The sequence below is a fragment of the Rahnella victoriana genome, assembly GCF_021276285.1.
In the GTDB taxonomy this organism is placed as follows: domain Bacteria; phylum Pseudomonadota; class Gammaproteobacteria; order Enterobacterales; family Enterobacteriaceae; genus Rahnella; species Rahnella victoriana.
Map to the genome: position 1 here is coordinate 4,486,072 of NZ_CP089919.1, position 57,671 is coordinate 4,543,742.

The 57,671-nt window shown below is 52.1% G+C and carries 53 protein-coding genes, 2 tRNA genes and 1 other RNA gene (2 of these 56 only partly in view); 31 read left to right on the forward strand and 25 right to left on the reverse strand.

The window, feature by feature from the left end; all coding sequences use genetic code 11:
* The 7 genes from sapA to dtpA form a co-directional block, all read left to right on the forward strand.
* On the forward strand, positions 1–519 hold the final stretch of the coding sequence (gene sapA / locus J9880_RS20635; protein ID WP_133823542.1) for an ABC transporter substrate-binding protein SapA. It extends 1,146 nt beyond the left edge of the window; the window shows 519 of its 1,665 coding nt (coding positions 1,147–1,665); its start codon lies off the left edge, out of view; it ends in the stop codon at positions 517–519.
* Positions 516–1,481 carry a putrescine export ABC transporter permease SapB gene (gene sapB, locus J9880_RS20640; protein ID WP_095921555.1) on the forward strand — a complete coding sequence of 322 codons (966 nt, stop codon included), beginning with the start codon at positions 516–518 and terminating at the stop codon, positions 1,479–1,481. The genes sapA and sapB overlap by 4 nt, the downstream gene beginning before the upstream one ends.
* Positions 1,468–2,358 (forward strand): putrescine export ABC transporter permease SapC, encoded by an 891-nt coding sequence (gene sapC / locus J9880_RS20645; protein ID WP_095921496.1) that lies wholly within the window; start codon positions 1,468–1,470, stop codon positions 2,356–2,358. The genes sapB and sapC overlap by 14 nt, the downstream gene beginning before the upstream one ends.
* A complete protein-coding gene (gene sapD, locus J9880_RS20650; RefSeq protein ID WP_095921495.1) occupies positions 2,358–3,350 on the forward strand; it encodes a putrescine export ABC transporter ATP-binding protein SapD in 993 nt (330 codons plus the stop codon). Before sapC ends, sapD begins: the two co-directional genes overlap by 1 nt.
* Positions 3,350–4,159: a putrescine export ABC transporter ATP-binding protein SapF gene (sapF, locus tag J9880_RS20655; protein WP_095921494.1), complete on the forward strand. Its 810-nt coding sequence runs from the start codon at positions 3,350–3,352 to the stop codon at positions 4,157–4,159. The genes sapD and sapF overlap by 1 nt, the downstream gene beginning before the upstream one ends.
* Before the next feature lie 129 nt (positions 4,160–4,288).
* Positions 4,289–5,491, forward strand: coding sequence for a CMD domain-containing protein (locus J9880_RS20660; protein ID WP_095921493.1), 1,203 nt, complete (start codon positions 4,289–4,291; stop codon positions 5,489–5,491).
* A gap of 581 nt (positions 5,492–6,072) precedes the next feature.
* A complete protein-coding gene (gene dtpA / locus J9880_RS20665) occupies positions 6,073–7,584 on the forward strand; it encodes a dipeptide/tripeptide permease DtpA (protein ID WP_095921492.1) in 1,512 nt (503 codons plus the stop codon).
* A 94-nt stretch (positions 7,585–7,678) separates the two neighbouring features.
* On the opposite strand, the gene J9880_RS20670 is transcribed toward dtpA, so the two are convergent.
* Both J9880_RS20670 and J9880_RS20675 read right to left on the reverse strand, forming a co-directional pair.
* The gene (locus J9880_RS20670) at positions 7,679–9,574 is read right to left on the reverse strand and encodes a diguanylate cyclase domain-containing protein (RefSeq protein WP_131693453.1); all 1,896 of its coding nucleotides are present in this window, start codon (positions 9,572–9,574) and stop codon (positions 7,679–7,681) included.
* Between the two features lie 165 nt (positions 9,575–9,739).
* Positions 9,740–10,771 (reverse strand): AraC family transcriptional regulator, encoded by a 1,032-nt coding sequence (locus tag J9880_RS20675; RefSeq protein ID WP_232769873.1) that lies wholly within the window; start codon positions 10,769–10,771, stop codon positions 9,740–9,742.
* 306 nt (positions 10,772–11,077) lie between these two features.
* On the opposite strand from J9880_RS20675, the gene J9880_RS20680 reads away from it, so the two are divergent.
* The 5 genes from J9880_RS20680 (at position 11,078) to gstA (ending at position 16,257) form a co-directional block, all read left to right on the forward strand.
* On the forward strand, positions 11,078–11,347 hold the full coding sequence (locus tag J9880_RS20680; RefSeq protein ID WP_095921490.1) for a hypothetical protein: 270 nt from the start codon (positions 11,078–11,080) through the stop codon (positions 11,345–11,347).
* A gap of 208 nt (positions 11,348–11,555) precedes the next feature.
* The gene (locus J9880_RS20685) at positions 11,556–12,623 is read left to right on the forward strand and encodes a GGDEF domain-containing protein (RefSeq protein ID WP_162928662.1); all 1,068 of its coding nucleotides are present in this window, start codon (positions 11,556–11,558) and stop codon (positions 12,621–12,623) included.
* Positions 12,624–12,814: 191 nt separating this feature from the next.
* Positions 12,815–14,488, forward strand: coding sequence for a putative bifunctional diguanylate cyclase/phosphodiesterase (locus J9880_RS20690; protein WP_095921488.1), 1,674 nt, complete (start codon positions 12,815–12,817; stop codon positions 14,486–14,488).
* 124 nt (positions 14,489–14,612) lie between these two features.
* Positions 14,613–15,479 carry a 4-hydroxy-tetrahydrodipicolinate synthase gene (gene dapA / locus J9880_RS20695; protein ID WP_131693454.1) on the forward strand — a complete coding sequence of 289 codons (867 nt, stop codon included), beginning with the start codon at positions 14,613–14,615 and terminating at the stop codon, positions 15,477–15,479.
* Between the two features lie 172 nt (positions 15,480–15,651).
* Entirely contained in the window at positions 15,652–16,257 is a 606-nt protein-coding gene (gene gstA, locus J9880_RS20700; RefSeq protein ID WP_119826241.1) for a glutathione transferase GstA, read from the forward strand.
* Between the two features lie 75 nt (positions 16,258–16,332).
* Here the strand turns inward: gstA and pdxY are convergent, their stop codons facing one another.
* From pdxY to anmK, 5 genes are all read right to left on the reverse strand, one after another.
* Positions 16,333–17,193 carry a pyridoxal kinase PdxY gene (gene pdxY / locus J9880_RS20705; protein WP_095921485.1) on the reverse strand — a complete coding sequence of 287 codons (861 nt, stop codon included), beginning with the start codon at positions 17,191–17,193 and terminating at the stop codon, positions 16,333–16,335.
* Positions 17,194–17,296: 103 nt separating this feature from the next.
* On the reverse strand, positions 17,297–18,571 hold the full coding sequence (tyrS, locus tag J9880_RS20710; RefSeq protein ID WP_131693455.1) for a tyrosine--tRNA ligase: 1,275 nt from the start codon (positions 18,569–18,571) through the stop codon (positions 17,297–17,299).
* A gap of 162 nt (positions 18,572–18,733) precedes the next feature.
* Positions 18,734–19,399 carry a pyridoxamine 5'-phosphate oxidase gene (pdxH, locus tag J9880_RS20715; protein WP_095921483.1) on the reverse strand — a complete coding sequence of 222 codons (666 nt, stop codon included), beginning with the start codon at positions 19,397–19,399 and terminating at the stop codon, positions 18,734–18,736.
* A gap of 111 nt (positions 19,400–19,510) precedes the next feature.
* Complete coding sequence (locus J9880_RS20720) at positions 19,511–19,822, reverse strand: MliC family protein (RefSeq protein ID WP_095921482.1); 312 nt, start codon at positions 19,820–19,822, stop codon at positions 19,511–19,513.
* An 84-nt stretch (positions 19,823–19,906) separates the two neighbouring features.
* Positions 19,907–21,025, reverse strand: coding sequence for an anhydro-N-acetylmuramic acid kinase (anmK, locus tag J9880_RS20725; RefSeq protein ID WP_195816916.1), 1,119 nt, complete (start codon positions 21,023–21,025; stop codon positions 19,907–19,909).
* A 396-nt stretch (positions 21,026–21,421) separates the two neighbouring features.
* Between anmK and J9880_RS20730 the strand changes: the two genes are divergently transcribed.
* The gene (locus J9880_RS20730) at positions 21,422–21,892 is read left to right on the forward strand and encodes an outer membrane lipoprotein (RefSeq protein WP_095921480.1); all 471 of its coding nucleotides are present in this window, start codon (positions 21,422–21,424) and stop codon (positions 21,890–21,892) included.
* Between the two features lie 114 nt (positions 21,893–22,006).
* On the opposite strand, the gene slyA is transcribed toward J9880_RS20730, so the two are convergent.
* The gene (gene slyA / locus J9880_RS20735; RefSeq protein ID WP_095921479.1) at positions 22,007–22,441 is read right to left on the reverse strand and encodes a transcriptional regulator SlyA; all 435 of its coding nucleotides are present in this window, start codon (positions 22,439–22,441) and stop codon (positions 22,007–22,009) included.
* Between the two features lie 194 nt (positions 22,442–22,635).
* On the opposite strand from slyA, the gene J9880_RS20740 reads away from it, so the two are divergent.
* The 3 genes from J9880_RS20740 to J9880_RS20750 are packed head-to-tail and all read left to right on the forward strand — an operon-like array spanning position 22,636 to position 25,781.
* Positions 22,636–22,860, forward strand: coding sequence for a DUF1656 domain-containing protein (locus J9880_RS20740; protein ID WP_095925101.1), 225 nt, complete (start codon positions 22,636–22,638; stop codon positions 22,858–22,860).
* A 2-nt stretch (positions 22,861–22,862) separates the two neighbouring features.
* Entirely contained in the window at positions 22,863–23,720 is an 858-nt protein-coding gene (locus J9880_RS20745; RefSeq protein WP_232769874.1) for an efflux RND transporter periplasmic adaptor subunit, read from the forward strand.
* A gap of 9 nt (positions 23,721–23,729) precedes the next feature.
* Complete coding sequence (locus J9880_RS20750; RefSeq protein WP_232769875.1) at positions 23,730–25,781, forward strand: FUSC family protein; 2,052 nt, start codon at positions 23,730–23,732, stop codon at positions 25,779–25,781.
* A 4-nt stretch (positions 25,782–25,785) separates the two neighbouring features.
* Here the strand turns inward: J9880_RS20750 and J9880_RS20755 are convergent, their stop codons facing one another.
* Positions 25,786–26,682 carry an aldo/keto reductase gene (locus tag J9880_RS20755; protein WP_095921476.1) on the reverse strand — a complete coding sequence of 299 codons (897 nt, stop codon included), beginning with the start codon at positions 26,680–26,682 and terminating at the stop codon, positions 25,786–25,788.
* Between the two features lie 106 nt (positions 26,683–26,788).
* On the reverse strand, positions 26,789–27,028 hold the full coding sequence (locus J9880_RS20760; RefSeq protein WP_095921475.1) for a DUF1289 domain-containing protein: 240 nt from the start codon (positions 27,026–27,028) through the stop codon (positions 26,789–26,791).
* Between the two features lie 200 nt (positions 27,029–27,228).
* Between J9880_RS20760 and nemA the strand changes: the two genes are divergently transcribed.
* The 3 genes from nemA to rnt all read left to right on the forward strand — a co-directional run bounded on the left by nemA (position 27,229) and on the right by rnt (position 29,694).
* Entirely contained in the window at positions 27,229–28,320 is a 1,092-nt protein-coding gene (nemA, locus tag J9880_RS20765) for an alkene reductase (protein ID WP_232769876.1), read from the forward strand.
* Between the two features lie 163 nt (positions 28,321–28,483).
* Positions 28,484–28,891 carry a lactoylglutathione lyase gene (gene gloA / locus J9880_RS20770; protein WP_013576081.1) on the forward strand — a complete coding sequence of 136 codons (408 nt, stop codon included), beginning with the start codon at positions 28,484–28,486 and terminating at the stop codon, positions 28,889–28,891.
* Between the two features lie 92 nt (positions 28,892–28,983).
* Positions 28,984–29,694, forward strand: a complete 711-nt coding sequence (gene rnt, locus J9880_RS20775; protein WP_095921473.1) for a ribonuclease T — start codon at positions 28,984–28,986, stop codon at positions 29,692–29,694.
* Positions 29,695–29,783: 89 nt separating this feature from the next.
* Here the strand turns inward: rnt and J9880_RS20780 are convergent, their stop codons facing one another.
* The gene (locus J9880_RS20780) at positions 29,784–30,125 is read right to left on the reverse strand and encodes a Grx4 family monothiol glutaredoxin (protein ID WP_015697793.1); all 342 of its coding nucleotides are present in this window, start codon (positions 30,123–30,125) and stop codon (positions 29,784–29,786) included.
* Positions 30,106–30,234: a hypothetical protein gene (locus J9880_RS25095; protein WP_267890961.1), complete on the reverse strand. Its 129-nt coding sequence runs from the start codon at positions 30,232–30,234 to the stop codon at positions 30,106–30,108. Before J9880_RS25095 ends, J9880_RS20780 begins: the two co-directional genes overlap by 20 nt.
* Before the next feature lie 354 nt (positions 30,235–30,588).
* Here J9880_RS25095 and J9880_RS20785 point away from each other — a divergent pair, with 354 nt between their 5' ends.
* Entirely contained in the window at positions 30,589–31,491 is a 903-nt protein-coding gene (locus tag J9880_RS20785) for a C40 family peptidase (RefSeq protein ID WP_232770497.1), read from the forward strand.
* A gap of 165 nt (positions 31,492–31,656) precedes the next feature.
* Here the strand turns inward: J9880_RS20785 and cydH are convergent, their stop codons facing one another.
* On the reverse strand, positions 31,657–31,776 hold the full coding sequence (gene cydH / locus J9880_RS25210; protein ID WP_095921471.1) for a cytochrome bd-I oxidase subunit CydH: 120 nt from the start codon (positions 31,774–31,776) through the stop codon (positions 31,657–31,659).
* 303 nt (positions 31,777–32,079) lie between these two features.
* Between cydH and purR the strand changes: the two genes are divergently transcribed.
* On the forward strand, positions 32,080–33,105 hold the full coding sequence (gene purR, locus J9880_RS20790; RefSeq protein WP_095921470.1) for an HTH-type transcriptional repressor PurR: 1,026 nt from the start codon (positions 32,080–32,082) through the stop codon (positions 33,103–33,105).
* Positions 33,106–33,142: 37 nt separating this feature from the next.
* Here the strand turns inward: purR and punR are convergent, their stop codons facing one another.
* Positions 33,143–34,048 (reverse strand): DNA-binding transcriptional activator PunR, encoded by a 906-nt coding sequence (gene punR, locus J9880_RS20795; RefSeq protein WP_232769877.1) that lies wholly within the window; start codon positions 34,046–34,048, stop codon positions 33,143–33,145.
* A 136-nt stretch (positions 34,049–34,184) separates the two neighbouring features.
* Between punR and punC the strand changes: the two genes are divergently transcribed.
* Complete coding sequence (punC, locus tag J9880_RS20800; protein ID WP_232769878.1) at positions 34,185–35,402, forward strand: purine nucleoside transporter PunC; 1,218 nt, start codon at positions 34,185–34,187, stop codon at positions 35,400–35,402.
* Positions 35,403–35,757: 355 nt separating this feature from the next.
* Positions 35,758–36,909 carry a cyclopropane fatty acyl phospholipid synthase gene (cfa, locus tag J9880_RS20805; RefSeq protein WP_095921467.1) on the forward strand — a complete coding sequence of 384 codons (1,152 nt, stop codon included), beginning with the start codon at positions 35,758–35,760 and terminating at the stop codon, positions 36,907–36,909.
* A gap of 78 nt (positions 36,910–36,987) precedes the next feature.
* Here the strand turns inward: cfa and J9880_RS20810 are convergent, their stop codons facing one another.
* A complete protein-coding gene (locus J9880_RS20810; RefSeq protein ID WP_095921466.1) occupies positions 36,988–37,641 on the reverse strand; it encodes a riboflavin synthase subunit alpha in 654 nt (217 codons plus the stop codon).
* A gap of 254 nt (positions 37,642–37,895) precedes the next feature.
* Between J9880_RS20810 and J9880_RS20815 the strand changes: the two genes are divergently transcribed.
* The 5 genes from J9880_RS20815 to J9880_RS20835 all read left to right on the forward strand — a co-directional run bounded on the left by J9880_RS20815 (position 37,896) and on the right by J9880_RS20835 (position 42,164).
* Complete coding sequence (locus J9880_RS20815; RefSeq protein WP_119826253.1) at positions 37,896–39,269, forward strand: MATE family efflux transporter; 1,374 nt, start codon at positions 37,896–37,898, stop codon at positions 39,267–39,269.
* Positions 39,270–39,489: 220 nt separating this feature from the next.
* A tRNA-Val gene (locus J9880_RS20820) sits at positions 39,490–39,566 on the forward strand.
* A 29-nt stretch (positions 39,567–39,595) separates the two neighbouring features.
* Positions 39,596–39,672 (forward strand) — tRNA-Val (locus tag J9880_RS20825).
* A 549-nt stretch (positions 39,673–40,221) separates the two neighbouring features.
* The gene (gene pykF, locus J9880_RS20830; protein WP_015697801.1) at positions 40,222–41,634 is read left to right on the forward strand and encodes a pyruvate kinase PykF; all 1,413 of its coding nucleotides are present in this window, start codon (positions 40,222–40,224) and stop codon (positions 41,632–41,634) included.
* A 293-nt stretch (positions 41,635–41,927) separates the two neighbouring features.
* Positions 41,928–42,164 (forward strand): major outer membrane lipoprotein, encoded by a 237-nt coding sequence (locus J9880_RS20835; RefSeq protein ID WP_056773575.1) that lies wholly within the window; start codon positions 41,928–41,930, stop codon positions 42,162–42,164.
* A gap of 203 nt (positions 42,165–42,367) precedes the next feature.
* Here the strand turns inward: J9880_RS20835 and J9880_RS20840 are convergent, their stop codons facing one another.
* The 7 genes from J9880_RS20840 to sufA all read right to left on the reverse strand — a co-directional run bounded on the left by J9880_RS20840 (position 42,368) and on the right by sufA (position 49,393).
* On the reverse strand, positions 42,368–43,381 hold the full coding sequence (locus J9880_RS20840; RefSeq protein ID WP_095921464.1) for a L,D-transpeptidase family protein: 1,014 nt from the start codon (positions 43,379–43,381) through the stop codon (positions 42,368–42,370).
* Between the two features lie 262 nt (positions 43,382–43,643).
* Positions 43,644–44,057 carry a cysteine desulfuration protein SufE gene (gene sufE / locus J9880_RS20845; RefSeq protein WP_095921463.1) on the reverse strand — a complete coding sequence of 138 codons (414 nt, stop codon included), beginning with the start codon at positions 44,055–44,057 and terminating at the stop codon, positions 43,644–43,646.
* A 28-nt stretch (positions 44,058–44,085) separates the two neighbouring features.
* Positions 44,086–45,306: a cysteine desulfurase SufS gene (gene sufS / locus J9880_RS20850; RefSeq protein ID WP_232769879.1), complete on the reverse strand. Its 1,221-nt coding sequence runs from the start codon at positions 45,304–45,306 to the stop codon at positions 44,086–44,088.
* On the reverse strand, positions 45,306–46,607 hold the full coding sequence (gene sufD, locus J9880_RS20855) for a Fe-S cluster assembly protein SufD (protein ID WP_095921461.1): 1,302 nt from the start codon (positions 46,605–46,607) through the stop codon (positions 45,306–45,308). The genes sufS and sufD overlap by 1 nt, the downstream gene beginning before the upstream one ends.
* Positions 46,582–47,328, reverse strand: coding sequence for a Fe-S cluster assembly ATPase SufC (sufC, locus tag J9880_RS20860; protein ID WP_095921460.1), 747 nt, complete (start codon positions 47,326–47,328; stop codon positions 46,582–46,584). The genes sufD and sufC overlap by 26 nt, the downstream gene beginning before the upstream one ends.
* A gap of 123 nt (positions 47,329–47,451) precedes the next feature.
* On the reverse strand, positions 47,452–48,975 hold the full coding sequence (gene sufB, locus J9880_RS20865) for a Fe-S cluster assembly protein SufB (RefSeq protein WP_015697806.1): 1,524 nt from the start codon (positions 48,973–48,975) through the stop codon (positions 47,452–47,454).
* Between the two features lie 46 nt (positions 48,976–49,021).
* Positions 49,022–49,393, reverse strand: a complete 372-nt coding sequence (gene sufA, locus J9880_RS20870; RefSeq protein WP_013576101.1) for a Fe-S cluster assembly scaffold SufA — start codon at positions 49,391–49,393, stop codon at positions 49,022–49,024.
* Between the two features lie 457 nt (positions 49,394–49,850).
* On the opposite strand from sufA, the gene J9880_RS20875 reads away from it, so the two are divergent.
* Positions 49,851–50,255 (forward strand): hypothetical protein, encoded by a 405-nt coding sequence (locus J9880_RS20875; RefSeq protein WP_095921459.1) that lies wholly within the window; start codon positions 49,851–49,853, stop codon positions 50,253–50,255.
* A 116-nt stretch (positions 50,256–50,371) separates the two neighbouring features.
* Here the strand turns inward: J9880_RS20875 and J9880_RS20880 are convergent, their stop codons facing one another.
* Together J9880_RS20880 and ydiJ are read right to left on the reverse strand one after the other, a co-directional pair.
* Positions 50,372–50,791 carry a hotdog fold thioesterase gene (locus J9880_RS20880; protein ID WP_133823548.1) on the reverse strand — a complete coding sequence of 140 codons (420 nt, stop codon included), beginning with the start codon at positions 50,789–50,791 and terminating at the stop codon, positions 50,372–50,374.
* 14 nt (positions 50,792–50,805) lie between these two features.
* A complete protein-coding gene (gene ydiJ, locus J9880_RS20885; protein ID WP_119826266.1) occupies positions 50,806–53,862 on the reverse strand; it encodes a D-2-hydroxyglutarate dehydrogenase YdiJ in 3,057 nt (1,018 codons plus the stop codon).
* 326 nt (positions 53,863–54,188) lie between these two features.
* Here ydiJ and ydiK point away from each other — a divergent pair, with 326 nt between their 5' ends.
* Together ydiK and rprA are read left to right on the forward strand one after the other, a co-directional pair.
* On the forward strand, positions 54,189–55,286 hold the full coding sequence (gene ydiK, locus J9880_RS20890) for an AI-2E family transporter YdiK (protein ID WP_095921456.1): 1,098 nt from the start codon (positions 54,189–54,191) through the stop codon (positions 55,284–55,286).
* A 188-nt stretch (positions 55,287–55,474) separates the two neighbouring features.
* An RNA gene (gene rprA / locus J9880_RS20895) (antisense sRNA RprA) lies at positions 55,475–55,585 on the forward strand.
* Positions 55,586–55,719: 134 nt separating this feature from the next.
* Here rprA and ppsA read toward each other — a convergent pair.
* A protein-coding gene (ppsA, locus tag J9880_RS20900; RefSeq protein ID WP_133823550.1) for a phosphoenolpyruvate synthase crosses the window boundary here: on the reverse strand, positions 55,720–57,671 show its 3' portion. 424 nt of this gene lie beyond the right edge of the window; 1,952 of the gene's 2,376 nt are visible here — the last part of the coding sequence; its start codon lies beyond the right edge, outside the window; its stop codon occupies positions 55,720–55,722.

Consider the following 57,671-nt stretch of genomic DNA (forward strand, 5'->3'; position numbering starts at 1 on the left):
AAACTCAGTCTGCATTTGTGGGTGCCGACGGCGTCGCAATCCTTTAACCCCAGCCCGCTGAAAACCGCCGAGCTGATCCAGGCCGATCTGGCACAGGTGGGCATCCGGGTGACGATTGTGCCGGTCGAAGGACGTTTTCAGGAAGCCAAGCTGATGGAGATGAACCACGATCTGACGCTGACCGGCTGGTCGACGGACAGCAACGACCCCGACAGTTTCTTCCGCCCGATGCTCAGTTGCGCGGCGATCCATTCGCAGACCAACTATGCTCACTGGTGTAGCCCTGAATTCGATGAGTTGTTGCGTCAGGGGCTGTTGTCACAACAACTTTCTCAGCGCATTGAATTCTATCAGCAGGCGCAAAAAATCCTTGAGCAGGAGTTACCGGTGCTGCCGCTGGCGTCCTCCCTGCGTCTGCAGGCCTACCGTTATGATATTAAAGGGCTGGTGCTGAGCCCGTTTGGCAACTCGTCGTTTGCGGGTGTGTTCCGGGATGATGAAGGAAGGAAAGCCCCATGATCATCTTCACGTTACGTCGTATTTTACTGTTGCTGGTCACCCTGTTTCTGCTCAGTCTGGTGGCGTTCAGCCTGAGTTATTTCACCCCGAATGCGCCGCTGCGCGGGGCGTCGTTGTGGGATGCCTATCACTTTTATTTCACCGGCCTGTTCCAGTTTGATTTTGGCGTGTCGAGCATTAATGGCGAAAGCATTACCTATCAGCTGAAATCGGTTTTTCCGGCCACCATGGAACTGTGTGTGCTGGCTTTCGCGCTGGCGCTAATCGTCGGTATCCCGCTGGGCATTCTGGCGGGGGTGATGCGCGGTAAATGGCCGGATGTCGCCATCAGCAGCCTCGCCCTGCTCGGTTTTTCGATTCCGGTATTCTGGCTGGCCGTGTTGCTGATGCTGTTCTTCTCGTTGCAACTGGGCTGGCTGCCGGTCTCAGGCCGTCTTGATTTGCTCTACCAGTTGAAAACCGTCACCGGCCTGACGCTGGTGGATGCGTGGTTGTCCGATTCACCTTATCGCCATGAAATGATCATGAGTGCCGTCCGCCATATGATTTTGCCGATCGCCGCGCTGGCCGTCGCACCGACCACCGAAGTGATCCGCCTGATGCGCATTTCCACCGACGATGTGCTGGCGAAAAACTATGTGAAAGCCGCCGCCACCCGTGGTTTATCGCGCTTTACCATTATCCGCCGCCACGTGCTGCACAATGCGCTGCCGCCGATCATTCCTAAACTCGGCCTGCAATTTTCGACCATGCTGACGCTGGCGATGATCACCGAAGTGGTCTTTAACTGGCCGGGCATCGGCCGCTGGCTGATTAACGCTATCCGCCAGCAGGATTACGCGGCAATTTCTGCCGGTGTGATGGTAGTCGGTTCGCTGGTGATTGTGGTTAACGTGCTGTCAGACATTCTGGGCGCGGTGATGAATCCATTGAAACATAAGGAATGGTATGCCCTTCGATAATGTATACCGCGAAAAACAGGTTCCCAGTCCGCTGCGCCATACGTGGGGGATTTTCTACCGCGACACGCTGTCGATGATCGGCTTTTACGGCGTGCTGGGTCTGCTGTTGCTGTGTATTTTCGGTCATCTGCTGGCGCCTTATGCGCTCGATCAGCAGTTCCTCGGTTATCAGTTGCTGCCGCCATCCTGGTCGCGCTACGGCAATGTGTCGTTTTTCCTCGGCACGGACGATCTGGGGCGCGATTTACTTAGCCGGATGTTAACCGGTGCTGCGCCGACGATTGGTGGCGCGCTGGTGATCACGCTGGCGGCCTCGCTGTGTGGCGTGATTATCGGCGTACTGGCGGGGATCAGCCGTGGCCTGAAATCGGCCATCCTGAACCATATTCTCGATACATTGTTGTCGATCCCTTCCCTGCTGCTGGCGATTGTGGTGGTAGCCTTTATCGGCCCGAAACTGGAACACGCGATGCTGGCCGTCTGGCTGGCGTTGTTGCCACGTATTTCGCGCACGATTTACAGCGCCGTACACGATGAGCTGGAAAAAGAGTATGTGGTGGCCGTAAGGCTCGACGGTGCCTCGACCTGGCAAATCCTGCGCTATGCCGTGTTGCCCAATATTGTGGCGGTGCTGGCAACGGAATTTACCCGTGCACTGTCGATGGCGATCCTGGATATCGCCGCGTTAGGTTTTCTCGATCTGGGCGCGCAACTGCCTTCACCGGAATGGGGCGCGATGCTCGGCGACTCACTGGAACTGGTGTATGTCGCGCCGTGGACGGTTATGTTGCCGGGTGCCGCCATTCTGGTTAGCGTGCTGCTGATCAACCTGCTGGGTGACGGTGTGCGTCGGGCGATCAATGCGGGGGTGGAATAATGCCCTTACTCGATATCCGCAATCTGACCATTGAATTTATGACTGCCGACGGTCCGGTGAAAGCCGTAGATCGCGTCAGCATGACCCTGAATGCCGGTGAAATCCGCGGACTGGTAGGCGAATCCGGCTCAGGCAAGAGCCTGATTGCCAAAGCAATTTGTGGGGTGACCAAAGACAACTGGCGCGTCACCGCCGACCGGATGCGTTTTGACAATATCGACCTGTTGCAGCTGTCGCCACGCGAGCGGCGCAAACTGGTCGGGCAAAACGTGTCGATGATTTTTCAGGAACCGCAGTCCTGTCTGGATCCTTCTGAAAACATCGGCCGTCAGCTGATTCAGGCCATTCCCGGCTGGACGTATAAAGGACGCTGGTATCAGCGCTGGAAATGGCGGAAAAAACGCGCCATCGAGTTGCTGCACCGCGTCGGCATCAAAGATCACAAAGACATTATGGCCAGTTATCCGTATGAGCTGACCGAAGGTGAATGCCAGAAAGTGATGATCGCCATTGCACTGGCGAACCAGCCACGTCTGCTGATTGCCGATGAGCCTACCAACGCCATGGAACCGACCACTCAGGCGCAGATTTTCCGCCTGCTGGCGCGTCTCAACCAGAACAATAACACCACGATTTTGCTGATCAGCCACGACCTGCAAATGATGAGTAAATGGGCGAACCGCATTAACGTGCTGTATTGCGGGCAAACAGTGGAAAGCGCCGTGTGTGAAGAACTGCTGTCGGTACCGCATCATCCTTATACTCAGGCGCTGATCCGCGCGATGCCGGACTTCGGGCGTTCACTGCCCCATAAGAGCCGCCTGAATACGCTGCCGGGAGCCATTCCGTCACTGGAACATTTGCCGATTGGCTGCCGTCTCGGGCCGCGTTGCCCGTATGCACAGAAAAAATGCATCGAAACCCCGCGTCTGCGGCTGGCGAAAACCCATGCGTATGCCTGTCACTTTCCGCTGAACATGGAGGAGCAATAATGGGCGAAACCCTGCTCGAAGTCCGAAATCTGAGCAAAACGTTCCGTTATCGCACCGGACTGTTCCGCAAAATGAATCTTGATGCCGTGAAGCCGGTGAGTTTTACGCTGCGTGAAAAACAGACGCTGGCGATTATTGGCGAGAACGGCTCAGGGAAATCGACGCTGGCGAAGATGCTGTCCGGCATGGTGGAGCCGAGCGGCGGCGAGATCCTGATTGATGAGCATCCGCTGGAGTTTCGCGATTACCGCTTCCGCAGCCAGCAAATCAGGATGATTTTTCAGGATCCGAGCACCTCGCTCAATCCGCGTCAGCGTATCGGACAGTTGCTTGAAGCCCCGCTGCGTCTGAACGGGGAAATGGATGCCCAGCAGCGTGAACAGCGCATTAATCAGACCTTGCGTCTGGTCGGTATGCTGCCCGATCACGCCAATTATTATCCGCACATGCTGGCATCCGGTCAGAAACAACGTGTGGCGCTGGCGCGGGCGCTGATCCTGCAACCGAAAGTGATTGTGGCCGATGAGGCGCTGGCCTCGCTCGACATGTCGATGCGCTCGCAAATCATCAATATGATGCTCGAGTTACAGGAGAAGCAGGGGATCTCCTACATTTATGTGACGCAGCATCTGGGCATGATGAAACATATCAGCGATCAGGTGCTGGTGATGCATGAGGGTGAAGTGGTGGAACGCGGCAATACCGCTGAAGTGCTGGCGGCCCCCTTGCATGATCTGACCAAGCGATTGATTTCCAGCCACTTTGGTGAAGCACTGACCGCCGATGCCTGGCGGCGTGACGGGAATTAAGGCTAAAACGTCATCTATTCCTTTTCGATATGATTTATCGCTTAACATTATTTTATATCGACAGCAGTATCGGCAACGATAGGGTCTGATAATTCGCCTGAGTGACAGGCTTGAAGAAAGGACCCGTTCATGGAACAACAACGCAAGGCCGCGCACAGCGGCTGGTATCATGAAACTCAATCCAGCCAGTATGGTCATCTGCCGCTCGATCCGCATGCTGCGTTGGTTCAGGATCGCTTTCTGCTGGGCCTTGATGCGCAACTTGACCCGACACTGCGTCAGTTGCTTAATGAACGTCAGAGACTGCTGCATGCTTCCCGCGCCTGCTATGACGTGCTGTTCCCGGAGACGCTGAACGTATCGCGGACCGAAACGTTATCTTTATATGACCGGCTGAGCAGTGCACTGACCGTCGCGCAGGTCAGCGGCGTGCAGACACTTTGTAGCCATTACGCCGCACGCCTCGCCCCGCTCTCCAGCCCTGATGCCTCCCGTGAAAGCAACATCCGCCAGACCCACATTACCCAGTTCGCCCGCCTGCTTGCCACCCAGCCGACACTGATCACCACACCGATGCTGCACCAGCTGTACGACGTGGGTTTCAGTACCCGCGATATTGTGACCTTTACCCAGCTGATCGGTTTTGTCAGTTATCAGGCGCGCGTGCTGGCTGTGCTCAATGGTTTACGGGGCCGCGCGGCTGCCGTGCTGCCCGGTTTCCCGTCACCGGAAGGCTGCGAACAAACCGGCTTTTCACTGGCGATGTTGCAGTGGACTTCGCGGCTGCCGGAAGTCGCGCCGGAAAGCGCCAGCCAGCATCAGCAGGATGTGCTGGATTTGATCGCACCGGATGCCCGTTCTTCCTCGTTCTATACCCTGCTGGTGCATGATGCCGACGCACTGAGCGAATTCTCGGCGGTGTTCAATCACATTATGCAGGCAGGCGAACTGCCTAAAGCGGCGTGGCGCGAACTGGCTGCCGTGGCGACGTCGCAACTCAACGGTTGTTTGTACTGCGCCGGTATCCACGGACGTTTGTATCTTGAAGCGGGCGGTAATGACCGGCTGATCAACACGTTGTTCGAAGAGCATCATCGTGATGATGCTGTCGATACGTTATCGAAAAACCTGACAGATAAAAAAGAGGCCGCATTATTGCAGGCGGTCGTGGCACTGACCCGCACGCCTGAACGGTTTGATGCCCGGCAGTTACATGGATTATCAGATGCGGGTTATTCGGCGACGCAATCTCTGGATATTCTGCTGACAACGGCGCTGTTCAGCTGGTCGAATCGTCTTATTCAGACGCTGGGCGATACGCTGAGCCAGTAGTTTCCCCCCTTTTCCTTTCATGCTAAATCCCCTCTCTCCGGCAAGATATTCCCCTGCCGGAGTGGTCAATTGTAAATGCCCGCGCCACTTAACCGCCATAAGTCGTATTAATCTTATTTTCAATCGGAAATTTAGTGTTAAAACGCGATGCAGATCACATTACACTGTGACCCGTTCCTGATAGCTCTTCAGCAGCAAATCGGGCGTTCATAAAAACCCAGAAAAACCTCGTTATCGCAGATGTATTCACTGTTTATTCATCTTCATCCAGACAATAAAACCGCTTAAGACTTTTCCGGTAAAACAATAACCACAACGCATTGTGGATTATTATTCATACAACATATTCACATTGTCTATTTAGAAAACATAAACGTTAATTCTGCATAACATTTCGAACACAGTTTAATCAGGTCGGATAAGTTAAATGTAACGGCATATGTCAAACTCCTTGCCTCATTTACGAAGATAGTGAACATTACTTGCCGTCATCCCATCTTATAACAATGCAAAGGGTGCTTATTTCGCGCCACTTATGCGTTTCCGCCACTGAAAGGCGGAAGGAATAAACAGAGGTCCGAGTGTCAACTGCAAACAAAACACCAAACAACGAAAGCGTGAGTCTGAACGCCTTCAAACAGCCAAAAGCGTTTTACCTGATCTTCTCCATCGAATTGTGGGAACGTTTCGGTTATTACGGCCTGCAAGGGATCATGGCGGTTTACCTGGTCAAAATGCTTGGCCTGAGTGAAGCCGATTCCATCACCCTGTTCTCTTCCTTCAGTGCACTGGTCTACGGCTTCGTGGCAATCGGTGGCTGGCTCGGCGATAAAGTGCTGGGGTCAAAACGCGTGATCGTGCTTGGCGCGATTGTTCTGGCGTTAGGTTATTCCTTCGTTGCCTATTCCGGCCACGAAGTCTTCTGGGTTTATCTGGGTATGGCGACTATCGCCGTCGGCAGTGGCTTGTTTAAAGCAAATCCATCCTCATTGCTTTCTACCTGCTACGAAAAAGATGACCCGCGTCTTGATGGCGCATTCACCATGTATTACATGTCTGTGAACATCGGCTCATTCTTCTCCATGCTGGCAACGCCATGGCTTGCCGCGCAGTACGGCTGGAGCGTCGCGTTCTCCCTGAGCGTGGTCGGTATGCTGATCACCATCGTGAACTTCATGTTCTGCCGCAAATGGGTAAAACGTCAGGGTTCAAAACCAGACTTCGCACCGCTGCAGTTCAAAAAACTGCTGATGGTTCTGGTCGGCGTGGTGGCACTGGTGTTCCTGTCCAGCTGGTTGCTGCATAACCAAACCATCGCACGTATGGTTCTGGGTGTGGTGTCCGTGGGTATCATCATTGTGTTTGCGAAAGAAACCTTCTCCATGCAGGGCATTGCACGTCGTAAGATGATTGTTGCTTTCCTGCTGATGATGGAAGCGGTGGTATTCTTTGTGCTGTACAGCCAGATGCCAACGTCGCTGAACTTCTTCGCGATCCACAACGTGGGTCATGATCTGCTGGGTATCAGCTTCCAGCCTGAGCAGTTCCAGGCGCTGAACCCGTTCTGGATCATGGTGGCAAGCCCGATTCTGGCGGCTGTCTATACCAAAGTGGGCGACCGTATGCCAATGCCGCACAAGTTTGCGATTGGTATGGTGCTGTGTTCAGGTGCATTCCTGGTTCTGCCGTGGGGTGCAAGCCTGGCGAATGAGCAGGGTATCGTGTCTGTTAACTGGCTGGTACTGAGCTACGCGCTGCAGAGTATCGGTGAGCTGATGATTTCAGGTCTGGGTCTGGCGATGGTGGCACAACTGGTTCCACAGCGTCTGATGGGCTTCATCATGGGTGCCTGGTTCCTGACTACCGCTGCGGCGGCGATCATCGCAGGCTACGTAGCGAACCTGACTGCTGTGCCTTCAGACATTGAAGATGCTCATGCTTCACTGGCTATTTACAGCCATGTGTTCCTGCAGATTGGTATCGCGACTGCCGTGATTGCGGTTCTGATGCTGGTCACAGCATCTAAACTGCACCGCATGACGCTGGATCGCGACACTGACGAAAAACAACCAGAACTGGCTTCCGCGCAGTAAGCGCAGAAAGAATCTGACGATGGTTGACGAACGCCTCCTCCGGGAGGCGTTTTTTATGGTGCAACGCCCTGCCCCTCCGCCGTTCCCCTGTTTTTCACCCCAAATAATACCGCCCTTTCCCGCTCTGCTTCGCCCGGTACATCGCGGCATCGGCGCGTGCCATCAGCGTATCGGGTAACAGCGGCTGACGGGCGCGGCCGACTGCCACACCGATGCTGGCGGATAAGGCCACCGGAACCCCGGCCACCCGCTCGATGGCGTGTAATGCGCTCATCAGGCTGATGCAAATGCGGCTGACATCACTTTCGGTATTCACCAGATGCCCAAGCAAAACGGTAAATTCATCCCCGGCCAGACGCGCCACCACGTCCTGAGAACGCAGATGACTGCGCAGGGTATGACCGAAGAACTTCAGGATTAAATCACCAAATTCGTGCCCGTAGGTGTCGTTATAAGCTTTAAAATTATCAATATCCAAAAAGAGCAATGCGATGTCTTTATCTGCTTTTTCTTGTTGTCTGGCTGCATACATCAGAGACTGCTGAAACGCGCGCCGGTTAGGTAAGCCGGTCAGTGGATCGTGATTGGCTTCGAATTCCAGCTGCGCCTGTAATTCTTTAATCTCACTGATATCTGTCGACAGGCCGTAGTAGCCCTGGCGGATATCGTCGCAGGGGATCAGCGTGGTATGCAGTACGCCGCCTTTGCCGTGACGGGAATGATGCGGCAACTCAATTTCGTAACTGACAGCAATGCCCTGTAAAGCCTGACGGATGTAGGGCTGAATTTTTTGATAACTGTCATCCCCGACCACTTCCCTGACCGTCTTCCCGCTGACCTGTGTCTCCTCAACTCCGTACCAGTTGGCATGGAAATGGTTCACAAAGGTGTATTGCTCGCTGGCATCTACATGGCAAATCAGCGCGGGAATGTTGTCGGTGATTGCCCTGAGACGGTTTTTACTTTCCGTCAGTTCGCGCTCACGCGTCAGCCGCTGGGCGATTTCCTGATGTAACTGATCCATCGCCACCTGTAACTCGTTGGTGCGCGCCGCCACCCGCCGCTCCAGGTCTTCCTGCAGCGTATACAGCGCCTGTTCGATGTGTTTACGTTCGGTAATATCGTTGATGACCACGATGTAGTGATGGGCTTCACCGGCGGGATTGCGCACCAGCGAGGCGGTCAGTGTCACCCAAAGCGTGCTGCCGTCAGCCCGTTGCAAAAGTTTCTCGACGCTGAAGCTGTTGATCTCACCGGAAAGCAAACGGGGAACCAGAATGTTCTCGGCATAAATGTCTTCGGGATGCGTGACGTCATGCAGCAGGCAGGCGCGCAGCTGATATTCAGCGTACCCGAGCATATTGCACACCTGCGGATTGATCCGCAGCCAGCGCCAGTCGAGGCCGACAAGCGAAAACCCGACGGCGGCATGCGCAAATGTCTGTTCAAACAGGGCTTCACTTTTTGCCAGATTATCTTCCACCCGCGCCGTGTACTGACGGTTTTCCAGATGAAAAATGTAGCTTTGCACCAGCGCGGTCATGTCCGTCAACGTCTGCTGGTCTTCGTCGCTCCATTCCCGTACCCGGTCATCAATCAGACACATGGCGCCCAGTGCGATCCCCTCTTTCGAGTGCAGCGCACAGCCCGCATAAAACACAATGTGCGGGGCACCGGTTACCAGCGGGTTGTCATGAAAACGCAAATCGAGGCGGGCATCCCGCACAATCAGGGGGCCGGATTCCAGAATGGTGTGACCACAAAACGAGGTATCGCGGGGAGACTGGTTGATATCAACCCCGGTATGAGACAAAAACCACTGCCGGTCAGTATCAATCAGCGAAACAACCACCGCCCTGACCTGAAACTGGCGGGCGGCCATCCGGGTGATCCGGTCGATTTCCTCAATTCTGGGGGAATCCAGTATGCCCAGAGAAGCCAGTATGGCAAGACGAGCCTGTTCATCTACTGCCGGTTGAGGGACTAACATAATGCACTCTCAATGATTACTGGTGAATATTCCACCAAGTCTACTGTGTTTGTCCGAAAAGACGGCGCTGAATCCGCCCCTGAGAGGCAAAAATCAGAATAGTGACAGATCACGAAATGCGTATTTTTTTAACAGCTGGTGAACAAATAAGGCTAAATCAAACGATTAAAGCGAACTCACCCAATTCACATGCGTGGCATCCGCCTGCCCGGAAAGCTCGGCATCACGGCGGAATTTCTCCCGCATCTCTGACGGCGTTGTCCCGTAGAACTCATGGAAGTAACGGCGCAGCGAACTCAGCTCCAGCCCGCACTGGCGGGCGATGGCGGCCAGACTCTGATCTGACATGGAAGACGTACGCAGCAGTCGCTTCGCCAGCAACAGACGGCGGCTGCGGATAAACTGCGCGATGCCCCCCAGCGGCTCAAACAGGCGGTATAGCCCGGAGCGGGAAATGCCAAAATCTTTGCACAGAATATCGATACTGATCGGACTGCCCAGATGCTTTTCGATATACAGGCAGATGCGTTCAAGACGCGCGCTCTGCTCAAACGGGTGTTCCACTTTTTTGCCCGCCACCAGATGCAGCGTTTGCAGGAACACGGCAGCCGCCCCTTCGCCGGTGCTCAGGACTTCCTGCTCGGTCATCTGATCAAACACCTGCACCATGGTGGCAAAGTGATTGCGCAGGATGATATTGACCGGAGAAGTGGCCGGGATGCGTTTGCCGTGCAGTGCCGCAATGTCGACATTAAAATGCAGGCTGTGCTTGGGCATAATGATGTACTGGTAAGAACCGAGGCGCGGTTTCTGATCCCCCGGATATACATGGATCTTAATCGGCTGAGACATATCCTGAATCATGATGTCTCCCTGATTAAGCATAAATCGCTCGCCATAACACTGGCACTCCATGCCGCCGATGATGATGATGAAAATCACAATGTGATCCGGCATGGAAAACAGGTTGCCGTACTGGCGGTTAATATCATGCTCACTGACGGTCAGCACGCCACCAATGACGCGGCCAAAGTTGTAGCCCGTCACGCCCCAGTCAAATTCTTCCCTGTGACGGTCAGGCAATTCCAGTTTAAAACCGGCACTGGACATTCCGTCTTCCCATTCGTAAAAACGGGTTTCGAAATCCTGATAAATGTTGGCGCCGTCAACGATCTTACGTGAAGAGGAGTCGCTCATTTTGTCACCGAAAATTAAGATAATTCCGAAACGATAATCCACGTCAGCCTGTGAAATCAATCCTCAGCAGCAATTGGTAATACTTTTTCACCGCAGACCCTTATTTTGGATATGCACAAAGGCTGTCTAAAAGACTGTGAAATCAGGCAGTAAACCGCGTTAACCGGCGGATTGTGCCCGCAGGTAATTCGCGATAATAATTTGCGGATCAGTTAATATTACCGGCGTTAACCGCACTTTTCGGTTTGCTATCCTTAATTAAACCTAAGTCAAATTAATGACTCAGAAAATCACCAGGAGCATGCGATGGAAAAAAGAAAGGTCCTGGATGAAGGACGTCAGCTGAAAAGAATCAATGCGGAAACCCGCAGGCAGTCGCATATGCATAAATGGTTTGCCATCATTGCGGCGCTCGATTGTGTGCTGGTTATTTTTTATGATCAGGATATGCGAAATATCGTTTTCTCGGCAGGCGTCTGTATCGTTTGCACCTTTCTGTGGCTCAAAGGCCGCAAACAATCCCGTGGTTATCGCCGCGAATGGGATGAAAAATTCGGCACCAAAAAGCATCACTGAGTGCTTTATTGCCGTATTATCCCGCGTCAGCCTCCTTCGTTTATAAAGAAATTCCTAAATTTACTGAAAGTGTTTCTGTCCGGTGCCTCTTATCAGTCAGAATAACATCCGGCATACCCGCAAATAACAACTCATACAATTTATGCATCTCGACGTTTACACGTTATTTATTTTTGAGCTTTATATTCTCATCCTGCTTACCGGGGTCATGCTGTTTGCATGGATCGGTGGCCGCAGGGATCCGACGCTCGGGCTTACCGCCCTGATGCTGGCCTTTTCTACCGCCGGAACCTTACTCAGCAGCTTCCGTTCAGGCGCCCATGACATTATTCCGGTGCTGTTGAGCAATATCACCATCCTGTTTTGCTACGGCATATTGTGGGCCGCTTTGCGCACCTTTACCGGACGGCGGATCCTGCTGCCCGTGGTGTTTGCCGGGCCGCTTATCTGGGCGCTGTTTTGCCTGTACCCTGTTTTTTATCACGCGCTTTCCCAGCGGATTTTTCTCGGCTCACTGTTAATTGCCGGATATACGCTGCTGACCACGGTTGAGCTTTGGCATGCACGCAAACAGCTTCATGTGACGTTCTGGCCGGCGCTGCCGCTGAGTTTATTCCATGCCTGTTTCTATCTTGTCCGGCCATACTTCGATGATGGCATTCCTTATGCGGAGACAGCGGGCGGTCATAGCAGCGGATTCTTCGCTATACTGATTTTTGAAGCTATTTTGTACGCTATCTGTCTGTCTTTCATCATTCTCGCCATGGTGTATGAGCGCGGGCAACTCGGTTATAAGCAAGCGTCCCTGCGTGACCCGCTGACCGGCGTGGGCAATCGCCGCGCATTTCTGGAATACGGTAATGAACTGATCAGAAAGCGTAAAAATAACGTATTCCCGCTACAACTTATCTTGTTTGATCTGGATAATTTCAAAAGACTCAATGATCAGTACGGCCATGCCGGTGGCGATTCGGCGCTGGTTTTCTTTTGCAACGTGGTCAATTCCACGCTGGGAAAAAAAGATATTTTTGCCCGTATCGGCGGTGAGGAATTTGCCTGTCTGACCACGCAACCCAAAGATCAGGCGATAAAAATGGCGGAAACTATTCGTTTTCAGCTGGCGCAGAATTCCCTGCATAATATCCCGATGACGGTCAGTGTCGGCATGGCATTCAGTGAACCGGAACAAGATTCGATTTCGCACTTATTAATCCAGGCAGATCATGCTTTGTATCGGGCAAAATCCGCCGGTAAAAACCGTATTGAACTGAGTTGATCGTTATTCACCCGAATAATATATCGAATACCTTACTTAGGGCGTGATAACCGATTGAATTTTAAAATTTAAAAACAACGGTAATATTCTCATCCAATTGTGAGTAATAATTGCAAAAAACAATCTGATGAGTTCACTGGCTTACACGCTCTGCCACATCACACTCATTTTCTGCTCGGGGTAGTTAACTCATGCTTACAGATATTGCGATATGCCAGGCAGTTCTTGATGCTCTTCCCGAAGCGACGGTTCTTAAAGATGACCAGCGGAAACTGGTGTTTCTTAATCAGAAAGCCAGTGAATTTTATGGTCGTCCGCGGGAAGAGTTGATTGGTCAGGATGTGTCTTTTTTTACGGATACTGAACAAGCGGCACGGCAGCGTCAGCGCGATATCGAAGTACTGGAAACCGGTGAAAAAACCGTTAATGAAGAAACACTGGTGGATCCGTCAGGTAAACGCCGCAATGTGCTGGTGCGAAAATCCCGCGTCACTCTGGAGACCCGGCATTTTATTCTGACCTCCATTATGGATATTTCGTTGTTACGCAGTTCAGAAGCGCAAATCCGTTACCTTGCCCGCCACGATGTGTTAACCGGCCTGCCAAACCGCACCGCACTGAACGAAGAGCTGAGCCAGATTGCGGCACAGCGCATGTATCGCCCCGAGCCGTACGCCCTCTTCCTGCTGAATTTGAACGATTTTAACTACATCAATGACACCTACGGTTATCAGGCGGGCGATGCGATCCTGTGTGAATTCGGTCAGCGTCTGCGTAATGAAGTCGGCAACAGCGGCACGGTGTCACGCATCGGCGGCGATGAATTCTCCATTATCTTGCGCAACAGCCCGAGCAGTGAAATGGCCAATAATCTGGCGCTGGAAATTTTGGTGATGATGCGCCAGCCGTTTACCCTGACGCGCGCCAACCCGATGATCACCATTTCCTTCGGTATCGTGATGTTTGGTGCAGAGAACATTACAGCAGGCGAAATCATGCGACGCGGCAATACGGCGTTGCTGGAAGCCAAGCAGCGCGGCAAAAATATGTTTTCGTTTTACTCGGAATTGCTCGATGCCAGCAGCGTCAGCAAACGCATTATGGTGAAGGCGCTGGCCGAATCGCTGGCTAAAGAAGGCGATCTTTCCTGCGTGTATCAGCCGATTTTACGCAGCCGCGACGAAAAAGTGGTATGCGTCGAAGCACTGGCGCGCTGGAATCACGGTGTGCTGGGACAGGTCTCGCCGGTTCAGTTTATTGCGCTGGCTGAAGAAACCGGGCTGGTGATCCAGCTTGGGGAAATTGTTCTGCGTCAGGCATGCCGGGATATCAAAACCTTCGGCCAGTTGAATCTGGCGATCAACGTCTCTGCGGTGCAACTGGGCGAACCTGATTTCGGCCCCCGCATTCTGGCAGTTCTGGCGGAAGAGGATTTCCCGCCATCGCGGCTGGAACTTGAACTCACCGAAACATCGGTTATGAATGCCAACCCGGTCAGCCTCAGCCATCTGGCGACGTTACGTAAAGCCGGGGTGAAAATTTCCCTCGATGATTTCGGCACCGGTTACTCCAGCCTCAGTTTGCTGAAAGATATCTCGGTGGACAGTGTAAAAATCGACCGTTCGTTTGTGCAGTACGTCACAGAAGTGAACGATACTGCCGCCATCGTTTCTGCCGTCTCGCAGTTGGGCAATAAAATGCATCTCAATGTGATTGCCGAAGGCGTTGAAAATCAGCTGCAAAAATCCTTTTTAGTATCAGCAGGTTGTTCCCATCTTCAGGGTTATCTTTTTTCACGCCCGGTGCCGGTTGAAGTGTTAAGTACCTTACTCAGCAATGAAATGAATATGCTGGCCGGTACCTGACCCCTGCATTCATTAGCACCATAGATAACTCAAAACACCTTATTAATTCATTCAATTGGCGCTCGTCCCTGTTTTACTGACATGATCCGAGGCTGATAAATCACGCCGTTTAAGGAATTACATCATGTCATCGTTTTCAGGTATCTGGGTCCCGCTGGTCACGCCTTTCCGTCAGGGTGAGATCGACTTTAGCGCATTGAAATCATTGTGCACCCGGCTGCTCAAACGGGGCGTTGATGGCGTTGTCGTTTGCGGGACCACCGGTGAAGCGCCGATGCTCACCAAAGAAGAACAGTTGCAGGTGCTGGATGCGGTACTGGAAATCGTGCCGGGTCATCAGGTGATCATGGGACTGTCCGGCACGCACATGCCGGTTATCCGCGACATGCAGGAGGCGATCCAACGCCGCCCGGTTGCCGGTCTGCTGATCCCCGCGCCTTATTACCTCCGCCCTTCTCAGCCTGCGCTGGTGGCCTGGTTTAATGAAATTGCCGACCGCGCCACGGTGCCGGTGGTGTTGTACAACATCCCATACCGTACCGGCGTGCATATGGAAATTGAGACCTTCCGCCAGCTGGCTAAACATCCGCGCATTACCGCCGTGAAAGATTGTGGCGGCAGTATCGACCTGACGCTTTCGCTGATTGGTGACGGGGAACTGGATGTGTTGTGTGGTGAGGACGTGCAGATATTTTCCACCCTGAGTCTCGGCGGTGCGGGCGCGATTGCCGCGTCGTCGCATATTTTCCCGGAAGAATTTGTTCAGCTGATCCGCCAGTTCAGGGAGCAGGATATCGTTGCCGCGCGTAAAACCTTCTTCGGGCTGCTGCCGATGATCCGCCTGATGTTTTCGGCCCCGAACCCGGCGGCCATTAAATACGCCTTATCGCTGGATGGCCTGATGAATAATGAGTTGCGCTCACCCATGCTGCCAGCGCCGGAAAATGTGGAAGTGGCGGTGCGGGATTTTCTGAATCAGCATACCCGCTGAGGGAGCCCGTACTGGTGAATCTGCGCACCCGGACGCACTGTCACAATTAAAACGCTGACATTTGTGCCCGCCAGTTCTAGGATAGAAGCAGATTTTATATAAGCCTGTCGCTGCCCCGCGGAACCGGAATGTTTCGCGGGTTCTGCCGGGTTGCTCATCCAATGGAGTGTTTATGAAACTGTATTATAAATCCGGTGCCTGTTCCCTTTCTCCCCATATCGTCCTGCGTGAAGCGGGTCTGGACTTCAGCATCGAGAAAGTCGATCTGGCGACCAAGAAAACCGAAACCGGTGATGACTTCCTCGCCGTTAACCCGAAAGGTCAGATCCCAACGCTGCTGCTCAATGATGGCAGTATTCTCACCGAAGGCGTGGCTATCGTGCAGTATCTGGCTGACCAGAAACCTGACCGCCAGCTGATGCCGGAACAGGGAACGCCAGCCCGTTATCACGCGCTGGAATGGCTGAACTATATCGCGACTGAACTGCACAAGGGTTTCTCGCCGTTGTTCAATCCAAAAGCACCGGAAGAGTTTAAAACGCTGACCCGTGAAGCACTGAGCAAGAAATTTGCTTACGTGAATGAGTCCCTGAAAGGCAATCACTTCCTGCTGGGTGCCCGTTTCAGCGTTGCGGATGCCTATCTGTTCACGGTGATGGGCTGGGCGAAGGCGCTGAAGTTTGACCTGACTGCGCTGACCGAACTGAATGCTTATCTGGAGCGTGTTGCAGCGCGTCCGGCCGTTGATGCGGCGCTGACGGCTGAAGGCCTGAAGTAATTTCCTGAGCCTGTAAAGCATCCACAAAAACGCCCCGTCTTTCATAGCCCGGGGCGTTTTTTATGGAGGCAAATCTTACAGTTTTACCGCCGGGAAATGGTGCTCAGGTTTGACCATTTTGTCCTGCGCCGCCACAATTTGCAGCTCGTATTCACCCATCGCGTGCGTGGTCAGCATCACTTCATAAACCGCCGCCGTGACATGTTCCAGCGCTTTATCCAGCGCCTCGCCTTTCAGCAGATTTACCAGCAATAATCCGCTGGTCAGATCGCCAACACCCACCGGCTGACGTACGCCAAAATCCACCAGCGGACGGTCGATATGCCAGGCTTCATCAGCGGTGACCAGCAGCATCTCGAAACGGTCGCTGTGATAACCGGCACGGCTTAAATGTTTCACCAGCACAACTTTCGGGCCTTTGCTGATCAGTTCGCGGGCGGTACTGACCGCCTCTTCTACGCTGGCAACGGCATGGCCGCTGAGCAGCTCCAGCTCCAGCAGGTTTGGCGCGATGATGTCGCAATTCACCAGCGCCTGATTGCAATGGAATTCGGCCACGCCCGGTGCCACGATACAGCCTTTTTCAGGATGCCCCATGACCGGATCACAAAAATACCAGGCATCGGGATTGGCGGCTTTCACCAGACGGACAATCTCCAGAATGCTCTGCCCTTGCTCCGGCGAACCGATATAACCGCTCAGTACCGCGTCGCAATCCTTCAGACGGTCAATTTCCGCAATTCCCTGCGCGATTTCTGTCAGATGTGCGGCGGGCATCACGCAGCCGGTCCAGTGTCCGTACTGGGTATGATTGGAAAACTGAACGGTATTCAGCGGCCAAACGTTTGCGCCCATACGACGCATAGGGAATTCTGCCGCGCTGTTACCCGCGTGCCCAAAAACGGTATGTGACTGGATAGAAAGAATGCTTTTCATGAGGATTTCCGATTGCAACGTCATCGGGGGAGATGGCGGAATAGCTGTGATCAGGGAACAAGAACGGGAGACTTTTCAGCCTCCCGCCCGGCCGGACGAAAATTTATGCCCAGAGCAATAAGGTGTAGTTCTTTTTACCGCGACGCAGCAAGGTGTAACGACCAAACAGACGATCGCTGTCGGTGAAGCTGTATTCGGTATCGGTCTGTTTCTCGCCGTTCACTGACACCGCGTTGGACGAGATCATCGTGCGCGCCTGACCTTTAGACGGTGCCATACCGGCAATCACCAGCGCCTGTTGCAGGTCGGTGTCATTCGGTACTTCAAACAGTTCCAGGCCGTCCTGCGCCAGCTGACCAAAATCGACTTCGGTCATTTCGCTCAGGGAACCGGAGAACAGGCTCTGCGTAATACGTTTTGCCGCTGCCAGACCTTCCGCGCCGTGGACCATACCGGTCACTTCTTCCGCCAGAACGTACTGCGCGCGAGGCGCTTTGCCGCTGGTTTTGTCTTCTTCTTCCAGCGCATTGATGTCTTCAATGCTCATGAAGGTGAAGAACTTCAGGAAGCGGTAAACATCGGCATCCGCGGTGTTGATCCAGAACTGGTAGAATTTGTACGGGCTGGTTTTCTTCGGATCCAGCCACACTGCGCCACCTTCGGTTTTACCGAATTTCGTGCCGTCAGATTTAGTGATCAGCGGAACGGTCAGGCCGAACACTTGTTTCTGGTGCAGACGACGGGTCAGGTCGATACCGGAGGTGATGTTACCCCACTGATCGGAACCGCCGATTTGCAGCTCAACTTTGTGCAGATCGTACAGGGAAGCAAAATCGTAACCCTGCAACAGATTGTAAGAGAACTCCGTGAAGGAGATGCCGCTGTCGTCGCGGTTCAGACGCTGTTTCACCGCTTCTTTGTTGATCATCTGGTTAACAGAGAAGTGTTTACCGATATCACGCAGGAAGGTCAGCACGTTCATGCCGCCAAACCAGTCATAGTTATTGGCGGTGATGGCGCTGTTTTCACCACAGCTGAAATCCAGGAACGGCGAAACCTGCTGGCGGATTTTTTCTACCCATTCGTTCACGGTTTCATTGGTGTTCAGCTTACGCTCGGTGGCTTTAAAGCTCGGATCGCCGATAAGACCGGTCGCGCCGCCCACCAGCGCCACAGGCTTGTGCCCGTTGAGCTGGAAGCGTTTCAGGCAAAGCAAAGGCACCAGATGTCCCAAATGCAAGCTGTCTGCGGTAGGATCGAAACCGCAATAGAGTGCAATTGGCCCTTGCGCCAGTCGCTCTGCTAACGCTTCTTCATCCGTCACCTGGGCAATGAGGCCCCGCTCTTGCAATTGTTTAATCAGGTTGCTGCTCGCCATCAAAGACTCCGTTTGTTTGTACTCAGAAATATGTACTGAATGTGTGCAGATTCATGTCTGACATCATGCCGCGCATGTGCCTTTTCTCTCACCTTTACGGGGAACGACATAGAATAAAGCGCCCGTCGTCAGAGCGCTAGGAAATCGCGTCTTTTTTCGTGGTTAAGGTGCGAGGCGGTCTATTTTCCAGCCAGTTTCGGTTTCTGCTTCGTCACGCTGATAGATGAAACGATCGTGCAGGCGATGTTCGCCCCCCTGCCAGAATTCCATCGAATCCACTTTGACGCGGAATCCACCCCAGAAACTTGGCAACGGCACTTCGCCATTGCTGAATTTTTGTTTCAGTTCGAGGAATTTGCTTTCCAGTACGCCACGCGCCGAAATCCGGCTGGATTGCTGTGAAACCCACGCGCCGATCTGGCTGTCTTTCGGGCGGCTGGTGAAGTATTTCATCACTTCCAGCGTCGACAGGCGTTCTGCCTGGCCGAGCACGATCACCTGCCGGTCCAGCATATGCCACGGGAACAACAGGCTGATGCGGGAATTGTTTGCCAGTTGCTGCGCCTTACGGCTGCCCAGATTGGTGTAGAACACCAGTCCCTTTTCATCATAGTGCTTGAGCAACACGATACGCTGGAAAGGTTGTCCGCGCTCATCCACCGTCGCCACCACCATCGCCGTCGGGTCTGCCAGACGGGCATCACAGGCCTGTTTGAGCCAGTGTTCAAACAAAGGCAGCGGCTCCGGGGTTAAATCTGCACGACGTAGCCCGCCACGGGTGTATTCACGGCGCGAGTCCGCGATATCAAACTCTTTGTTATCAGACATATGGATTCAGTTGCGTATCAAAGAAAGGTAAACGCATTGTGCACCCGCCGCGTCAGGATCTCAATGTTCCTGACGCGGGGCGTAAGAAAGGTAAAGCGGAGGGGATAAATTCTATTGTTGCACGCAGTCATCAATGATGACGTTCTCACCGCGCTGCACAAACGCCTGATTGCCTTTCGACCAGAAGGTATAACGGCCATCGCTGTAACGGGTGCCGGACGCCGCTTCAACTTGTTTCAGTTTCAGCTGCTCGCCATCGAGGACCATATCCACCTGTTGCGCCGGTTTGTTCAGCGTAACGGTGAGCGGCAATGTGCCGCACTGGTAATGCAATTCGGTTGTCGGGCTTTCCGTCTGATGTCCAAACTGGCTACACCCGGCCAGCGTTAACCCTGCTAAAGAAGCGATAATCGCCTTTTTCATTCCGTACTCCCTGATGGTCTTCGTTTATCTCTTGTATGTACCACGCCCGCAGGCGCAGCACATTGAGATAAAACCGAGAACGCATCAGGCGCGGGTGGAAACTACCGGATATATCGCCCCCAGCAGCGTTTCACGGCTTGCGCCGGTCACCGACGGAAGATTACCCGACTGGCCGGATAACGTCCTGAACGCCAGCCAGGCGAAGGCCAGCGCTTCCATGTCATCACCACTGATGCCACAGGCATCGGTAGTACAGACTTCCGTGCCGGGCAGCATGGCGGACATCCGCGCCATCAGCAGCGGATTGCGCGCACCACCGCCGCAGACCATCAGGCGATCACAACCACCCGCCAGCTGAACCTGCTCGGCGATGCTGACCGCTGTCAGTTCGGCGAGGGTGGCCTGTACATCCGCCGCAGGAATTTCCGGGACGCGTGACAGTTGTTTTTCCAGCCAGGCGGCGTTGAAATATTCCCGTCCGGTGCTTTTTGGTGCGGGCTCAGCAAAGTAAGGATCTGACAGCATCTGTTGCAACAGACGCAAATTCACCCGTCCCTGCATGGCCCATTCAGCGTTTTTGTCATAAGGTTTGGCCTGATGACGCCAGATCCACGCATCCATCAGCATATTGCCCGGCCCGGTGTCATAGCCGCGCACCGGCTGGCCCGGCAGCAGCATCGACAGATTCGCGATACCACCGATATTGAGGATCATCCGCCGCTCTGCCGGATCCGACAACAGCGCCTGATGGAAAGCCGGAACCAGCGGTGCGCCCTGCCCGCCCCAGGCCATGTCGCGACGGCGGAAATCGCCGACGGTAGTGATACCGGTCATGGCGGCGATACGGTTGTTATCCCCCAGTTGCATCGAGAACGTCACTTCGCCTTTTGGCTGATGCCAGACGGTCTGTCCGTGACAGCCAATCGCCGTCACCTCTTCAGGGGCAATATTGGCGCTTTTCAGCAACCCGAGGATCGCTTCACCGAATAATATTCCCAGCTGGGTATCCAGCGTGCCGACCTGTTCGAGAGTCACCTGTTGCCCCTGACACATACTGAGGATGGCATTTTTCAGCGCAGGGGGAATGGGATGCGAATAGCTGGCCTGTTGCGCGACCATACGTTCATCAATCGCGGCCAGCACGACGTCAACACCGTCGAGGCTGGTGCCGGACATGACCCCGATATAGCGACCTGACTTCATAGATAACATCCTAAACTCCCGAGAAAAGTGTCCGACAAAAGTAATAGCTCCAGAGTAATCGGTATTTGAATGACAACGCCATGAGTTACTGAATTTTTATTACACCTTGTGATGACTTCGTGTTTTTCTTGTTACGTTTTTTTATTCTTCAAAATACCTGTGAGGGTTTAATAACCAATAACATCATTTCCTGTCGGTATTTTTGATTTGGCACAAGGCTGTCTAAAACCTAAACCTGCGTTTATTATTAGTTGAGCACGGCTGCTGTATACTTGGAGTAAGTGAAGCAGATATGTTATATGACACCTTCGACACTGATGTTGAACCCTGTACCGTTTTTCTCTGTTGTTGGCGCTCTTCTGAAAGCAGTTCAGCAGCATTAAAAAGGAGCTATTTATGATTAAGCGTTTACTCGTCGTCGCATTGGCCGGCGTTTCCCTTGCTGGCTGCGTCAGCGATAACTCTCTGTCTGGCGATGTGTACTCCGCCTCTCAGGCGAAACAAATTCAGCAGGTTACCTACGGTACTATCGTCTCTACCCGTGCCGTACAAATCCAGGGCGGTGACGATGCCAATATCGTCGGTGCACTGGGTGGTGCCGTCTTAGGTGGCTTCCTGGGTAACACCGTCGGTGGCGGTTCGGGTCGTAGTCTGGCGACGGCTGCCGGTGCTGTGGCGGGGGGCGTTGCAGGTCAGGGCGTACAAAGCACACTTAACCGTTCTAACGGTGTAGAGCTGCAAATCCGTCGTGATGACGGCACAACCATTCAGGTGGTTCAGAAAGCCGGCCCGACCAAATTCAGCGTCGGCCAGCGTGTCAGCATGGCGAGCAGCGGCAGCACCATTACCGTTTCTCCGGGTGCCTGATTTCCCTGGCCCTGAAGCAAAAAACCGAAGCCAATGGCTTCGGTTTTTTTATGGGTCGAACTTAACCGGCAGATCAAAAGCAACGCTGTGTGACGGACTAAAAAGAGGTGATTCTTATGATTTGCTTTGCAGGGAAGCAATATTTTTTTCCAGCCGGGACAACATCCCGCCCAGTTGTTCAATTTCAGCAGAAGACATGCCGGACAAAATCTCTTTGCGCGTGGAATCAATCACTGACTCCATCTCATTGATGATTGGCGCGGCTTCTTCTGTCAGCTTGATGCGCTTAGCACGGCGATCGCTCGCACATGTCTGACGGGTGATCAGCTTCTTTTCTTCCAGCTGATCCAGGGTACGAACCAGAGACGGTTGCTCAATCCCGATGGCTTTCGCCAGCTGAATTTGCGACTGTTCCGGTGGTAACATATTGATATTATGTAAAGTTACCCAATGTGTTTGCGTGAGTTCCAACGGTTTTAACCGATCGTCAATCAACGCACGCCAGGCACGAACTAATCGTGCTAGATCTGACCCCAGATTCGATTCCAATTATCCCCTCCTTATAATTAGCATGCTAAGATAACTCCCCAGAGTTTAGCTTAGTTTTAGGAACTTTAATCGAGAAATTACAATTCTATATATAATGGTAGGTACTATTGCATCCGGAAGCGGCGTCTCTGCTTCCAAAGGTAAACTTGTTTATAACACAATCACCGGCAGAGATTAATATTGTGAATGCGCAAATGTTTCACTCAGGCTTCCCGCTACCGGATCTGGTCCTGGGTGCCTCACTTTATTTCCCCCCGATGTTCAAAGCATTTTTACTGGGGTTAGTATTCTGGCTGCTGATACACCGGGTGCTGCGTGACTGGATTTATTCCGGTGAAGTCTGGCATCCCACCCTGATGGATTTATCTCTTTTTGTGATCTCTATTTGTGCCGCCCTGATGCTTATGGTGAACCTCTGAAAATGAAATTTAAGACACTCAAATATTTCTCCACGGTGCTGGTTTTCGCGGTCGCAATATGCGCAGGTTGGTGGATGTGGAATTATTATATGCAGTCTCCCTGGACCCGCGACGGGAAAGTACGGGCCGAGATTGTCGATATCACGCCGGAAGTGTCCGGGCGAATTATTGATATCCATATCCATGATAATCAGTTTGTTAAACGCGGTGACGCCCTGTTTAGCCTCGATCCGGTGCCGTTTAAAATTGCCGTTGATAATGCCGATGCGGCAGTGGCAAAAGCGGCGGCTGATTTAGCGAAGGCCAATCATGAGGCGCAGCGCCGCAGAGGACTGGGCACCAACGTTATTTCCGCTGAATCTCTGGATGAATCGAATATCAATGCCAAATCGATGCAGGCGGCCTATCAGGCTGCGCAGGCGTCATTAGAACAAGCTAAATGGAATCTGAGTAAAACCAATATTGTGGCCCCTGCTGATGGTTATATCACCAATTTACAAACCCGCCGGGGTAACTATGCCACAACCGGCACACCGCTGGTCGGGCTGGTAGATATTCATTCGTTTTACGTGCTCGGCTATTTCGAAGAAACCAAACTTAAGAATATTCGTGAAGGCAGTCAGGCAGAGGTCACGTTATTTAATGGCAATATTCCTTTGCAGGGTCGGGTAGAAAGTATTGGCCGCGCCATTTATGACCAGAGTCTCGACACGCCGGAAGATTTACTGATGAACGTGAAACCGAATGTCCCGTGGGTCAGGCTGGCGCAACGCGTGCCGGTGCGTATCAAACTGGAAAATGTGCCGGAACATGTGGTTCTGGTGGCCGGTACCACCTGCACCATTTCGATTCGCCATTAAGGCTGCCCGGTGAACCTTTCCTGGCTCGAATGGAAAAATACCCCGTGGGGAAAAGCCACCGGCGGGCAATGGCGTTATGCCCTGCGCAATTCCATCGCGATGATTCTGGCGTTGTATATCGCGTTTGAATTCCAGATGGATGAGCCTTACTGGGCACTGACGTCAGCCGCCGTCGTGAGTTTCCCGACGGTCGGCGGCGTGATCAGCAAGAGCATCGGACGTATCATCGGCAGCCTGCTGGGCGCAATGGGCGCGGTGTTTATCGCCGGACATTGCCTCAATGAGCCGTGGCTGTTCACCTTTGCCATTGCCGCGTGGCTGGGCCTTTGCACCTATATCTCGAACCATTATCAGAATAACGTCTCCTACGCCTTTGCGCTGGCGGGTTACACCGCGGCGATCATCGCGTTCTCGACGGTCGATGTGACCGATCCGACGCAGATATTTGATATTGCGCAGGCCCGCGTCGGTGAAGTCATCACCGGTATTTTATGCGGCGGTTTTATGATGATGGTGCTGCCCAGCACCTCCGACGGCGACGCCCTGCTCACCTCGCTGCGCAAGATGCACACGCAGTTGCTGGAACACGCCCAACTGCTGTGGCGCACTGAAATTTCCGATCAAATCAGAACCTCGCACGAAGGGCTGATCGGCCAGATTTTGACCATGAACCTGCTGCGCATTCAGGCGTTCTGGAGCCACTACCGGCTGCGGCGTCAGAACAACGTGCTGAATTATCTGCTGCATCAGCAATTACGCATGACCAGTTATATTTCCAGCCTGCGTCGTATGCTGCTCAACTGGCCACACCCGCCGGAGAATTTACCGGAGGTGCTGGCGGTACTGCTCGACGAACTGCGCAGGCCCGATACCGATAAATATAAGCTGTCGAAAATTCTGCAACACATCCGGCCGCAAGACACCTCGGATTTCCGCCATCAGGCATTCTGGCTGCGTTTACGCGATTTCTGCTGGCTGTACCTGCGCAGTGAACGCTGGTTACGCCGGGTAGAAAATGCCAATGCGGCGGAAGCTGAGAACATCCAGCCGCCGAAAATCAGCCATCTGGCGCAACATACCGACACGGTGGAAGCCGCCTATAACGGCCTGCGGACTTTCCTATGCATCGTGATCGGCTGCGCGTTCTGGATGACCACGCAATGGGATTCCGGCGCCGGTGCGGTGGCACTCACCGCCGTCAGCTGCGTGCTGTATTCTTCAACCACCTCACCGATCAGCAGTGTCACCCTGCTGATCAAATCGCTGGGCTTATTGTTTGCCGGTTGCTTCCTGCTCAAATTCGGATTGATGATCCAGCTCGACAGCTTCTGGGTTTTCTGTGCCTTCTTCCTGCCGATGTTAGTCACCATGCAGATGATGAAACTGCAATACAAACGTTATGCCGGTTTATGGGGCCAACTAATTGTTTTTATGGGGTCATTTCTGGCCGTTACCAATCCCCCGGACTATGACTATCAGGCTTTTATGAATGACGGCGTGGCAAAAATTGCCGGTGTGATGCTGGCAGGGATTGCCTTTCAGGTATTAAGGCCAAGTTCTGATAAACGTAAAAGCCGCCGCATTATCCGCGCCCTGCGCCGTGATTTTATGGATCAGCTAAGCCGCAAACCGTCGCTGAGCCATTTCCAGTTTGAGTCGCTGATTTATCACCGGATGAATCAGCTCAATCAGAGTAAGGATCAGATCTCGCGTACCTGGTTGTTGCGCTGGGGTGTGGTGCTGCTCAATTGCAGCCACATCGTCTGGCAATTACGTGAATGGGAAACCCGCTCTGATCCGCTTTCTGCGGTGCGTGACGTCTGTATTCATTGCCTGAAAGGCGTGATGACAGAGCGCGGCGTCAGCCATGAAAATCTGGACGCCACGCTGATCGAACTGTTGCGGATGAGCAATTCACTGGCTCATCATCCTGAACCGGCGGCACGTGAACTGGCCGGCGTGATCTGGCGTTTATACTGCTCGCTTTCTCAGTTGCAGCAGGCCATCTCAACAAACGATGGCCCGGCGGGTCCGGTGGTCAGCACCACGAAACCCGCGTAAGACATTACGGAACGTCGTAACCGATCGCCGCTTTACGGATGCGGAACCATTGCTGGCGGGTCATATTCAGGGACAATGACTGCCAGGCGGATTGCACGCGCTCAATTTTGCCGGAACCGATAATCGGCAACGGCTGCGATGGCAGACGCATCACCCAGGCGTAGACCACCTGCTCGATGGTGTCTGCGCCAATTTCCTGCGCAACGGCCTGAAGTTCATCGCGCAGTGGCTGGAACTCCGCCTCGCTGAACAGTCGACCGCCTCCCAGACAAGACCAGGCCATCGGCCTGATACGCAGTTGCTGGCAAAGATCCAGCGTGCCGTCCAGAATGGCGGGCTGATGGATTGGCGATATCTCCACCTGATTGGTCACCAGCGAAAAAGGCAGGCGCGACTGTAACAGGCTGAACTGCGCTGGCGTGAAGTTGGACACGCCGAAATGCTTCACTTTGCCGCTTTTGTGTAACTGCGTGAACGCCTCTGCCACTTCATCGGCATCCATCAGCGGATCAGGACGGTGGATCAGCAGGAGATCCAGATAATCCGTCTGCAGATTACTCAGAGATTTCTCGGCACGCGCCACGATATAGTCTTTATCAGTAATGTAATGCCCGATTTTATTGTCCGGATCCGCTTTGGTTGCGATGCCACATTTGCTGACCAGTTGCATTTTCTCGCGCAACGCCGGTTTAAGACGTAATGCCTCACCAAACGCCGCCTCGCACTGATAATCGCCATAGATATCGGCATGGTCAGCCGTGGTGATACCCAGCTCAATGTGCTGTTCCATAAACGCCAGCACCTGTTGCGGCGTCATATTCCATTCCATCAGGCGCCAGTAACCGCAAATCAGTTTAGAGAAATTCGGGCCTTGCGGAGAAATCGTGGTACGAGCTTCCATTTTGATTCCTTTATATTTTTCGTAAATTCATCCGACAGAATACACAACCGGATGAACGCTGTATTGATGCCGGCGGGGGAAATACAAAGAAGTGAGAGGTACGCACTCAAAACAGTTCCGGTTGCTCCGGCAGAGGCTCATCCGGTTGTTTTCCGGCCCGCTGCTGGCGCAGTAAACGCTGCTGGCATAAGCGCAGCACATGGCGTTTTTCCGCGTCGGTCATTTTCATCCAGCCGAAACGTTCCTCACGGCTGCGCAGGCAACCACGGCAATAACCGCGCTCGTCAGCCTGACAAATGCCACGGCACGGACTGGGGATTTCAAAAAACTCAAGTTGCTGGGCCACACGCCCTCCGCCAATAACGGTGAACTTTCATTCAAGACGTTTTCCGGCTATCCCGCAAGGTGATTTGTGAAAAGGCACTGTGCGCGTAGTCACCGGGGCTGTTGATACGGTAAAAAGGGGGCATAACGACCTGATCGCATCACCGGAAACCTTTTTATTAACCGTATGCGCATCAATCCATTAACTTCGGAGTGACTGAAATGAGTAAGCTTTTCACGCCAATCGTTGTTGGCAAAAACACCCTGCCTAACCGCGTTTTTATGGCGCCGCTGACCCGTCTGCGCAGCATCGAACCAGGTGATATCCCTACGCCGCTGATGGGGGAATACTATGCCCAGCGCCACAGTTCCGGGCTGATCATTACCGAAGCCACACAGGTGTCCTTCCAGGCGAAAGGTTACGCCGGTGCGCCTGGCCTGCATACGCCTGAGCAAGTCGCAGCATGGAAAAAAATCGTCGCCGGTGTGCACCAGAAAGACGGTCGCATTGCCGTTCAGCTGTGGCACACCGGTCGTATTTCGCACAACAGCGTACAGCCGGACAACCAGACGCCGGTTGCACCCTCAGCTGTGAATCCGAATACCCGTACCAGCCTGCGCGACGAACAGGGCCACGCCATTCGTGTCGATTGTCCGACGCCACGCGCGCTGGAACTGAGCGAAATTCCGGGCATCGTGAATGATTTCCGTCACGCGGCAGCCTGCTCCGCCGAAGCCGGTTTCGATTACATCGAACTGCATGCCGCGCACGGTTACCTGCTGCACCAGTTTATGTCTCCGGCCTCTAACCTGCGCGAAGATCAGTACGGCGGCAGCATTGAAAACCGTACCCGCCTGACGCTGGAAGTGGTGGATGCCGCCATTGACGCCATCGGCGCAAACCGTGTGGGGATCCGTATTTCTCCGATGGGGCCATTCAACGGGCTGGACAACGGCGAAGACCAGGAACAGGCGGCGATTTATCTGCTCGACGAACTGAACAAACGCAAACTGGCCTATCTGCACATTTCAGAACCAGACTGGGCAGGTGGCAAACCTTATACCGCAGAATTCCGTGCGGTGATCCGTGCGCATTATCAGGGCGTGATTGTCGGCGCAGGCGCTTACACCGCCGAAAAAGGCGAAGAGCTGATCGAAAAAGGTTACATCGATGCCGTGGCCTTTGGCCGCAGTTATATCGCCAACCCGGATCTGGTTGAACGTCTGAAATCCCATGCGCCGCTTAACGAACCGAAACCGGAAACCTTCTACGGCGGCGGTGCTCAGGGCTACACAGACTATCCGACACTGTAATCAATAAAAATTAATGCACCCTTGTTTGCAGCAGCTGAGTACCCTCCGGCTGCTGCTTTTTTTGGTCAGTCATTCAACAACCGGTTGGCGTAATACAGACAAAACGGCAGCTATCGGTTAGGCTTGTCCCGATAATTCTCATCCTGCAAATAAAGAGGAACCTATGCGTTTACTCCATACCATGCTTCGTGTTGGCGATCTGCAACGCGCTATCAGTTTCTATACCGATGTGTTAGGCATGCGCCTGCTGCGCACCAGCGAGAACACCGAATATAAATATTCCCTGGCCTTTGTCGGCTATACCGAAGAAAGCGAAGGCGCGGTGATCGAACTGACCTACAACTGGGGCGTCGACAGCTACGATATCGGCACCGCTTACGGTCATATCGCGCTCGGCGTGGATAACGTGGCACAAACGTGTGACGACATCCGCAATGCAGGTGGCAAAGTCACCCGCGAAGCCGGCCCGGTGAAAGGCGGCTCGACCATTATTGCGTTTGTTGAAGATCCGGACGGTTACAAAATCGAACTGATTGAATCCAAACATGCCGGTCAGGGTCTGGGCAATTAATTCACCCTGAATGCTGCAAGGGGCGCTATCGCGCCCTTTTTTATTGCCCGATTTTTGCCACACTCCTGCAAGCGGCGGCAAAATTTGTCATAATGCGCGCTGAATTCGATGAAGATAAGAAACTAATGGCCGAGAATAGTGACATTAACGCCCTGAGAGGCCGTTTCCGTGGTTTTTATCCCGTGGTTATTGATGTAGAAACTGCCGGATTTAATGCCCAAACCGATGCGTTGCTGGAAATAGCGGCGATCACCCTGAAGATGGATGAGGACGGCTGGCTGCAAAGCGATGAGACCGTACATTTCCATGTTGAACCTTTCGAGGGGTCAATTCTGGTGCCGGAAGCACTGGCATTCAATGGTATCGATCCGACGAACCCGCTGCGCGGGGCAGTCAGCGAATATGACGCCCTGCACGAGATTTTCAAAGTCATCCGTAAGGGCATGAAAGAGCAAAACTGCAACCGTGCCATTATCGTGGCGCATAATGCCAATTTCGATCACAGTTTCCTGATGGCTGCAGCGGAACGTGCCGGGCTGAAACGCAATCCGTTCCACCCTTTCGCGACATTCGATACCGCCGCCTTAAGCGGTCTGGTGCTGGGGCAAACGGTTCTGGCGAAAGCCTGTATCAGCGCGGGAATGGTGTTTGACAGCAGTCAGGCGCATTCCGCGTTATATGACACCGAACGCACCGCAGAACTGTTTTGTGAGCTGGTAAACCGCTGGAAACGCCTGGGCGGCTGGCCGCTGGCGATGACCGCAGACGAAGCCGAAACGGCACCGGAAGAAAATCAGCAATAGCGGATTGAGTGCGGATAGCAGACAAAAAAAAGAGCGACATGATGTCGCTCTTTTTATTCGCCAGCTACAAGACCGGCTCTTCTCAGACATTACTCTTCAGAAGATTTGTATTTCTCAGCCGTTTCTTTGATCAGCTGTTGCAGTTCGCCACGCTGGAACATCTCAACCACGATGTCACAACCGCCAACCAGTTCACCATCAACCCACAACTGCGGGAAAGTTGGCCAGTTAGCAAACTTAGGCATCTCAGCGCGGATATCCGGGTTCTGCAGGATATCAACGTAAGCGAAACGTTCGCCACAAGCGGAAAGCGCCTGAACGGCCTGAGCGGAGAAACCGCAGCTTGGCAGTTTTGGAGAACCTTTCATGTACAGCAGAATCGGGTTTTCAGAAACTTGCTTCTGAATCTTTTCAATCGTTGGAGTGGTCATTTCTTGCTTCCTCAAGCCGGTACAGGCTGTCACGGTCATTACTCTTCACGCGCAGCACACAAAGACGGTGCGCAAACACAATGCCTTCTATTGTAACGATGGCTGCCACCAGATAAAAACGCCATTTTTTGTGGGGTCTTTCTCAATACTGGCATTTTATTAAACAATTTTCGGCGCCTGGGTTCAGGTTCACATATTTAAAGATTCATCGAGAATAACATTTTTGGCGTTCAACGATAATGTCAGATTTGCAAAATCCCATTCTTTAACTCAAATATTAACCTGATGAAAAATGGTTATTTTATTGACTAAAAATGGCGGTTATTTCGACATAAAAAAAGCTATTAACTTTTTCTCACAATATGATCTAGAATCGAGTCAATTCGTGCTTTTTTGTCGGGTTCTTTTAGGCAATACTCTGACAACCCTGATGTTTAACCCTACCACTCATGGTAACGAAGCTATGCGCTTACTGTTCACGCTTTTTGTGCTGCTCTTTACCCAGCTTTTCCTCAATATCGCCCATGCATCGCCACAGACGCGCGTCTCTGCCGATCAGCGAAAGAGCCATGTTAATCAGGCCGCCCCTGAAGAACGCCGAAAGCGAAAGACCGCCGCCGCCAAAACCAATAAAAAATCAAAAATCGCGCCGGTAACAGAACAAAAAACACAGGACAAGAATTCGAAGAAGAAAGTAAAAAGTACTGAACTGGTTAAACGAAAGGCTACTTCTGATAAAAGCGTAAAAACGCCCCGGGCTGAGAGTAAAAAAGAAAAGACCCTCAGGACCACGCGGGCCGAGAGCAAGACCGAGAAACAAACCAAAACCCGTGCACTGGCAAAAAACAGCAGCGCAAAGGTCAGTAAGAAAGACGCTTATGGCCGCCACCGCAAGGGCAAGAAGCTCCGAGAAGAAGACAGCAAACCGATTACGCTGAGCGCGACACACAAAAAACGTTATCAGCACGCACAGCAAACGGCGATGACCAAGCTGATGCACCAGGTCGGTAAACCGTATCGCTGGGGCGGCACCTCTCCCAACACCGGTTTTGATTGCAGTGGCTTAGTCTATTATGCCTACAAAGATTTGATTCGCATTAAGATGCCACGCACAGCGAATGAAATGTACCATCTTCGCGATGCGGCACCGGTCAAACGCGGTGAACTGGAAAGCGGCGATCTGGTGTTTTTCAGAATTAATAATCGCGGCGCAGCAGACCATGTGGGTGTTTATGTCGGTAATGGCAAATTCATCCAGTCGCCAAGAACCGGTGAAGACATTAAAATCACCTCACTGGGCGATGATTACTGGCAAGATCACTATGTGGGCGCACGTCGGGTAATGACCCCGAAAACGATCCGATAATAAACAATTCGTTAAGTCTGAAGTTTCGCTAATCAGCCAATGAATAGCATTTAACGAAGAGTTTCTGCAGGGAAGAATGTCGGCGGATAAGGTGACTGCATCACATTGAAAAGGGCGATACCTGTTACCGGGATCGCCCTTTTTTATTGCGGATCGCTTATAAAATCAGTTCATTACCGCAGTAAAGCTGAAAGCGATAATCATAAGCAAAGCGCATACCGTGGTGATCAACGATAATTTCAGGTTGCTGTCCATCAAACCCCCTTTCGGATCAAGTTGTGGCATTTTTTAAGCCACACTAAATGTGTGCCAACGCATTTTCTCATAATTCACATTTAAAATCTTGTGCTGAATGACAATGCTGTCATGAGAATTTTGCTTCCACTTTCCTGCATTATAAGAGAAAATTGTCGGTTACCACGCCTGTGTGCCGGTCGATTTCACCCGAGAGCATTTCACGCCTCATTCTGAAGAATCCACCCAACGATTTCACTGCCCTTTTAGAAGTCAGCAGTTAAATCCACGCAAGCAAACGATTAACATAATGCTAACGTGCTGAAACACGTGAGTTCAGGAGTCATTGTTTACATGGCAACGATTAAAGATGTCGCAAAGCGCGCTGGCGTTTCCACTACAACCGTGTCGCACGTCATCAATAAAACACGTTTCGTCGCCGAAGAAACTAAAGCTGCGGTTCTTCTTGCCATCAAGGACTTACACTATTCGCCAAGCGCCGTGGCGCGCAGCCTGAAGGTTAATAACACCAAAACGATCGGTCTGCTGGCCACCTCCAGTGAAGCGCCCTATTTCGCCGAAGTGATTGAAGCCGTCGAAAACAGCTGCTTCTCCAAAGGCTACACGCTGATTTTGTGTAACTCGCACAACAATCTGGAGAAACAACAGGCTTACCTGCAGATGCTCGCGCAAAAACGCGTCGATGGCTTGCTGGTGATGTGCGCGGAATATCCCGACGAACTGCTTAATATGCTGGAGGAGTACCGCTCAATCCCGATGGTCGTCATGGACTGGGGCGAGGCGCGTAAAAACTTCACCGACAGCATTATTGATAATGCTTTCGAGGGCGGCTACATGGCCGGTCGTTATCTGATTGAACGCGGTCATCGCGATATTGGTGTGATCCCGGGGCAACTGGCGCGTAATACCGGCGGCGGTCGTTTCCAGGGTTTCGTGAAGGCACTGACCGAAGCCAATATCCCTCTGCGTGATGAATGGGTCGTTCAGGGCGATTTCGAACCGGAATCCGGCTATCAGGCGATGCATAAAATCCTGATGCAGAAAAGCCGCCCTACTGCGGTGTTCTGTGGCGGTGACGTGATGGCGATGGGCGCCATTTGTGCAGCCGATGAGCTTGGCCTGCGGGTTCCGCAGGATATCTCTGTGATCGGCTATGACAATGTGCGTAATGCCCGCTATTTCTCACCGGCGCTGACCACGGTTCATCAGCCCAAAGAGCGTCTGGGCGAAATGGCTTTTACCATGTTGCTGGACAGAATTGTCAGTAAGCGCGAAGAATCGCAGACCATCGAAGTGCATCCGAAACTGGTTGAACGCCGTTCCGTGGCCGACGGTCCGTACCGCGACTACCGTCGTTAATTGTTTAACAACGCCTGCCTGTGCAGGCGTTTTTTTGCTAATCCCGCAACCATTCCTCATTCATCGTTTCTGTATCGCCCATATAGTCCAGTAACCACGCCAGTGACGGCGACGGATTGCTCTGGTCCCACGTCAGACAACACGGGCTGTCGGGGAAACGATTTTCCAGTGTCAGCACCTGCAATTTATTCTGTTCTATCCACGGGATGACGCGATGAACCGGCATCATGCCGACACATAATCCTTCCGTCAGGCATTCCAGCGCACAGGTCCAGTCAGGCACCACCAGACGTCGCTGGTTGTCGAGCGTCCAGGTATCGCGTTTGGGCAATGTGCGGGAGGTGTCTTCCAGACAGAGCGCCGGATAAGGCCGCAGCTGATCATCCCTGAGCGCACCGGACAACTGCGCCAGCGGATGTTGGGGGCTGACCACGCAGTGCCAGTCCATGAATCCCATGTCGCGAAAATTAAACCGGCCACCCACCGGTATGGCTCTCGTGGCACCGATAGCCACATCCGCCCTTCCGTCCACCAGCGCATCCCAGACACCGTTAAACACTTCCGAGTGGATGATCAGTTCCGTATCGGGAAAATGGCGGTAAAAATCGAGTACCAGCCTTCGCGTCCGCGCGGGTTTAACAATCCGGTCTACCGCCACGCGTAGTTCGCCGCGCCAGCCGTTAGCGACCTGCTGACACTGGCGACGGGTGGCTATCATTTTTTTTGTCAGAATGCGGGCTTCATCGACAAAAACCTTGCCCGCAGGCGTCAGCACCACGTCACGATGACGGCGTTCAAATAACGGCACTGCCAGCCATTGTTCAAGCTGCCGGACGGTGTAGCTGATGGCAGAAGGCACGCGGTGTAAATCCTGCGCCGCGGCACTAAAGCTGCCCGTTCTTGCCACCGCATCCACCACATCAAGAGCGTATTCTGACCACATATTTTAGCCTTCAATTTTTTTGATAGCAGAGTGCAAATATTAGCGTTTCACAACGCTGTTATCAAAGCGTTAAACTCCGCCTCCGGTACGTAATCTGCGTCAAATCACCTGCAATCACGACATTAACGAGACAATAATGAAACCCTCCTTTGGATTTATGCTCTATCTCGCGGGACTGAGCATGCTCGGCTTTTTAGCCACCGACATGTACCTTCCTGCCTTCAGCGCCATGCAAACCAGTCTGACAACCAGTCCGGGCATGATCAGCGCCAGCCTGAGTATTTTTCTCGGCGGCTTTGCCATCGGCCAGTTGTTGTGGGGGCCGCTGTCCGATCGAATCGGCCGTAAACCGGTATTGCTCATTGGCCTGACACTGTTTGCAGTGGGTTGTCTGGGTGTGTTGTGGGTTGAAAACGTGCGCGCCCTGCTGGCCTTGCGGTTCCTGCAGGCAATGGGCGTTTGTGCGGCAGCCGTCACCTGGCAGGCCATCGTCGTTGACCGTTTCCCGGCGGATGTGGCTAAAAAAACCTTCGCCAGCATTATGCCGCTGGTGGCGCTCTCCCCAGCCCTCGCCCCGTTGCTCGGCGCATGGGTGCTGAATCATTTTGACTGGGAAGCGATCTTTGCCCTGCTGACCGTCGTGGCTGTTGTTCTGTTGATCACCACGCTGACATTGCGCGAAAACAAACCTGCGCCACAGGCCAAAGCCGATAAAGCGGGCTTTGGCACCTTGCTTAAATCACGGGTTTACAGCGGTAACGTCATGATTTACTCCGCCTGTTCCGCTGGTTTCTTCGCGTGGCTGACCGGTTCACCGTTTATTTTAAGCGACATGGGCTATTCCCCTGGTGCCATTGGCCTGAGTTATGTTCCGCAGACCATCGCGTTCCTGCTGGGCGGTTTCGGCTGTCGCGTTCTGATCAGTAAGCTGGACGGAAACCGGATTTTGCCGTGGTTACTGGCGGGTTATGCGGTGAGTATGGTGAGTTTGTTCTGTATCGGGATGTTCACCCATGCCGGACTGATCAGCCTGTTGATCCCGTTCTGTTTAATGGCTCTGGTGAATGGTGCAATCTATCCAATTGTTGTCGCAAATGCCTTAATGCCATTTCCTGCTAATACAGGGAAAGCGGCGGCGTTGCAGAATACCCTGCAACTGGGGCTGTGTTTCCTCGCCAGTCTGCTGGTTTCCGCATTTATTGTGCAACCATTAATGGCGACAGTCACAATCATGCTGTCTACACTATTGTTGGTGGTTTTGGGCCGGTGGCTGTCACTGCGGCCAGAAAGTACTCAGGATGTGAAACAGAAATCCGGGCAGGAAGCTCAGCGCGGGCAGGCGAACCAAGGGTGATAATGACCTTAAGTAACAATCACTTAACGGACATTTTCATTTGCGACGATTAACTATTGAGAATGCCTGCCTGCGAGCCTATACTCAACAAAACCCAATAAAATAGCATTTTTACAAAACTTTTATTACATACTTAAGCCCGACGCGCGGACAGCGTCACACTATTTTTTATAGTGCGTTTTTCAAGGACGATTTCCCTGCACGCCCCCGGCGCGCAGGTGTTCTTCTAATTTCCTCTGTTGGTGTCGGATATTGGACGAGGCGCTGAGTCGTCTGTTCTCATAAAGACCTGCAAAAATAGCCTTTGCTTTTCCCGGCAGGTTAATAAGTCAGAAGAGAAAGTGATGGAGAAGCTATGAGTTCATCGTGTATAGAAGACCAAAGCATTCAGGACAATCAGTGGTACCGCATCGCCAGTGAAATGCTGGCGATGGCAGATATTCAGGTAAATGGTAATCGTCCTTTCGACCTTAAAGTAAAAAACACTGACTTCTTTAAGCGTGTTTTACAGGAAGGTTCTCTGGGCCTCGGCGAAAGTTATATGGACGGTTGGTGGGAATGCGACCGTCTGGATATCTTTTTCCAGCGCGTTCTTCGTGCCGGTTTGGAAAATAAACTCCCCCACCATTTTAAAGATACCTTGCGTATCGCGGCGGCACGCCTGACCAATTTGCAATCACGCAAACGGGCATGGATTGTCGGCAAAGAGCATTATGATCTGGGCAATGATTTATTCAGCCTGATGCTCGACCCTTATATGCAATATTCCTGTGGTTACTGGAAGGACGCCACTACGCTTGAAGAAGCGCAGGAAGCAAAACTCAAAATGATCTGCGATAAGCTGCAATTAAAACCGGGCCTGCGCTTGCTGGACATCGGTTGCGGCTGGGGTGGATTATCCGAGTATGCTGCCCGGCATTATGGCGTGAGCGTCGTGGGTGTTACGATTTCCGCTGAACAACAAAAACTCGCCCAGAAACGCTGCGAAGGTCTGGATGTCACCATCCTGTTGCAGGATTACCGTGACCTCAACGATCAGTTTGACCGCATTGTCTCTGTCGGGATGTTCGAACATGTGGGTCCGAAAAATTATCAGACCTACTTTAATGTCGCCAAACGCAATATCAAACCTGACGGCATTTTCCTGCTGCACACCATCGGTTCTAATAAAACAGATCTGAACGTCGACCCGTGGATTGATAAATACATCTTCCCGAACGGTTGTCTGCCGTCTGTTCAGCAAATTGCGCAAACCAGTGAATCATTGTTCGTAATGGAAGACTGGCACAACATTGGTGCGGATTATGATCGTACGCTGATGGCGTGGCATGAACGTTTTCAGAAATACTGGCCGGAACTGGCAGAAAAATATGGGGATCGTTTCCACCGCATGTTTACTTACTACCTCAATGCTTGTGCGGGTGCGTTCAGAGCCCGTGACATTCAGTTGTGGCAGGTGGTCTTCAGCCCTGAAGGGGTTGATGGCGGGATGCGCGTTCCGCGTTAATGGCAGTATGACGTGACCAAAAAAAACCGGACATTCAACGTCCGGTTTTTTTGTGTCTGTAAATCACCTGAAAAGGCACTATTCGGCTTTATCGATCATCGCCTGTGCCGTTGCCATCGCTGCTTCGCGGCTGGCTAAGACGCGCTCGACGGTATCGACGATCGCCTGTGTTTGCGGATCGATTTCGATATTAATCTTGTCGCCCAGACGCTTGGTTCCCAGCGTTGTACGCTGAAGCGTTTCCGGAATCAGATGCACACAGAAACGGGTACGGGTCACTTCGCCGATGGTGAGACTAATACCATCAATGCCGATATACCCTTTATGTAATACATATTTCATCAAATCTTCATGTGGCATACGGAACCAGATCTGACGGTTATTTTCTGATGTCAGAATTTTTGCGACTTCCGCAGTACAAATAATATGACCAGACATTAAATGTCCGCCAATTTCGTCATTAAAGCGCGCGGCGCGTTCCAGATTAACCTGGTCACCTTCTTTCAGATCACCGAGATTGGTCAGACGCAGTGTTTCTTTCATCAGGTCAAAGCTGACCAGATCGCCGTTGACTTCGGTCACCGTCAGACAGCACCCGTTGTGCGCAACCGACGCACCAAGTTGCAGGTTATCCAGCATATCTTCAGGTAAACGAACAACATGGGTACGGAAATTGGGTTTCTCGTCGACAGACACTACCGTTCCGGTGCCCTGTACAATTCCGGTAAACATAGCCTTTTCCTCAATGTTTGAATCTGTTGTATTAAAACGTCACTTCCGCCAGTTTGCCGCAGAATTAATTGAAAGCCAATTTTCTGCGGTAAGAAATAGCACCGTCCGCTTCAATTTCATTATTTAACCGGCTGTTAACAGCTTTGTTTGCTTAAAAATACCGACGATGTACAATCTTCGGACTATTTTTCTCTGTTCAATGCCGCGTCTTGTGGCTTTTTTTATTCAATATAATCAACAAAAAAGGTGTATCTGTGCAGAAGTACCTTGCAGAAGCGCGGGTGTTATTAGCGCTTGCCATCCCGGTCATCCTTGCGCAAATAGCTCAAACCTCCATGGGCGTGGTGGACACTATAATGGCCGGCTCCGTCAGCGCAACGGACATGGCTGCCGTCGCCGTCGGTACCTCCATCTGGTTGCCCGCGATTTTATTCGGTCACGGCTTATTATTGTCGCTGACACCAACCATTGCACATCTCAATGGCGCAGGCCGCCGCGACAAAATAGGTCATCAGGTCCAGCAGGGTTTCTGGCTGGCTTCCGGCGTCTCCGTTCTGGTCATCGCGGTGTTGTATCAGAGCAACCATATTCTCGACCTGATGCACAATATTGATCCTGAGCTGAAAGCGAAAGCCGTCGGCTATCTGCACGCCATCATGTGGGGCGCGCCGGGCTATCTGTTTTTCCAGGTGCTGCGCGATCAGTGTGAAGGGTTGTCCAAAACTAAGCCGGGCATGGTCTTCGGCTTTATCGGCCTGCTGGTCAATATTCCTGTTAACTACATTTTCATTTACGGGAAATTTGGTGCGCCCGCGCTCGGCGGTGTGGGCTGCGGCGTGGCAACCGGCACGGTGTATTGGGTGATGTTCTTTATGATGCGCATTTATGTGCGCCACAATCGCGCCCTGCGTGATACTCAGCCACATTCGCGCTTTGCTAAACCTGACTGGCCGACGCTGCGCCGCCTGATCCAGTTAGGCATGCCGATTGCGCTGGCCTTATTTTTCGAAGTGACGCTATTTGCGATCGTTGCCCTGCTGGTCTCCCCGCTGGGTATCGTGGCGGTTGCCAGCCACCAGATCGCCCTGAATGTCGGTTCGCTGATGTTTGTGATCCCCTTATCGCTGGGGGTTGCTGCCACCATCCGGGTAGGCTCGCGGCTGGGTGAATCCTCCGTCGAGGGCGCAAAAGTGGCTGCTTATACCAGTATCTGTACGGGCATTATGATGGCCTGTTGCACCAGTCTGACGGCCATCATTTTCCGCGAGGACATTGCTTCTCTTTATAATGACAGCCCGGAAGTGGTGACGCTGGCGTCGCATCTTTTAATCTTTGCGGCGCTGTTCCAGATTTCAGATGCGGTACAGGTTATCGGCAGCGGCGTGTTGCGCGGCTATAAAGACACACGTTCAATCTTCTATATTACCTTTGTGGCCTACTGGGTGCTGGGGCTGCCGGTGGGATATACCCTCGGTCTGACCGATTTTCTGGTGCCACGTATGGGGCCGAGCGGTTTCTGGTGCGGATTTATTCTGGGCCTGACCTTCGCCGCGTTGATGATGACGTTACGGATGCGCTGGTTGCAGAAACAGCCCTCTTATACCATTTTGCAAAAAGCGGGCCGTTGATCCCCTTCCGCTTTCCGCGGGCCGTGAATGTATGTCCCGGTGCGCGGAATTTTCAGCCAGTACGCTGGCTGTTATGCCTAAAAAAACAACGCAATGCACATAAGCTCGGCAGTCACGCACAATATGACAGGAAAATGTCTTTTTTCCCTTGCCAGTATTCAGAGAGGTCGTTAATATTCGTCCCCGTCGCCAACACTGGCTGACGAAAAAGAAAAACGATGCGTCCGTAGCTCAGTTGGTTAGAGCACCACCTTGACATGGTGGGGGTCGGTGGTTCGAGTCCACTCGGACGCACCATCTTTCTTAGCAGTACCGTTGCATATTGTGCGTCCGTAGCTCAGTTGGTTAGAGCACCACCTTGACATGGTGGGGGTCGGTGGTTCGAGTCCACTCGGACGCACCAAAGCAACTTCCCAAACTCTCCTCTTGCAACACACTCCCTCAAAACACCCTGAACATTTCCTGACAGATTTCTCATGACCTTTTGAATTTACGTTAAGTCATCCGTTTGTATTTTTTTAAGATTATTTCCCGTATGTGTCATTTTTGAAAGTTGCGTGAACAAAGCGTTATCGCCTGTGCTTTCTCCCCTGCCCGCATTGGATAATTTCAAAACAACGTTCCGAAATCTGCGCTAAGCTTGCGCCGCATCACGTTTTTTATTTGGTTTCCCAACCTGATCCCCTCTATAATACGCATCGTCTCTTCGATTGAATGGTTTCAGCCCCTTGATCTGTCGATATCGCACTTATAAAAGCGTGACCACTCCAGTAGCGATGATAAATCGCACAAATCGCTATGCTTTGGCTGAACTTACTACACCATTCCTTTCACAGTCTTCTACGCTTAGTAATGATTTGATTCAACCAGGCAACACCCCAATTCCGCGCGGGCAGCCATGCTGTCAGGCAAACACTTTTCCAATCCATCACAACTTGTAGATAAAATCGTCATGAAAAAGACCAAAATTGTTTGTACCATCGGCCCGAAAACCGAATCCGAAGAAATGCTGACCAAACTGCTTGATGCAGGCATGAACGTTATGCGTCTGAACTTCTCCCACGGTGATTATGAAGAGCACGGTCAGCGCATTCAAAATATCCGCAACGTGATGGCGAAGACCGGTCACAAAGCGGCAATTCTGCTGGACACCAAAGGTCCTGAAATCCGCACCATGAAACTGGAAGGCGGCAAAGACGCTTCTCTGGTTGCGGGCCAGACTTATACCTTTACCACTGACCAAAGCGTGATCGGTAACACCGAACGTGTTGCTGTCACTTATCAGGGCTTCGCCGCTGACCTGAAAATCGGCAACACCATTCTGGTGGACGATGGTCTGATCGGCATGGAAGTGACTAACGTCACCGAAACTGAAGTGACCTGTAAAGTGCTGAACAATGGCGATCTGGGCGAAAACAAAGGCGTTAACCTGCCAGGCGTTTCTATCGCTCTGCCAGCGTTGGCTGAAAAAGATAAGCGCGACCTGATCTTCGGTTGCGAACAAGGCGTTGATTTCGTTGCGGCTTCTTTCATCCGTAAACGTTCTGACGTTCTGGAAATCCGCGAACACCTGAAAGCACACGGTGGCGAGCACATTCAGATCATCTCCAAAATCGAAAACCAGGAAGGCCTGAACAACTTCGACGAAATCCTCGAAGCTTCTGACGGTATCATGGTTGCACGTGGCGACCTGGGCGTTGAAATCCCGGTTGAAGAAGTGATCTTCGCGCAGAAGATGATGATTGAGAAATGTAACCGTGCGCGCAAAGTGGTCATCACCGCGACGCAAATGCTCGATTCCATGATCAAAAACCCACGCCCTACCCGCGCTGAAGCTGGCGACGTGGCGAACGCCATCATCGACGGTACCGACGCAGTCATGCTGTCCGGTGAAAGTGCGAAAGGTAAATACCCGCTGGAAGCAGTGACTATCATGGCCACCATCTGCGACCGTACTGACCGCGTGATGCAAAGCCGCATCGATGGCCAGAACGAAAATCGCAAACTGCGCATCACTGAAGCAGTGTGCCGCGGTGCTGTTGAAACAGCTGAGAAACTGGATGCACCATTGATCGTGGTCGCAACCAGCGGCGGTAAATCAGCAAAAGCCGTGCGTAAATACTTCCCGCATGCGACTATCCTTGCCCTGACCACCAATGAAATCACTGCACGTCAGTTAATCCTGACAAAAGGCGTAGTGACTCAGCTGGTGAAAGAGATTGCTTCTACTGACGACTTCTACCGTATCGGTAAAGAAGCCGCGATTGAAAGTGGTCTGGCTCAGAAAGGTGATATCGTTGTCATGGTTTCTGGCGCACTGGTTCAGAGCGGCACAACCAATACTTCTTCGGTGCATGTTGTTTAATTAAAAACGTGACCATGAGCATTAATGAGCGCCGCAAAATGTGGCGCTCATTTATTCAAAAAGTATCTTGTTTCATAAAAAGTGCTAAAAGCAGTCGCTGCAAAATTGGGATAAGTCCCATGGAATACGGCTGTTTTCGCTGCAATTTTTAACTTTTTCGTAAAAAAAGATGCTTCTTTGAGCGAACGATCAAAATATAGCGTTTACCGGCAAAAAATTATTCTCATTAGAAAATAGTTTGTGTAATACTTGTAACGCTACATGGAGATTAACTTAATCTAGAGGGTTTTATAATGAATCGCACTAAACTGGTACTGGGCGCTGTAATCCTGGCTTCAACTATGCTGGCTGGTTGTTCAAGCAATGCTAAAATCGACCAACTGTCTTCAGACGTTTCTACTCTGAACTCTAAAGTTGACCAACTGAGCAACGACGTGAACGCAATGCGTTCTGACGTTCAAGCAGCTAAAGACGATGCAGCTCGCGCTAACCAACGTCTGGACAACCAAGCTCACGCTTACAAGAAGTAATATTTACTTCTCTAGTTCAATGGCGCACTCAGTGCGCCATTTTTTTTGCCTGCAAAACGCTTTCCCTTATCCTGCCAACCTGTCAATCATCAATCCTGTATGGCTATAAAACGCCTTCTATCACCCTCCTGAATGTCAGACATAAAAAAGGAGCCATAATGGCCCCTTTTGATTACATCCCAGCTATCGCTTTCCTGTGACGTTTACTGCGTGCTGGCGGTCGTCACTGCCGGTTCACCTGACGTCGCGGTCTGCGGTTCATTGATAACCGGCGGTATATCGCCCGCTTTATCACCCACACTCACTACGACCGGCATCCCGGAACGGCGTTTTATCGCCTCTTTCACCATCTCTGCATTGGTTTCGTCGCTTTTAACGAATTTCTTCATTGCAGCAGTCAGCGGGATCGGTTTGGTTTGCGGATCATCTTTTTCAGTATGAGATAACGGCTGATGCACCTCGATATAGCGTTTCCCGTCCGGTTCGATATCGTACTTGATCGGCTGATTGATGATCTGTACGCGTGTTCCTTTCGGCACGGAATTGAACAGCGCTTCAATGTCATCCGGACGCAGGCGGATACAGCCGGAGCTGACTCGCATGCCGATGCCAAAATTGGCATTCGTCCCGTGGATCAGATATTGCCCCGTGCCTGCTGACAGACGCATGGCAAACAATCCCATCGGATTATCCGGCCCGGCAGGCACCATGCCCGGCAAAGTGATGCCATCTTTCAGATAGGCTTTGCGGATATTGGCAGTAGGCGTCCAGGTTGGATTGGGGATCTTCTGGCTGACGGATGTCACCATTTCCGGCGTGTTGCGGCCCAGCTGACCAATACCTATCGGATAGACGATGACCTTATCTTCGCCCTTCGGATAATAATACAGACGCAGTTCGGCCAGATTAACCACGATCCCTTCGCGTTTGGTATCCGGCAGCAACATCTGCGATGGAATGGTCAGCACCGTCCCGGCTTTCGGCAAATAAGGATCCGTTCCGGGATTGGCTTCCAGCATAGCGATCAATCCGATCTGGTATTTTGCCGCCACATCTTCCAGCGGTTTACCATCGTTGGGCACCACATACGTAGTGTTTTCGCCAATCAGGCGGCTGTTCTCTGGTGGCAAGGGATATTCCGCTGCACTTGCGGTCATGGTATGCGTGGCCATCATAGTGCCCACTAACATCGCCAGAAGGGGTAATGCGCGTCTCATACTCAGTCCTTTTTCGGCCTGCGCTCAGCGAATCTGAGGCAAGACAATTTATCTTGTCTGGTAATACTAGCAGCGCAGAATTTCATGGCAATCAAACCACGGTAAATCAGAAAGTTACCTGTCAGAAAACGGAATTAAAAGCCGGAGGATAGAGAGTTGAAAAATCAGGACTAAAAAGCAAAAACGTGAGGAGAAAGACGGGATTTGCTTTGCTCATTAGCAGATAAATCCTAATGAGCAAAGCAGCGTACGGACGCCGAAATTACGACAGTTCCGCAGCTTTGGCGCGAATGGAGCGGATCATCGCTTCCAGCCCTTGCGAGCGTGAAGGCGTCAGATGCTGGCTCAGTTCCAGTTCAGTGAAGAACGGACGGACATCCAGTTCCACCACATCACGCGGCGTTAAACCCTGATACAGGCTGAATACAATCGCGACCAGACCTTTAACGATAGCGGCATCACTGTCACCTTCGAAAGTCAGCCCGCCATTTTCATCGGTGTGCATCACAATCCATACCTGACTCTGGCAGCCTGAAATCAGGTTCTTATCCTGACGATGCGCTTCCGGCAATGCCGGTAACTGGCCACCTAACTCAATCACATACAGATATTTTTCTTCCCAGTTCGGGCACCGGGAAAAGTTTTTAACTAACTTATTTTTATCTGGCAAAGCCATAACAACATCCTGATCAAGGCTGCCGGGATTACCCCAACAACCGGTGAATACGCTGCAGTCCCGCGACCAGACGGTCGACTTCTTCCCGGGTATTGTACATCGCAAGCGACGCACGGCACATAGCCGGCACACCATAGAAGGACATTAATGGCATCGCACAGTGATGGCCGGTGCGGATAGCAATACCGTATTGATCAAGGAAACTGCCGACATCATAGGCGTGATGTTTGCCAAGGTTGAACGCGATGACCCCTGCGCGACTCGCCGGACCGTAGATCTGTATGTCCGGTACTGTCGCCATCTGTTCGAGGGCATAGTTCATCAGTTCCTGTTCATAAGCATGGATATTCTCCAGACCCAGTTCAGTCACATATTCCATCGCCGCACCTAATCCCATAATCCCGCCGGTATTAGGTGTGCCCGCTTCGAAACGCCACGGGGCGGCCGCGAAGGTCGTACCTTCCGTCAGGCTGACGTGCTTGATCATCGAACCGCCGCCTTCCCAGGCAGGCATCTGATCCAGCAAGGCTTTGCGGCCATACAGAATACCGATGCCGGTCGGCCCGTAAAGTTTATGCCCGGACCAGACATAGAAATCACAGCCCAGTGCCTGCACGTCGATCGCATGGTGCATGACCGCTTGTGCGCCGTCGATCAGAACGGTCAGCCCGGCCGCTTTCGCCTGCGGGATGATTTTTTCGATCGGATTCACGGTGCCCAGCACGTTAGAGACATGCGCCATCGTCAGCAATTTAGTGTGCGGCGTAATCAGCGATTCGAGCTGTGACACATCCAGCTCGCCGTCCGGCGTAAGATGCCAGACATCAATATGCAAATCGCGTTCTTTCGCCAGCATCTGCCATGGCACGATGTTCGCGTGGTGTTCCATTTCAGTCAGAATGATGTGGTCGCCGGGCTGTAAAAATGCACGCCCCCAGGTATTGGCGACCAGGTTAATGGCTTCCGTGGAACCTTTGACGAAGACAATTTCTTCCGCCGATGCGGCATTCATGAATTGTGCGGCCTGAGTGCGGACGTTTTCCATCTGCTCAGTCGCTTCTGCGCTCATGGTATGAATGCCGCGGTGAACCGCAGCATAACCTTGCTCGAAGAATGACATTTCACGTTGAATGACCTGACGCGGTTTCTGTGCGCTGGCCGCGCTGTCAAGGTAAGCCAGCGGCTGGCCGTTGACTTCACGGCTCAGCACAGGGAAATCGCTACGTACTCTTTCCAGTGGAAAACTCATTACTTACCTCGATTGAGTCGGCCTGCAATACGGGCAATCACGACTTCACGCAGGGTTTCATTCTCAATGGCTTCCGTCAGTTCAGCGGCAAAAGCAAAGATGATCATTTGCTGAGCATCCTGACCGCTGATCCCACGGGTACGCAGATAGAAAAGCTGTTCGTCGTCGATACGACCCACTGTCGCACCGTGGCTGCACTTCACGTCATCGGCATAAATTTCCAGCTGAGGTTTGGTATCAACTTCAGTGTGTTTGCCCAGCAACAAGTTGTTGTTGGTCATTTTGCCGTCAGTTTTCAGTGCATGCTGCGCCACTTTGATCATGCCGTTGAAAATCGCTTTAGCACGATCGTTCACGATCACTTTGTGAAGCTGGTTGCTGTTGCAATAGCCTTTGTTGTGTTCCAGATACGTGCGGGTATCGGCAATCTCAGAATCAACCGGCAGAACCAGACTGTTGATATCCAGATTGCTGTTCTCGCCGTTCAGTTGCGCGCTGGTGTTATTACGGGTCAGACCCGCGCCCAACAGGAAACTGTGGCTGGACACACGGGCGTCACGCCCGATGACCAGATCATTGTGCGAGAAGTGGAAACTGGCCTGGCTTTCGAACGCCAGTTTGTAATGCGTGAAATCTGCATTATCGCCCACATTCACGGTCATACGCGCACCGGTGAAATGCCCCTGATCGTTGAGACTCAGATAGTGTTCGATCACTTCGGCATTCGCACCGTTTTCAATCGCCAGATGATAGCGATGATGAACAGTATTCATTTCACGTGACTGATCACGACCACTGCTCAGATGTAACAGATACAGCGGTTTTTCAGCTTGCTTGCCCGCAGGCAAACGCACGGTAAACGGATCCTGTGCCAGACTTTCTGTCAGGTGTAAAAACACCTCTGACTGAATCGGATCCGGCAACGTTTGTTGCGCAGACGGGCTCAGTTTTTCGATTTCAAACGCACCGGTGTCGCTGTCGCTCAGGCTCGCATCAAAACGGCCATCCACGAAAACCAGACGGTAACAATCCAGTGGCAATGCCAGGGATTTCACTTTCTCAACCGTCAGCGCCTGCTGCTGAGGAGCAAAGAACTGATTGCCCAGCAGTGAGGAAACCGGCGTGTATTTCCAGTCTTCCAGTTTGGCATGCGGAAAACCGAGACGCAGCACCTGTTGCCAGTGCGCATGTGCGTGGGGAGATTGCTCACCGCCACGGCTTTCAAAAAGACGGTAAAGTTGCTGCATGGCGTGCGAACTGCCCGCCGCAGGGACATTACTCTTCGTCGGTAAGCCAGCCATAACCTTGCTCCTCTAACTGTTTAACCAAGGTGAAATCGCCGGATTTAACAATGCGGCCCTGATACAAAACGTGCACGTAGTCAGGCTTGATGTAGTCGAGGATACGCTGGTAGTGGGTAACGATAACGAATGAACGTTTGCCGTCACGCAATGTGTTAACACCGTCAGAAACGATCTTCAGCGCATCGATGTCCAGACCGGAGTCTGTTTCATCAAGGATGCACAGATTTGGCTCAAGTGCCGCCATTTGCAGAATGTCGTTACGCTTCTTCTCACCGCCGGAGAAGCCAACGTTCACTGAACGGGTCAGCAAATCGGCAGGCATCTTCAGCATCGCGATTTTCTCTTCGATAAAATCGGCGAAGTCAAAACGATCCATGGCTTCCTGACCACGGTATTTACGTACCGCATTCACTGCGGTTTGCAGGAAGAAATGGTTGGTCACGCCCGGAATTTCTACCGGATACTGGAAAGCCATAAATACGCCTTCGCCAGCGCGATCTTCAGGCGCCAGTTCCAGCAAATCTTTACCGTTGAACATTACGGAACCGTCGGTCACTTCGTAATCTTCACGGCCAGCCAGTGTCGCGGAGAGTGTACTTTTACCTGAGCCGTTCGGACCCATGATGGCGTGTACTTCACCCGGTTTGATCTCCAGATCAAGTCCTTTCAGAATTTCCTTTTCTTCGACACGGACCTTCAAATTCTTAATGCTTAACATACGTATCCTTGAGTTTGCGCCTGCGCGCTCATAATTCTGTTTATGCTTTGACTGTGCTGAACTCAAACCTGCCCGACGACCACATCACACCCTGCGACGTCGGGAGGAAAAGCGTACGGAGAATTAACCGACGCTGTGTTCAAGGCTGATCGCCAGCAGTTTCTGTGCTTCGACAGCAAACTCCAGCGGCAGCTCGGAAAAGACATCTTTACAGAAACCGTTAACAATCATGGAAATAGCATCATCTTCGCTGATACCACGTTGCAGACAGTAGAACAGCTGATCATCGCCGATTTTTGACGTCGTGGCTTCATGTTCCAGCTGAGCCGTGTTGTTACGCACTTCAACATACGGGAACGTATGTGCGGCACTGTCGGCACCAATCAGCATGGAGTCACACTGCGTAAAGTTACGGGCGTTTTCAGCACTCGGCAGGATCTTCACCAGACCGCGATAGCTGTTCTGGCTGTGACCGGCAGAAATACCTTTAGAGATGATGGTCGACTTGGTGTTTTTACCAATGTGGATCATCTTGGTGCCGGTATCTGCCTGTTGCTTGCCGCTGGTCAGCGCAACCGAGAAGAATTCACCGATGGAGTTATCCCCTTTGAGGATCACGCTCGGGTACTTCCAGGTAATCGCTGAACCGGTTTCAGACTGCGTCCAGGACATCTTAGAACCTGCGCCTTCGCACAATGCACGTTTGGTCACGAAGTTCAGAATACCGCCGCTGCTGTCTTTGCTGCCGGAGAACCAGTTCTGCACGGTGGAATATTTCACTTCCGCGTCTTTGTGCAGGATGACTTCTACGACCGCTGCGTGCAGCTGGTAGGTGTCACGTACCGGCGCCGAGCAACCTTCGATGTAACTGACATAACTGCCTTCGTCAGCAATCAGAATGGTACGTTCGAACTGACCGGTTTTCGCCGCGTTAATACGGAAATACGTCGACAGTTCCATCGGGCAACGCACGCCTTTTGGCACGTAAACAAAGGTACCATCAGAAGCAACGGCGGCATTCAGCGCGGCGAAGAAGTTATCCTGTGCAGGCACCACGGTCCCGAGGTATTTACGTACCAGATCAGGATATTCGTGAATGGCTTCGCCGAATGAGCAGAAAATCACGCCCGATTCCGCCAGCTTATCGCGGTAAGTCGTGGAGACAGAAACGGAGTCGAAGATTGCATCGACCGCGACTTCTTTGCCTTCACGAACCGGAACACCCAGCTGCTCAAAGGCTTTTTCTACTTCACTGGTGAGGTAGTTTTTACCGTCAAGCGCAGGAATGCTGTGAGAATCTTCCGGAGGTTGCTGCGTGGCGCCAGGCTGAGAACCGCAGGTATCATCGCAGCTGCCACAGGATGGCGCGGAATAATAGCTGTAATCCTGGTAATCAAGAGGCGTGTAATACGCTTTGAGCCAGTGCGGTTCTTCCATTTTCAACCAGGCATGATAAGCCTGCAGACGGAACTCCAGCATCCACTCAGGCTCGTTGCGCTTTGCGGAAATCGCACGCACCACATCTTCGTTGATGCCTGATGCTAATTCATCGGTTGCCAGCTGGGTAAAGAACCCTTCCTTGTAATTCGTCCCCTCGCCGACCCAAGACTGCACATCATCTGGAATTTCTACGTTGCTTCGTGACATGTTGGTTACATCGCTTTGTTTACAATAATCTTAGAAACAGAAAGTCTTAAACACCGAAACTTTCGCCACACCCGCAGGCATGCTGAGCTTTAGGATTATTGAATTTAAATATCTGATTCAGTCCTTCACGGACAAAATCCACCTCGGTTCCGTCGATGAAAGGCATGGCCTTCAGCGGAACAAACAGCAAAGCGCCGTCATGTTCAAACACCAGGTCATCGCTGGCCGGTTGTTTGGTTAAATCCAGAACGTAGCCGAAGCCGGCGCAGCCCGATTGTTTCACGGAGAGCTGGAGACCTTTGACCTCGGGATCCTGTGCCACCAGCGTGTTAATCTGTTTGGCTGCAGAATCAGTCAGGCTCACACCTTGCCATACGTTGTCGTCTAAAGAGAAAGAGCCGACAGTTTCAGTTTGCATCTGTCTTACCTCATATTTTTACGGTCATAGACAAGACCTATTGTCTCTATTCTAGTGATAACGTTAATCACTTCAACCTCTTGTTTTAAGAGGGTATAGCGATGACGCATAAGGAAAGACACTCAATGCGTATCGCCTTTACATCCGGCCGCTGGCGGGTCTTGAACACCGCAACCATCAACTGATTGAATAAATTGTCAATTTTTTGTTAAAAATTTAAAATAACCCTATAAATGCTAAGGTTTAATAGCTTTCATTGTGTCTATTATAAAACATTCATCGGAAATGCCTATTTATGAATTCGACATAATCGAAAGAATAAGGCTCTTTTTGCTTAGCTGCTTTTGAGCAACAAAATGAAAAAAACCGGATGAAATCGTTGATCCGGTGATTTTTTGCCAATATGATAGTCATTCTTTGATAATGATTATCATTCAGATAACCCGGAATACTGAGAATGGCTCAATCGGTAAATGCGTGGTTGCAAGGCAAGATCGACGACTATAAATCCAGTGTCCGCGATGCGACGGTGGATTTTTATATGGCGGATGCTGCCTTGCGACGCCCTGAAGCACATCTCTGCCAGCTCAAACGTTTTAACAGTATCTGTCTGGATATGGCCAATCTGTGTCTGCAAAACGGGGATGACCACAGCTATCTGCATGCTTTATGCAAATTACACAACCGGCTGATACTGGAAATCAACAGTGTTGTCCGCTGCGAACTCTTCCGTGTTCAGAGCTATCATTTTGCGCGACATACGTTAAAACTCATTTGTCAGTATTATGCCATGATGGGCATCTGGGAAAAAGCAACAGCCTTTCAAACTGACTTTGCCAAGCGCGTCCCTTTCCAGCTTTAATTCTTTTTCAATAAGTTACGCCTTGCTTTAAGCCAAATAAAAAAGCGGACACATATAACATGTATCCGCCTCTCAGAGATATCAACCGTGCCACACGCCGCGATTAATAGCCTACATCAATGTTCTATCACCATGGTGGTCAGTCGCGACACACAGCAAAGATTGCCTTTCTGATCAAAAATCTCAATCTGCCATACCTGACTCCGGCGTCCGGTACGTAAGGCACGGCATACACCGCGCACCTGCCCTTCCCTTGCTGACTGCATATGGCTGGCATTAATTTCCACGCCGACCACGGTCTGATTGCCCTCGCAGCACAGATAGCCCGCCATTGATCCAAGGGTTTCGGCCAGCACTACAGATGCGCCACCATGAAGTAAACCAAATGGCTGGGTCGTACGGGCATCCACCGGCATTGTCGCTTCGAGGAAATCCTCTCCCAGTACCGTAAATTCAATGCCCACATGCCCGACCATGCATCCCTGACTGCGCTGATTCAGGGCTTCCAGCGTGGTACTCCGTTTCCAGAATGACATCGTGCTTCCTTTTGTTAGGGAATGATTTCCAGCAAAGCCTGCAGCGGGTGACGAACGCCGTTGCCTTCAATGCGTTTTACCTGACTGCGACAGGAATACCCGGTTGCCAGACAGCGCTGACGCGGCAACCGCTGCAAGGAGGTATGCCAGGAGAGCTCATAAATCCCCAGTGAGTTTTGGAGATTTTTGGTTTCGTGACCGTAGGTGCCGGCCATACCGCAGCAGCCCACGCTGACGTTTTCCAGCTTCGCACCATAACGGGCAAAGATGTCGCTCCACTGTTTGCTGCTGTTTGGTAACGCGGTACTTTCGGTACAGTGCCCGAACAAATACCAGGACTCGCCGCTTTGCTGTTGTGCAGGACGTTCTGCCAGCCAGCTGTCGAGCCATTCATGCACCAGTTGAACCTGGAATGAACCCCGGGCATCGCCAAGGATTTCTTTATATTCATCGCGATAACAGAGCACCAGCGCCGGATCGACCCCCACCAGCGGCATACCTAACTGCGCTACACGGTTCAGAAACTGCGATGTTTTCTTCGCTGTTTTTGCAAAACGAGTCAGGAACCCTTTGATATGCTGCGCTTTACCATTGGGTGAGAATGGCAACAGTACCGGCTTCAGTCCCAGTTTTTCAATCAGTTGCACAAAATCAGCCACGACCTTTGCATCATAGAAACTGGTAAACGGATCCTGCACGACCAGCACATAGTCGTTTCGTTGCGCTGGCGGGATAGCCTCCAGCTGTTCCAGCGTCATGTTGCTGGCACGATGGCCTGACAGTTGTTCCCGCAGCGTCGGGGAAGACAGCAGGGGCAAATCCACCATGCCAATACTCTTCCGGCTCATCTCCCTGACCCACGGTTGTTTAAGGAAGAAGTTGAACAATTTAGGGGCTTTCGCCATCAGCGGTGCATAACTTTCAACACTGGCGACAACATGGTCGCGTGCCGGACGCAGATAGCGCGTGTGATATAGCTGTAGGAAGCGGGAACGGAAGCCCGGCACATCAATCTTGATAGGGCATTGCGTTGAGCAGGCTTTGCAGGCCAGACAACCCGACATCGCTTCTTTCACTTCGTGTGAGAAGTCATATTCGCCTTTACTGGCATGCCAGCTATTGCGGGTGCGGTCGATCAGGCTGCGGAAACTCAACCCTTTTTCCGGCAACGCATTTTCCAGTACCAGCGGGTCCACACCCTGCTCTGACAATAACCGCAGCCATTCGCGCACCAGTCCGGCACGGCCTTTCGGCGAGTGAATGCGGCTGCCGGTGATTTTCATCGACGGGCACATCGGGCTTTTGACATCAAAGTTAAAGCACAGACCGTTGCCATTACACTCCATGGCGCCACGGAAAGACTGACGAACCTCCAGCGGAATACGACGATCGAGTGTTCCGCGTTTAGCCGCATCCACTTTCATCATCGGTTCATCGCATTCCAGCGGCGCGCAAATTTTGCCGGGGTTCAGACGGTTATCAGGGTCGAACACCGTTTTGATGCGGCGCAATTCATGGAACAGTGCCTCGCCAAAAAATGCCGGACTGTATTCCGCACGGAAACCTTTGCCGTGTTCCCCCCACAGTAATCCGCCGTATTTGGCGGTGAGCGCCACCACTTCATCAGAGATCTGCTTGAGCAACATTTCCTGCTGCGGGTCGCACATATCCAGCGCGGGACGCACATGCAATACCCCGGCATCCACATGACCGAACATGCCATAACTCAGGTTATGGCTGTCGAGCAGTGCACGGAATTCAACAATGTAATCCGCCAGATGCTGAGGCGGCACGCAGGTATCTTCTGCAAACGGCAGCGGTTTAGCCTGCCCCTTCGCGTTACCCAGCAAACCGACGGCTTTTTTTCGCATATTATAAATACGCTCGATTCCTGCCAGGTCGGCACAAATCTGATAGCCGATGACGCCGCCTTCTTTATCACTCATCAGACCGTCAAGCCGCTCGCATAACGCACTCACCTGACTTTCAATCAGCTCAGCGTCATCACCGGCGAACTCGACAATGTTCAACCCCTGCATGTCTTTGCCTTCAACATCCGTGATGTAATCACGAACGCTGTGCCAGACAATGTCTTCTCGCGCCAGATTCAGTACCTTGGAATCGACGGTTTCCACAGACAGCGCTTTGGCTTCCACCATAAACGGCGCGTTGCGCAGTGCTGAGTTGAACGAGTCATATTTAATATTGACCAGACGGCGCACTTTCGGGATGGGGGTGATGTTCAGCCGCGCTTCGGTAATAAAGGCCAGCGAACCTTCTGAACCGGTCAGAATGCGGGTCAGATTGAAGGTTTGCAGATCGTCGCTCAGTACATGGCGCAAATCATAACCGGTCAGAAAACGGTTAAGTTTCGGGAATTTTTCGATCACCAGCGCACGGTTATCACGACAGCTGTCCAGCACGGTGCGGTAAATCCGCCCGATAACCGAATCTTCTTCACCCAGCTTATCCGCCAGAGCCGTAGGGATTGCGGTGGTATCGAGCATATCGCCGCCGAGCACGATGGCCCGGACACCGAGCACATGGTCGGAGGTTTTACCGTATACCAGTGACCCCTGCCCCGACGCATCCGTGTTTATCATGCCGCCCAGTGTGGCGCGGTTACTGGTCGAGAGTTCAGGGGAAAAGAAATAACCAAACGGACGCAGGTAATCATTGAGCTGGTCTTTAATCACACCGGCTTCCACTTTCACCCAACCCTGTTCGGTATTGATATCCAGAATGCGGTTCATATGACGGGACATATCCACCACAATACCGCGGTTAAGTGACTGGCCGTTGGTGCCGGTGCCGCCGCCGCGTGGCGTGAACACCAGCGTTTTGAAACGTTCCTGTCCTGCAAGACGCGCAATCAGGGCGACGTCCGACGTGGCAAGCGGGAATAACACCGCATCAGGCAACAGCTGATAGACACTGTTGTCTGTGGCCATCGTCAGTCTGTCGGCATAAGTTGTTGTGAGATCACCCGTAAAACCATTGCTTTTTAACGCTTCCAAAAAATCGAGCACCAGCTGGATGACACCCGGCGCCTGAGAAATCTGTGGGATCATTGAATTATGACTCTTTCTTTGTTGTATGCCTGGCGGGCCCGAGGCGACCTGCCGGATCTGCGGGGCAGATCCACCCTGTTCTTTACCCAGAATAAAAACTAACATACTTCGTTTTTAAGCGCTCCGTCTGGTTGACCTTTGTTGCAGATGTTTCATGACATCTCGCAAAAAGCACTCGTTGCAACAACGCGTTGCAACTTATTGTGTGGCGCACTATCCAAATGCCGCTTGGTGTTCCATGCTTATTTTATGACTGACGTTGTCTGACACATTTTTTGAGGCACAGGGTTCGTGCCTTATTTCGTTTATCCATATGAGAAACATGAATGAATCTCCCAATTAAACGTTATGACTTACCCCAGATTATGTTCGGGGTTCTGTTTATTGCCCTGATGACCGTTGCCAGCATCTGGATTGTCCAACCCTTTATTCTCGGGTTTGTCTGGGCCGGAATGGTGGTCATCGCCACATGGCCGCTGATGATCAGGCTTCAGCGCCTTCTCTGGGGACGCCGTTTCCTGGCCGTCATTATCATGACGCTGCTGTTGATCCTGTTGTTCGTCATGCCTATCGCCTTGCTGGTCAGCAGCGCGGTGGAAAACGGCGCACCGCTGGTCGAAATTGCCAGCCATCCTTCTTCGTTACACATGCCAGATTTTCAGTGGCTGAATGCGATCCCGCTGGTGGGTCATAAACTCTACAACGGCTGGCATGCGCTGATTAATGGCGGCGGTAATGCGCTGATGAGTAAAGTGCAACCCTACGTCGGACAAACTGCTGCATGGTTTGTGACACAAGCGGGTCATCTGGGTCGCTTTATCGTGCACTGTGCGCTGATGTTGTTATTCAGTGCGCTGCTTTACAGCCGTGGGGAAAATGTTGCGATGGGCATCCGTCATTTCGCGGTGCGTCTGGCGGCAGAGCGCGGTGATGCGGCAGTGATCCTTGCCGGTCAGGCGATCCGGGCCGTGGCATTGGGCGTGGTGGTGACTGCGATTGTTCAGTCTGTGCTGGGCGGTATCGGGCTGGCAATCGCCGGTATCCCTTACGCCACGGTGCTGACGGTCGTGATGTTCGTCTGCTGTGTCGCGCAAATCGGGCCATTGCTGATATTGATCCCGGCCATCATCTGGCTGTACTGGTCTGGTGACAATACCTGGGGCACCGTGCTGCTGGTGTGGAGTTGCGTGGTCGGCTCACTCGATAACGTACTGCGCCCGGTTCTTATCCGGATGGGTGCAGATTTGCCGATGTTACTGATTTTATCCGGCGTTATCGGTGGCCTGTTTGCCTTCGGTATGATTGGCCTGTTCATCGGACCGGTTGTGCTGGCGGTATCCTATCGCCTGATTTCACTTTGGGTGAATGAAGCACCGGAACCTGATGCAGATCCAGTCGAGGCACTGAAAGCACTGGACGAGTAATTTCATCACGCGTTAATGCATCACAGGCGTTGCTCCGAAAATTTAACGGGCAACGCCTTTTTCTTTATTCAAATCCCGCCATGACTTTTTAACCGAAAACAACATCCCGCTTCATCCATGAGAATGAGAATAAACTCTATTAGGAGAATTCTTACAGACTAAATACATTGAGAAACTTAGTATTATTAACAGTTCGGATTTCAACTCACTGATTTATATACATGCTTTCCCCTGAGCCTGTATACCCCAAATTGCTGTGTGTAGTCTTTGCCTGTCTCCCAAGACGGGCTTTTTTTTTAATCTTTTTCCCGCCATTTTGTTATTTTTTCCTTCATCCTTATTCTTTTTTATTTCTCGAAATGAGCGGCTCAGAAAAAAGAAAAGGCCATCACCTGTAAGTGACAGCCTTTAATTTAGGGCATTAGGAATTTATTTACTTCTCAGCCAGCGCCAGCCAGGTTTGTACGACAGTATCAGGATTCAGCGACAAACTGTCGATGCCCTCATCCATCAGCCACTGGGCAAAGTCCTGATGGTCTGACGGGCCCTGCCCACAGATACCGACATACTTACCCTGTTTCTTGGCGGCTTTGATGGCCATCGACAGAAGCGCTTTCACGGCGTCGTTACGTTCATCAAAGAGTTCAGACACCACACCCGAATCGCGATCCAGCCCCAGTGCCAGCTGAGTCATGTCGTTAGACCCGATCGAGAAGCCATCAAAGTGTTCCAGGAACTGATCTGCCAGCAAGGCATTTGACGGGATTTCACACATCATGATCACTTTCAGACCATTTTCGCCGCGTTTCAGCCCCTGGTTTGCCAGCTCAGCCACCACCGCTTCAGCCTGTGCCACGGTACGTACAAACGGAATCATCACTTCAACGTTCGTCAGCCCCATATCATTGCGCACCCGTTTCATTGCCTCGCATTCAAGCGCGAAGCAATCACGGAAGCTGTCAGCAACATACCGACCGGCGCCACGGAAACCTAACATCGGGTTTTCTTCATGAGGTTCGTATTTCTCGCCACCGACCAGATTGGCGTATTCATTTGATTTGAAATCAGATAAACGGACGATCACACGCTTTGGCCAGAACGCCGCGCCCAGTGTAGAGATCCCTTCCGTCAGTCTTGCGACGTAATATTCTCTCGGGCTGTCATAACCCTGAATGAGTTTGCTGATCTCTTCCTGAAGCTCTGGCGTTTGCTGGTCAAACTCCAGCAATGCTTTTGGATGCACGCCAATCATGCGGTTGATGATGAATTCTAAACGCGCCAGTCCGACGCCTTCGTTTGGCAGACAGGCGAAATCAAACGCACGATCCGGGTTGCCAATATTCATCATAATTTTCAGCGGCAATGCCGGCAGTTCATCAATTTCTGAACTCTGCACGGAGAAATCCAGCTCATCCTGATACACATAACCGGTGTCGCCTTCAGAACAGGAAACCGTCACTTTCTGGTTTTCTGTCAGTTTTTCGGTGGCATCGCCACATCCGACCACCGCAGGAATGCCCAGTTCACGGGCAATAATGGCCGCGTGACAGGTACGGCCGCCACGGTTGGTGACAATTGCCGAGGCTTTTTTCATGATCGGCTCCCAGTCGGGATCCGTCATGTCGGTCACCAGCACATCACCGGCTTTAACGTGGTGCATTTCGCTGATGTCATGAATGATTTTGACCGGACCGGCACCGATACGGTGGCCGATTGCACGCCCTTCTACCAGCACGTTGCTGCTGCCATTGAGCTGATAGCGTTCCATAACCTGACCGTTTGAACGCACAGTCTCCGGACGCGCCTGTACGATATACAGTTTGCCGTTATGCCCGTCTTTCGCCCATTCGATATCCATCGGACGACCATAGTGTTTTTCAATCAACAGAGCCTGACGCGCCAGCGCCTGAACTTCGTCATCCGTCAGTGAAAAACGGCTGCTCAGTTCGGCAGGGACATCTTCAATCTGTACCTGCTTGCCGTGTTCCTGACTCGGTGCATACACCATGCGGATTTTTTTCGAGCCCATCGTGCGGCGCACAATCGCGGGTTTTTTCTTCTCCAGCGTCGGTTTGTGCACGTAGAACTCATCCGGATTCACCGCGCCCTGAACCACCATTTCACCGAGGCCGTAAGCCGAGGTAATAAACACCACCTGATCAAAACCTGATTCCGTATCGATGGTGAACATCACGCCCGCCGCAGCGAGATCTGAACGCACCATGCGCTGCACACCGGCCGAAAGCGCGACGCCACGATGGTCGTAACCCTGATGCACACGATAAGAAATCGCGCGGTCATTAAATAAAGACGCATAAACATGTTTCACCGCGGTCAGCACGGCATCAAAGCCCTGAACATTCAGGAAGGTTTCCTGCTGCCCGG

Coding starts and splice junctions, on each gene's coding strand:
- cydH (WP_095921471.1), bottom strand. CDS start 31,776: ATGCCACAACTTGATCCGAAAGGGGGTTTGATGGACAGCAACCTGAAA.
- J9880_RS20680 (WP_095921490.1), top strand. CDS start 11,078: ATGGAAAAAAGAAAGGTCCTGGATGAAGGACGTCAGCTGAAAAGAATC.
- cfa (WP_095921467.1), top strand. CDS start 35,758: ATGAGTTCATCGTGTATAGAAGACCAAAGCATTCAGGACAATCAGTGG.
- J9880_RS20875 (WP_095921459.1), top strand. CDS start 49,851: ATGGCTCAATCGGTAAATGCGTGGTTGCAAGGCAAGATCGACGACTAT.
- punR (WP_232769877.1), bottom strand. CDS start 34,048: ATGTGGTCAGAATACGCTCTTGATGTGGTGGATGCGGTGGCAAGAACG.
- J9880_RS20840 (WP_095921464.1), bottom strand. CDS start 43,381: ATGAGACGCGCATTACCCCTTCTGGCGATGTTAGTGGGCACTATGATG.
- J9880_RS20670 (WP_131693453.1), bottom strand. CDS start 9,574: ATGTTAGTCCCTCAACCGGCAGTAGATGAACAGGCTCGTCTTGCCATA.
- J9880_RS20675 (WP_232769873.1), bottom strand. CDS start 10,771: ATGAGCGACTCCTCTTCACGTAAGATCGTTGACGGCGCCAACATTTAT.
- pykF (WP_015697801.1), top strand. CDS start 40,222: ATGAAAAAGACCAAAATTGTTTGTACCATCGGCCCGAAAACCGAATCC.
- ydiJ (WP_119826266.1), bottom strand. CDS start 53,862: ATGATCCCACAGATTTCTCAGGCGCCGGGTGTCATCCAGCTGGTGCTC.
- J9880_RS20755 (WP_095921476.1), bottom strand. CDS start 26,682: ATGGAAGCTCGTACCACGATTTCTCCGCAAGGCCCGAATTTCTCTAAA.
- J9880_RS20685 (WP_162928662.1), top strand. CDS start 11,556: ATGCTGTTTGCATGGATCGGTGGCCGCAGGGATCCGACGCTCGGGCTT.
- pdxH (WP_095921483.1), bottom strand. CDS start 19,399: ATGTCTGATAACAAAGAGTTTGATATCGCGGACTCGCGCCGTGAATAC.
- sapC (WP_095921496.1), top strand. CDS start 1,468: ATGCCCTTCGATAATGTATACCGCGAAAAACAGGTTCCCAGTCCGCTG.
- J9880_RS20880 (WP_133823548.1), bottom strand. CDS start 50,791: ATGTCATTCTGGAAACGGAGTACCACGCTGGAAGCCCTGAATCAGCGC.
- sapB (WP_095921555.1), top strand. CDS start 516: ATGATCATCTTCACGTTACGTCGTATTTTACTGTTGCTGGTCACCCTG.
- J9880_RS20780 (WP_015697793.1), bottom strand. CDS start 30,125: ATGACCACTCCAACGATTGAAAAGATTCAGAAGCAAGTTTCTGAAAAC.
- ydiK (WP_095921456.1), top strand. CDS start 54,189: ATGAATCTCCCAATTAAACGTTATGACTTACCCCAGATTATGTTCGGG.
- J9880_RS20835 (WP_056773575.1), top strand. CDS start 41,928: ATGAATCGCACTAAACTGGTACTGGGCGCTGTAATCCTGGCTTCAACT.
- sapF (WP_095921494.1), top strand. CDS start 3,350: ATGGGCGAAACCCTGCTCGAAGTCCGAAATCTGAGCAAAACGTTCCGT.
- J9880_RS20720 (WP_095921482.1), bottom strand. CDS start 19,822: ATGAAAAAGGCGATTATCGCTTCTTTAGCAGGGTTAACGCTGGCCGGG.
- gloA (WP_013576081.1), top strand. CDS start 28,484: ATGCGTTTACTCCATACCATGCTTCGTGTTGGCGATCTGCAACGCGCT.
- sufE (WP_095921463.1), bottom strand. CDS start 44,057: ATGGCTTTGCCAGATAAAAATAAGTTAGTTAAAAACTTTTCCCGGTGC.
- gstA (WP_119826241.1), top strand. CDS start 15,652: ATGAAACTGTATTATAAATCCGGTGCCTGTTCCCTTTCTCCCCATATC.
- tyrS (WP_131693455.1), bottom strand. CDS start 18,571: ATGGCGAGCAGCAACCTGATTAAACAATTGCAAGAGCGGGGCCTCATT.
- J9880_RS20785 (WP_232770497.1), top strand. CDS start 30,589: ATGCGCTTACTGTTCACGCTTTTTGTGCTGCTCTTTACCCAGCTTTTC.
- sufS (WP_232769879.1), bottom strand. CDS start 45,306: ATGAGTTTTCCACTGGAAAGAGTACGTAGCGATTTCCCTGTGCTGAGC.
- J9880_RS20660 (WP_095921493.1), top strand. CDS start 4,289: ATGGAACAACAACGCAAGGCCGCGCACAGCGGCTGGTATCATGAAACT.
- J9880_RS20690 (WP_095921488.1), top strand. CDS start 12,815: ATGCTTACAGATATTGCGATATGCCAGGCAGTTCTTGATGCTCTTCCC.
- dapA (WP_131693454.1), top strand. CDS start 14,613: ATGTCATCGTTTTCAGGTATCTGGGTCCCGCTGGTCACGCCTTTCCGT.
- sufD (WP_095921461.1), bottom strand. CDS start 46,607: ATGGCTGGCTTACCGACGAAGAGTAATGTCCCTGCGGCGGGCAGTTCG.
- J9880_RS20730 (WP_095921480.1), top strand. CDS start 21,422: ATGATTAAGCGTTTACTCGTCGTCGCATTGGCCGGCGTTTCCCTTGCT.
- rnt (WP_095921473.1), top strand. CDS start 28,984: ATGCGCGCTGAATTCGATGAAGATAAGAAACTAATGGCCGAGAATAGT.
- J9880_RS20740 (WP_095925101.1), top strand. CDS start 22,636: ATGTTTCACTCAGGCTTCCCGCTACCGGATCTGGTCCTGGGTGCCTCA.
- punC (WP_232769878.1), top strand. CDS start 34,185: ATGAAACCCTCCTTTGGATTTATGCTCTATCTCGCGGGACTGAGCATG.
- sufA (WP_013576101.1), bottom strand. CDS start 49,393: ATGCAAACTGAAACTGTCGGCTCTTTCTCTTTAGACGACAACGTATGG.
- sapD (WP_095921495.1), top strand. CDS start 2,358: ATGCCCTTACTCGATATCCGCAATCTGACCATTGAATTTATGACTGCC.
- J9880_RS20810 (WP_095921466.1), bottom strand. CDS start 37,641: ATGTTTACCGGAATTGTACAGGGCACCGGAACGGTAGTGTCTGTCGAC.
- anmK (WP_195816916.1), bottom strand. CDS start 21,025: ATGAAGTCAGGTCGCTATATCGGGGTCATGTCCGGCACCAGCCTCGAC.
- pdxY (WP_095921485.1), bottom strand. CDS start 17,193: ATGAAAAGCATTCTTTCTATCCAGTCACATACCGTTTTTGGGCACGCG.
- nemA (WP_232769876.1), top strand. CDS start 27,229: ATGAGTAAGCTTTTCACGCCAATCGTTGTTGGCAAAAACACCCTGCCT.
- sufC (WP_095921460.1), bottom strand. CDS start 47,328: ATGTTAAGCATTAAGAATTTGAAGGTCCGTGTCGAAGAAAAGGAAATT.
- J9880_RS20745 (WP_232769874.1), top strand. CDS start 22,863: ATGAAATTTAAGACACTCAAATATTTCTCCACGGTGCTGGTTTTCGCG.
- sufB (WP_015697806.1), bottom strand. CDS start 48,975: ATGTCACGAAGCAACGTAGAAATTCCAGATGATGTGCAGTCTTGGGTC.
- purR (WP_095921470.1), top strand. CDS start 32,080: ATGGCAACGATTAAAGATGTCGCAAAGCGCGCTGGCGTTTCCACTACA.